Genomic DNA, 54,602 nt, shown 5'->3' with positions numbered 1-54,602 from the left:
GCTGGACGACGAGGCGGCCGCGTTCGTGCGCCGCCAGCTGGAGAAGGGCGGCATGGGCGGGCTCGGGCTGCGGGTCGACGACTGCCGCAAGACGGCGGCCGAGCTCAAGGCCAAGGGCGTCGAGTTCGTGCAGGAGCCGGAGGACCGCCCCTACGGTGTCGAGGCCGTCTTCCGCGACGACAGCGGGAACTGGCTGGTGATGGTGGAGCCGAAGATGTACGGCTGAAGATGTGCGGCTAGGGTCGGACGCGATGAGGACCGTGCACACCGCCGACCTGACCGCGGGCGAGCGCGCCCAGCTGCGCACGCTGCTCGACGCCGCCTTCGGCGACGGGTTCGCCGACACCGACTGGGCGCACGCGCTCGGCGGCCTGCACGTGCTGGGCGAGGCCGGCGGCCGGATCGTCGCGCACGCCGCGGTCGTGCAGCGCTCGCTGCTGGTGGACGGGGTGCCGCTGCGGTGCGGGTACGTCGAGGCCGTCGCGGTGCACCCGGACCATCAGCGGCTCGGGTTCGCCGCGGCGGTGCTGGACGAGGCCGAGCGGATCGTGCGCGCCGCCTACGATCTCGGCGCCCTGTCCGCCTCGCAGCGCGCCGCCGGGCTGTACGTGCGGCGCGGCTGGCAGCGCTGGAGCGGTACGACGGCGGTGCTGACGCCCGAGGGGCTGGTGGCGACGCCGGACGACGACGGCAGCACCTATGTGCTGCCCGTCGGCGCTCTCCCGGGCGGCGGCGTGCTGGCCTGTGACTGGCGGTCCGGAGATTTCTGGTGAGCGGATGTCGGATCGGGCCGGTCCCGTTCGAGCAGAGGGTATGACGACTGTTACGGCCGCGATCCGCGCCAACCGCATCACCCGCTCCCTGCTCGGCTACGGCGTGCTCGCCGGGCCGTGCTACGTCGGGGTGAGTCTCGCCCAGGCTCTGACCCGCGACGGCTTCGATCTCACCCGGCACGCGTGGAGCCTGCTCAGCAACGGTTCCCTCGGCTGGCTGCAGATCGCGAACTTCGTCGTAACCGGCCTCATGGTGCTGGCGGCGGCGGCCGGCATCGTCCGGGCCGTGCCCCGCGGGCGCTGGGCGGGCCGGCTCGTCGGCGTGTTCGGGGCGAGCCTGGTGGCCGCCGGGGGCCTGCGGGCGGACCCGGCGCTGGGCTTCCCCGCCGGGACGCCGGACGGCCCGGGCACGGTGAGCTGGCACGGTGCCGGGCACCTCGTGGCGGGATCGGTCGGCTTCCTGGCCGTGGCCGCGGCCGCCTGGGTGCTGGCCCGGCACCAGTCGCGGGGCCTGGCGATCTACTCCCGCGTGTCCGGGACCCTGTTCCTGCTCGCGTTCGCCGGCATCGCCTCGGGCAACAGCGCCCCGGGCTTCACGCTCGGCTTCGCCGCCGGGGTCGCGATCATCTTCGCGTGGCTCGCGGTCGTGTCGATCCGGCTGTACCGGATGCTGCCCGGCGAATAACGGCGTTCACGGCCCGGTCGTGCGGAACGCGTGCACGGTCACGGCGACGGGCACGGTGCCGGGGCTGCGCGCGGGCCGGGCGGCCTCGTGCAGGGCGGCGCCGAGCTGCTGGATGCCCGTCCGGTACCGTTCCCAGGCCTCCGGCGCCACCCACAGCTCGCCGTCGGTGGTGACGCCCGGGTGCCGCGGGTCGCGCCGGCCGGCCCGTTCGCGCAGCCCGTGGGCGAGGGTCTCGGCCAGGAACGCGGTCCCCTCGCGCTGGTCGGACAGCGGCGAACCGTGCACGGTGCGGTAGCGCCGCTCGCGCCCGCCCCGCCGGGTGCGCTCCTCGGCCAGCTCCACCAGCCCGGCGTCCGCGAGCCGGCGCAGGTGCTGGCTGGCCAGGGCGTGCGAGATCGCCAGCTCCCGGGCCAGCTCGGCCGCGGACAGCGGCCCCGGCCACATCAGGTTGAGCATCCGCAGCCGCAGCGGGTGCGCGAGCGCGCGCAGGACATCGTCGGCCATACCTCCAATTATATGCTTGGGGGTATGGGGTGGGCGACGGCTCGGGTCCTCGGCGAGCGCAACGCACGGCTGTACCTCGGCGGCGTCCTCGTCTCCGGCTTCGGCGACTCGGCGATGTCCCTGGCCGCGGGCGTGTGGGTGAAGACGACGACGGGCTCGGACGCTCTGGCCGGCGTCGTGAACGCGGGCCTGTGGCTGGCGCTGCTGCTCGGCCCGGTGCTGGGCGGGGTGGCGGACCGCGTGGACCGGCGGCGGCTGCTCGTCGTGGTGAACCTGGCGCTGGGCGCGGTGATGGCCGTGGTCGCCACCGGGCACGTCTGGCTGGTGTTCGCCGCCCTGACCCTGGTCGGGGCGGGCGCGGTGCTGATCGAGGCGGCCGAGGCCGCGCTGCTGCCGTCGGTGGTCCCGGCCGGGCTGCGCGGCGACTTCAACGGCCTGACCCGCACGGTGACGGAGGGCATGAAGCTGTTCGCGCCGGCGGCCGGGGCGGCCCTGTTCGCCTGGCTCGGCGGCCCGTCGGTGGCGCTGCTCAACGCCGCGACCTTCGTCGCCGCGGCCCTGGCTTTCACCCGCCTGCGCCCATCCCCCGTCTCCGCCGCGCCGGCGGTCTCCGCCGCACCTGCGGAGACCGCCATGGCGCCCGCCCCGGTCGATCGCGTGCGGGTGCTGCGCGATCCGGAGCTGCGCGGCCTGATCCTGGCGGGCGCGGCCGCGATGGCGGCGTCGAGCCTGTCGAGCAGCGCCACCTACGCGCTGCTCGCCGCCCTCCACCGGCCCCCGGCCTTCGCGGGCGTGCTGACCCCGGCGCAGGGCCTCGGCTCGGTCGCGGGCGGCCTGCTCGCGGGCGCCCTGATGCGCCGCGTGGGCGAGCGCGGCTACTCGGCGCTGGGCCTGGCCCTGTTCGCCGCGGGCGCCCTGCTGCGCGCGACGCCGTGGACGGGGACGGTGCTCGCCGGCTGCGTGCTGGTGGGCCTCGGCCTGCCCGCCCCGCTGATCGCCGCGATCACCGCCGTCCAGCGGCTGGTGCCGGCGCACGCGCTGGGCCGGGCGGCGGCGACCGCGAACTCGGTCATGTTCGTGCCGACCGGCCCGGCGGTGCTGCTCGGCGGCGCGGCGGTCGCGACCCTGGACTACCGCGTGCAGACCGTGGCCGCCGCGGTCCTGGCCACGGCGGCGGCGTTCACGGCCCGGGGCGCCCGCGCGGCGCCGTGACGCGCGACGCCGGTCGGTCGAGGCGGTGCGGGGCGTCGCCCCGGCGGCCGCGGGTGGTCACGCGACCGACGCGCGCAGCAGGAACCCGCCGCCGTCGCGCCGGCCGATGCTCAGCACGCACCCCGCGGCGTCGAGCCGTTCCCGCAGGCCGCCGAGTCCGTGGCCGCCGCGGCCCTCCTCCGGCTCGGGCTCCTCGACGGGGCCCTGCGGGCCGCGGCCGTCGTCGCTGATCTCGACGGCGGTGTGGCCGAGGCGGATCCAGCAGTGCTTGGCGTCGCTGTGCCGCACGACGTTGGTGACGCCCTCGCGGACCACCCACGCGAACAGCTCCTGCCGCTGCGGGTCGACCACCTCCCCCGTCACCGGCACGTCGGCCTCGATGCCGGCCGCGTCCAGGGCGCTGCGGGCCGAGGCGAGCTCGGTGGCCAGGGACATCTCGCGGTAGCCGGCGACGGCCGCCCGCACGTCCGCGAGGGCCTCCCGCACGAGCCGCTGGATGTCGGTGAGCTCGGCCTCGGCGCGCTCGGGTGCCAGCTGCACCAGGCGGGCCGCCAGCTCGCTCTTGACGGACACGACGGTGAGCGAGTGGCCGAGCAGGTCGTGCATGTCGCGGGCGAAGCGGTTGCGCTCGGCCGCGATCGCCAGCCGGGTGATCTCCTCGCGGGCCTCGGCGAGCTGGCCGTTGCGCTGCACGACGCGGGTCACGCCCCACACGGCCAGGGCCGCGACCATGACCGCGAAGACCAGGTCGATGGTGCCGTCCCAGCCGGGCACGACCCGCGGCAGGACGCCGGCGACCAGCGCCGAGCCGAGGACGACGCTCCACGCGCCGCGGGGCGGGAACGCGAAGACGCCGGTCACGCCGATGTAGACCAGCGACGTCAGCCCGGACTCGCCGACGACCACGGTGAGGATCGCGGCGAGCACGACCATGGCGCCGACGCGCACCACGCCCTCGGCCGGCGCGGGGGGCTGGCCGGTGAACCGGTAGCGCCGGCGCACCGAGAGGAAGCCGCTGAGGTACACGGCGCAGAATCCCAGGGCGGCGGCCAGGCTGACGGCCCGCTGCCAGATCTCGGGGCGGTGCCAGCCGTCGAGGATCGGGCCGGTCATGTAGAACAGCCAGACCGCGGCCCAGAGCCAGAAGAACCTTCCGGCGCCGGGACCGCGGGCGGGCTGGGCGTTGGGCATGGCGAACACGGTAGCGAAGCCTAGGCGCGGGCGGTGTCCACGCGGAACCGGCGCAGGGCGATGACCGCCAGCACCAGGGTCCAGCCGAGCAGCACGAGGACGGCCTGGGTGTCGACGTGGCCGCCGTCGAGCGGGCTGCGGGCGACCTGGCCGGTCCAGTACGACGGGGTGAGCTTCGCGATGTACCGCAGGAAGTCCGGCATCAGGCTCACCGGCACCCACAGGCCACCGAAGGCGGCGAGGGTCAGGTTGATGAGCGCGGCGACCTGCTGGACGCTGTCGGGCTTGGCGAGGTACCCGATGACGACCCCCAGCGCCGCGAACGGCAGCGACGAGAGCCAGGCGCCCGCGAAGCACAGCACCCATTCGGCCGCGGTGAGCCGCACGTGCAGGCCGGCGGCGCCGATCGCGAACGTCACGACGACGGGCGGGACGGCGACGAGCAGGGCCAGCAGCACCTTGTTGAGCACGTAGGCGCCGGGCGACAGCGGGGTCAGCCGCAGGGTGCGGTTCCAGCCGAGGCCGCGCTCGACGGCGATGGTGCCGCCGCTGGAGGTGGCCGCGGTCATGGCGCCGAACAGGGCCATGCTGACCATGACGTACTGCTTGGCGGCGGGATCGCCGCCGACGGACACGCCGCCGATGATGAGCACGAGCAGGGCCGGCATCAGGGTGGAGAAGATCACGACGCGCTTGTTGCGGAACAGGCGGATCGCTTCGAGGCGGAGGTAGGTGAGGTTCACGATGCGCTCCCGGCGACGGTCAGGGCGATGAAGGCGTCTTCGAGGTTGCGGCTGGTGACCTCGATGTCGTGGGCGGTGGTGGCGTCGAGCAGCGCGCGCAGGGCGGCGTCGGAGTCGTCGCAGTGCAGCAGGACCTGCTCGCCGCGGGTCTCGACCCGCTCGACGCCGGGCAGGCCGGCCAGGCCCGCGAGGTCGGCGCCGGGGATCGTGGCGCGGATGGTGCGCCCGGACACGGCCGCCTTGATCTGGGCCGAGGTGCCGTCGGCGACGATGCGCCCGGAGCGCAGCAGCACGATCCGGTCGGCGTAGTCGTCGGCCTCCTCGAGGTAGTGGGTGGCGAAGAGCACCGTGCGGCCCTGCGCGGTCTCCTCGCGCATCGAGGCCCAGAAGCCGCGGCGGGTCTCGACGTCCATGCCGGTCGTCGGCTCGTCGAGCACCAGCAGGTCGGGGTTGCTGACCAGCGCCATCGCGAAGCGGATGCGCTGCTGCTGGCCGCCGGAGAGCCCGCCGACGCGCCGGCGGGCGAAGTCGGTGACGCCGGCCCGCGCGATGACCTCGCCGACGTCGCGGGGGTTGCGCTGCAGGGCGGCGGCGAGGCGTACGGTCTCCTCGGCGGTCAGGTCCGGCAGCAGGCCGCCGGTCTGCATGAGCGCGCCGACGGCGCCGCGGGCGATGGCCCGGGCCGGGGACTCGCCGTAGAGGCGGACCTCGCCGGCGTCCGGGCGCAGCAGCCCGAGCAGCATGTCGATGGTGGTCGACTTGCCGGCCCCGTTCGGGCCGAGCAGCGCGACGACCTCGCCGCGGCGGATCGTGAGATCCAGGCCGTCGACGGCGGTGACCGGCCCGAACCGTTTGGTCAGGCCGGCCAGCTGGACTGCTTCGTTCGTCATGCCCTCAGCATGGCGGCGGATCGATCCCGGTGAGGCTGCGTCGCGTCACCCGCAACCCCATGACATCTGTCATGCCGGGTCGATCTCCGTCATGCGGGCCAGGCGTCCGTCATGCCGGGCCGCCCGACTCGCCGCGCCGCCGCCACCGGAAGAACAGCACCGCGGCAAGGCCCACCACGACGACGACGGCCAGCACGACCCACGGCGTCGCGGAGCTGTCGGCCTCGTCGTTGGCGGCGTCGCCCGGGGTGGTGACCGGGGCGGTGGTCGTGGTGACGGCCGCGGCCGCCGAGGTGGCCGCGGGCGACGGGGCGGCCGAGCTGGTCGCGGTGCCCGGGGCGGCCGCGGCGAGCTTGAGCACCGGCGCCGGGTTGTCGGTGCCGGCCGCGTCGATCCAGCGGTCGACCTTGCCGTCGGTGTAGGTGACGAGGGTCTTGAACGCCAGGTCGGTGGCGTCGGCGGGGAGCTTGGCGATCTTCACCGCGTACCCGGCGTCCTGCTTGACCGCCAGCGCCGGCCCGGTGACGGTGTACCCGTCGGCGTCCGCCGTCAGCGCCCAGCCGGGCGGGCCGGAGACCCAGGTGACGTCGGCGGGCGCGATCCCGGCCGGGAGCGCGACCTTGACGGAGGCGATGCCGGCCTTGGAGCTCTCGGCCTCGGCGGTGAACGTGACGGTCACGTCCGCCGCGCCGGCCTGCGCCTTGTCGGCCTTGACCTCCACGTGGGCGGCGGCCGGCGCGGCGGTGAGCGCGAGCACGGCCGCGCTCGCTGCCAGCACGACGGACACGGACCCCAGAACTCGACGTATCAGCACGCGACCGATCCTTCCAGACGACGGTGGCCCGGGTAGTCGCCGCCCGGCCCGGAAAAGTTCCCGCGAAGCGCGGTGTTCTATCGTTCCGGCATGAGCAGGGCCGTCGATGTCCCCGAGGTCGTGCGGCGCAAGGCGGTCGCGGCCGGGGCGCCGGACTGGCTCGCGGCGCTGCCGGGGCTGCTCGCCGCGCTGGAGCGGGAGTGGGGGCTGCGGCTCGGGCCGGTGTACGAGGGCGGGACCGAGGCGCTCGTGGTGGCGGCCGACCTGGCGGACGGCACCGCCGCCGTGCTCAAGCTGCTCGTGCCGCGGCCCGGGGACCACGCGCGGCACGAGGCCACGGTGCTGCGGCTGGCCGGCGGCGACGGGTGCGCCCGGCTGCTGCGCTACGACGAGGGCCGCGGGGCGCTGCTGATCGAGCGGCTCGGTCCGGCGTTGTCCGATCTGGCGGTACCGCTGCCGCAGCGCCTCGACATCCTGACCGAGGCCGCCGCGCGGGTGTGGCGCCCGGCGCCCGGCGCGGACCTGCCCACCGGGCGGTGGAAGGCGGGCTGGCTGGCCGCGTGCATCACCGCCGCGTGGGAGCGCACCGGCCGCCCGTGCCCGGAGCGGACGGTCGCGCACGCCCTGGCCTGCTGCGAGCGGCGCGGCGCGGCCCACGACGACGAGCGCGCGGTGCTCGTGCACGGCGACGTGCACCAGTGGAACGCGCTGCGGGCGCCCGGCGGCGGCTTCCGGCTCGTCGACCCGGACGGGCTGCTGGCCGACGCGGAGTACGACCTCGGCATCCTCATGCGGGAGGACCCCGAGGAGCTGCTCACCGCCGCCGACCCCCGCGCCCGGGCGCGCCGGCTCGCCCGCCGGACCGGCCGGGACGAGGTCGCGATCTGGGAGTGGGGCAACGCCGAGCGCGTCGCGACCGGCCTGGTGCTGACGGAGCTCGGCCTGCAGCCGGTCGCGAGGGACATGCTGGCCGCCGCGAACCGCATCGCCGCGGAATTCACCTGATCCAGCCTGCTCGATACGCACAACCGGTCCGCCGCAGGCCGGGGCCGTACTCGTTCGGCGTACCCCGCAGCACCCACCCCGTCGCACACCGTGTGCGAGGCCGGGCGGGAGGGCTACCCCGTTCGATGGATGCGCGAGTTTTCCCGCTACCCGCAGTGATCGTCGAGCGCACGATGGCGGGGTCAGCATTCCCCACTCGTTCGGAGCCTCGACGTCGATGCCCGCGAACCGGATGCCGCGGCACCCGGCGCAGCGCACCCTGCGCCGGCACGCCGCTCATCACCTGGAAGCCGGCCCCGGCGATCGCGCCGAGGCGCCCGCACTGCTCGGCCGCGGCGGCGAGCGGGTCGATCCGGCCGCCCTGCTCGACCGCCGGGGCGAGCGCCTGTGGCTGCTCACGGCCCCCGGTCCGGCGGGTCCGCGGCCCCTGCCGTGGCTGCTGCGCGCGGCCTGGCGCCGGGCCGCCGCCGACCCGGCCGCCGCCCAGCGCCCGGTGTACGTCGACCTCGCGAAGCTCGCCGCCGACGGGCCGGTGACGGCCGACGTCGTGCTGGCCGCGATTACCGCCGCCGAGGCGACCGAGCACGGCTACCTGGTCCTGCTCGACGGTCTCGACGACGCGGGCGGGGCGGTCCGGGCCGCGGTCGCGGGGCTGATCGGGCCCCTGACGCGCGAGGCGCCGGCCTCGACGGTGGTCACGCTCTCCCATGCCGAGCCGGTCCCCGGTTTCCACATTCCGGCGGTCGTACTGCCCGTCGCCGCCGAGCCCGCCTCCGCCGGACGGGGTGGCTGGGACACCCTGGCCGACCGCCTGCGCAGCCAGCGCCCCTGGCCCGCGGCCCTGATGAGCGAGGCCGTCGGTGCCGCGAAGGCGGCCCCCGAGACGCTGCGCTGGCGGATCATCGACGATCTGTCCGCGCTGAGCGACCGCCGGCTGCTGTTCCGCGCGGCCCTGTCGGCGGGCGCGTGCGACGACGACGGCGTGCGCCGCGCGGCCCGGATCGAGATCGAGTCCCTGGCCGGTGCCCCGCCCGCCGCACGCGACCCCCGCTGGCTGTCGCGCCTGCTCACCCTCCTGCCGCTGCTGGACGCGGGCGGCCAGTGCGACGACCCCGGCCACGAGGCCCCGCCGGTCGGCGACGTGCTGCGCCGGCTGGCCGCGACCGGCGGCCCGGGCTCGGCCGCGCTCACCCTGCTGGCCCGCCGCGACCCGGCCGCGGCCGTCGCGGTGGCCGAGGACTCCGGCGACCCGCTCGACTTCGACGCGGTGGCCCGGGCCGCGGACGAGCCGCCGGTCCTGCACACGATCCTCGGCCGCTGCGAGCATCACCCGTCGTGGCCGACGGCGCTGGTCCACCGGGCCCAGCTCGACCGGGGCGTGGCCACCGCGCTGCTGGCCGGGCGCGACCACGACCGCAGCACCCTGGCCGGGCGGTGGCTCGCGTTCCGGATGACGAGCGGCACCGCGTACGGCCGTCTCCTCGACGACGTGCTGACCCGCCCGTGGACCTGGCCGCCGCACACCGCGCCGCTGCTCATGACCCTGGCGCAGATCCGCCCGCCGGCCACGACCGCCCCGATCGTGCTGGCCGCGCTGCCCGGCGCCGCCGCGGGCGCGGTCGTCACGGCCCTGGTGGTGCTCACCGCCGGCCGCCTCGCCGGGGACCACGTCGGCCCCCTGACCGCGGCGGCCGCGATCGTGGCCGGTCTCGCGGCGGCGGGCCTGCTCCTGGGCCGCCGCCTGCGCCGCTGGCACACGATGCTGCCCGGCGCCGGCGAGGCCCCGGCCCCGGTGCGCCGCGAGCACGTCCTGGCCGGCGTGCTGAACCTGGCCGGGCGCCGGCTCGCGCCGCTGCTGCCGGGGGCGTACACGCTGCACGACCCGCTGCGCCGGGCCTGCATCCGGGCGGGGGTGCCGGAGGTGGAGATCGCGCACCTGCTCGGTGCCCTCGCCGCCCGCCGGGCGCTGCTGGCCGACACGGCCCCGCCCGCGGTGCCGGAGCAGGTCCCGCACCGCGCCGAGCAGCGCGAACGCCAGAACTGACCGGGTCCGGCGCCCCCCGCGACCTCCAGTTAGAGCGTTGACAGTTAGAACTCTAATCTTTAGAGTTCTCACCATGGACGCACCCAGGCTCACCACCACGCTCGACCTGCTGCGCTGGATCGGCTGGGCGCAGCAGAAGGCCGGCGAGGAGTGGATCCGCGCGCGCGAGCTCAGCTTCGCCCAGGCCTTCGCGCTCGGGTACCTGGTGCGCAGCCCCGGGGCGATCCAGCGCGACCTGCAGAAGATGACGCGCACGAGCGCGGCGAGCGTGTCGAGCCTCCTGCAGGGGCTGGAGCGCCGCGGGCTCGTCGAGCGCCGGACCGAGGGCGGCGACGAGCGCAGCAAGCGCGTCTACGCCACGCCGGCCGGCGCCGAGCTCATCGCCGGCTTCGACGCCGCGATGGCGGCCACCGAGGAGACCATCCTCGCCCCGCTGGACCAGGCCGAGCGCGACGCCCTGCACGCCCTGCTGACCAAGATCACCTCGGTCCTGCCGCAGCCCACGCGCGACTAGACCCACGCTCCGCCCACCCACGCGCCGGCCCACCGGGGTCGCCGCGCGATCAAGCCTGCCCTGCAAGGGAGCCGTCATGACCACCACGACCCCCGGCACTGCCGCGGCGGCCGACGCCGTAGGGACCAACCGCTGGTACCTCTCCGCCGCCCCCATCGCCCGCGCCCTCGTCCACCTCTGCGTGCCGATGGCGGCCGCGCTGATCGTCGGCGCCGTCTACAACGTCATCAACGCCGGGTTCATCGGCTCCCTGCACGACACCGCCCTGCTCGCCGCGGTCACCCTCGGCTCCCCGCTGCTCGGCCTGGTCATGGCGGTCGGCGGCGTGTTCGGTGTCGGCGGCGGCGCGCTGATGTCGCGGCTGCTCGGCGCGGCCGAGCACGACCCCGCGAAGGCCGCCGGGATCCGGCACGTCTCGTCGTTCGCCGTGTGGGGCTCCGCGATCACCGGCGCCGTCCTCGGCGGCCTCGGGCTGCTCCTGCTGCACCCGCTCGTCGCGCTGCTCGGCGCCGATGCGGCGGCGGCGCCGGCGACCCGCGACTTCGTCGCCGTCCTGCTCGTCTTCGTGCCCGTCCTCGCCGTCGCGTTCTGCCTCGAGCAGCTCGTGCGGGCCGAGGGCGCCGCCCGCACGGCCATGGCCGGCCTCATCGCCTCGACCGTCGCCAACCTCGTCCTCGACGTGCTGTTCATCCTCGTGCTGCGCTGGGGTGTCGCCGGCGCGGCGCTCGCGACCGGCCTCGCGAACCTCGTCACCGTCGCCTACTTCGCCGTCTGGCTGCACCGCCACAGCGAGCACGTGAGCCTTGCCCCGCGCTGGTTCACCCTCTCCCCGGCGGTCCTCCGGCCCGTCTTCGGCATCGGCGCCGGCGAGCTGCTGCAGTCCGCCTTCCTGGTCGTCACCAGCCTGGTGCTCAACCGCCTCGCGGTGGCCTACGGCGACGGCCCCCTCGCGGCCATGGGCGTCGCGGTGCGCATCGCCCAGGTGCCGGAGTTCCTCGTCATGGGCGTCACGATCGGCGTGCTGCCGCTGCTGGCCTACGCCTACGGCAAGGGCGACCGCGACCGCCTCAACGCCGCCCTGCGCGGCGCCGCGATCACCGTCGGCGTCGTGGCGCTGGCCTTCTCCGCCGCCGCGTTCGCCTTCCGCGAGCAGCTCTTCACCGCCTTCGTGGCCGACCGCTCGGTGCTGCGCATCGGCGTCACGATCCTCGTGGCGCAGCTCGTCGCGATGGTCGTCAACGGCTTCCGCGGCCTCATCACCTCGCTGTTCCAGGCGACGGGCCGCGCCTTCCCCGCGATCGTCATGTCGAGCGCGCAGGGCGTGCTGTTCATCCCGATCGTGCTGCTGGGCAACCTGTGGTTCGGTCTGCCGGGCATCATCTGGGCCCTCACCGTCACCGAGATCATCGTCTTCCTGGCCGGCGGGGTGCTCTGGCTGGCCTCGCGCCGCGCGATCGACCGGGGCCTGGCCCAGGGCAGCCCGCAGCGGGCCGAGGCGGCGCTGGAGCAGGCCGGGGCCTGACCGCCCGCGTCAACATAGGTTGACGAGAGCCGTGCGTCAAGTTAGGTTGACACCATGTCGACGCAGACCGCTGCATCCGTCCTCGACGTGCTCGTCGTCGGCGCCGGCCCCACGGGCCTGATGCTCGCCGGAGACCTCGCCGCCGCCGGCGTCCGCGTGGTCGTGCTCGACCGCGCGGACGAGCCGGTCCGGACCCCGAAGGGCAACGGCGTCGTCGGCCGGGCCGTCCTGGAGCTGCGCCGGCGCGGGCTCCTGCGGGGCACGGGGCTGCGGGTGCTGCGGCCCCCGCGGTTCCGCTTCGGCCCGCTCACCCTCGCGCTGGGCCTGCTGCACGGCCCGCTCCACGTGCTCCCGGTGCCGCAGCACCGCCTGGAGTCCCTGCTGGCGCAGCGCGCCGCGCGCCTCGGCGCCACGCTCCGGCGCGGGCACGAGGTCACCGGGTTCGAGCAGGACGACGACGGCGTGACCGTCCGGGCCACCGCCGACGGCTCACCCGTCGAGCTGCGCGCGCGGTACCTCGTGGGCTGCGACGGCGCACGCAGCTTCGTGCGCAAGAGCCTCGGCATCGGCTTCCCCGGCGTCACGAGCCCCGACATCTCCCGGCTGGCCCGGGTCACCATCCCGGCGGGTGCCGCGGCCCGGGTCGGCGACCACATCGAGCTGCCCGGCATCGGCCGGCTCGTGCCCTTCCGGCCCAACCGGACCGCACACGGGTCGATCACCATCGCCCCCGCCGACGCGCTCGACCGCTCCGCCCCGCACGACCTGTACATCGTCAGCACGCACGAGCCGCGCGGCGACAGCGACCCGACGGACGAGCTCGGCGACGAGGAGCTGCGGGCGAGCCTGCGCCGCGTCCTGGGGGCCGAGCTGCCGTACACGACGGCCTTCGCCGCGAGGAGCGTGGTGGCGAACAGCCGGCACGCGGAGCGCTACCGCGAGGGCCGCGTCCTGCTCGCCGGCGACGCCGCGCACATCTTCAGCGCCGGCGGCTCGGCCATCAACGCCGGCCTGCTCGACGCCGTCGCCCTGGGCCGGACCCTCGCCACGGTGCTGCGCGGCGCGGCGGGGCAGACCGCGCTCGACGACTACGAGTCGCAGCGGCGCGCGGCCGCGCGACGCACGCTCGCGCTCACGCGCCTGCAGGTCGCGCTCGAAGCGGGCGACGAGACCGGCGAGGCACTGCGCGAGGTGCTCGGCGAGCTGCTGCGCAACCGCGCCACCGCCCGCCGGATCGCGACGCTCATCGAAGGCTGACGCGCACGCGCGCCACCCGGGTCACGCCGCGGCGGCGGTGTGGCGGTCCTGGACGAACGACAGGACCCGCGCGCCGGCGTTGCGGGCGGCCAGGCCGAGGCGCGTCTTCGGGACCACCAGCGCCGCCGCCCGCCCCGCGCCGCGGACCTTCGCGTCCGTGCGCGCCCGGTGCTCGGCCTCGTAGCGGCGCAGGCCGAGCGCGAGGTCGTCGCCGGCGGCAGCCAGCGCCGCGGCGAGCGTGTGGGCGCCGGCCATCGCCAGGCTCGAGCCGTCGCCGAAGAGGGAGACGCAGGACGCGGCGTCCCCGGTCAGCGTGATGCGCCCCCGCGTCCAGGCCGGCAGGTGCACCCGGCTGACGCTGTCGAAGTACACGTCGGCGCCCGGAAGCTTCGCGAGCAGCTGCGGCACCCGCCAGCCGGCGCCCGCGTAGGCCTCGGCCACGATCCGGCGGTGCGCGGCGGTGTCGCGGTGGTCGAGGCCGGGGCGGGCCGGGCCGCGGAAGATGCAGGCGACCAGGGCCTCGCCGCGCGACGGGTGGATCGACACGACGCGGCCCGGCTCGTTGTAGAGCAGCACGTGCCTCGGGTCGTCGGCGGGCTCGCCCAGGGGCAGGGTCGCGACCCACACGCCGAGGTGGCGGACCAGCTCCGGCTCGGGGCCGAAGGCCAGCCGCCGCACCGCCGAGTGCAGGCCGTCGGCGCCGACCACCAGGTCGAAGCGTTCGGGGGCGCCGCGGTCGAAGGTCACGTCCACGCCCGTGGCGTCGGGCTCCAGGGCCGTGATCGCGTCGTCGAAGCGGAAGTCCGCGTGGTCCCGCGCCGCCTCGTAGAGGGTCGCGGCCAGGTCGGCGCGCGGGATCTCCAGGGCGCCGTCCTCGGTCTGCATGGGCAGGCGGGCGATGGTGCGCCCGGCGGCGTCGACGACGCGCATGCCGGCGGCGTGGGTGGCGCGCTCGCGCAGCGCCGCGAGCACGCCCATCTCGCGGGCGACGGGCAGGGCCGGGCCGCGCACGTCGACGGGGTTGCCGCTGGAGCGCCGGCCGCCCGATCGCTCCACGACGGTGACCCGCAGGCCGTGCCGGGCGAGCCAGTAGGCGGCGGTGGTGCCGGCCACGCCGGCGCCGGAGACGAGAACCGAAAGCGTCATGCGAGCGACACTATCCGCACTCAGTGCAAGTTTGCAATGAGTGCCAACCAACATTCGGTGCGATATGATCGCCCGCATGTCGTTGCGGGAGCTGAAGCGTGCCCGGACCCGGCAGGCGCTCGTGACCGCCGCCGCGGACCTGTTCGAGCGCAACGGCTTCGAGCAGACGACGATCGCCGACATCGCGGCCGCGGCCGAGGTCGGGACGCGGACCTTCTTCGGGTACTTCGCGACCAAGGAGGACCTGCTCTTCCCCGAGACCGACGGCCGGCTGCGGGCCGCGATCGACGCGATCGCCGGGCGCGGGCCGCACGACACGCCCGCGCAGGTGCTGCTGCGCGCCCTGTCGATCGTCGGCGAGGACGGCGACGACCTCTCCGGGCGCATGGCGGCCCTGCGGCTGCGGTTCATCGCCGAGGTCCCGTCGGTGCGCGGCCGGGCCCTGCAGACCCAGTCCGACGTGCAGCAGGAGATCGCGCGGCGGCTCGCCGAGGCGTTCCCCGACGAGCTGGACGCGGTCACCTCCGCGGCCCTCGTCGGCGCCTTCGTCGGGGCCGTCACCGGGGCGCTGCAGGTCCTGCTGCGCGACCGGGCGCGGGACCCGAAGAGCGTCCAGGAGGCGGTCGAGCGGGCCACCGCGGTCGCGCTGCGCCCGTGGGTCGGACACGATGTGCGACCGGGAGGGGACCCCGGCGTGTAACCCTGCGCTGATGGGAGGCGATCACGGACTCAGGGCCGGCTCAGCCGGCGAACGGCTGATGCAGGAGCGGGCGGGCACGGTGGAGCGGGCCGAAAGCTTCTACAGCCAGCAGGTGCTGCCCGAGCTCAACGAACGGATGGTGGAGTTCGTCGGGCGGCAGGAGATGATGTTCGTCTCCACCGCCGACGCGCTCGGGCATTGCGACTGCACGTTGCGGGCCGGGCCCGCCGGCTTCGTGAGCGTGCTCGCGCCGGGGCGGCTGGCGTGGCCGGAGTACCGCGGCAACGGCGTCATGGCCAGCGTCGGCAACATCGTCGAGAACCCGAACGTCGGGCTGCTCTTCGTCGACTTCTTCCAGGACGTGATCGGCCTGCACGTCAACGGGCACGCGACCGTGGTCCCCGAGGGCGAGATGCGCCGCGACCACCCCCAGCTGCCCGTCGACCAGGTCCCCGGGCGGCGGCCCGAGCGCTGGGTGAACGTGTTCGTCGAGGAGGCGTACATCCACTGCGCCAAGCACATCCCCCGGCTGCGCAAGGTCACCGCCGAGGAGCGCGCGTGGGGCAGCGACGACGTGCGGCGCAAGGGCGGGGACTTCTTCGGTGCGGCGGCCGCGACGTTGGGTACGGTGGGGCGATGAACAGCTTCTTCGACAAGGTCAAGGACCTCGCCGACCAGCACGACGAGAAGGTCGACCAGGCGCTGGACAAGATCGGCGACGTCGTCGACGACAAGACCGGCAACAAGTACAGCGACCACATCGACAAGGGCGTCGACTTCGCCCAGGAGCACACGGGCCAGGGCAACACCACCGAGCAGCACTGACCGTCCCCCGCCGCGAGGGCCTCGGCGGCGCGCCGAGGCCCGAGGCCCGGTGAGCCGTCCGGCCCGGCGGCGGGGCAGCAGCCGCACCAGGGCCGCCGGCGCCAGCCCGAGGACCACCAGCGCGACCATGCTCGCGCGGAGGCCGTCGGTGATCTGAGCGCTCGGCGCGTCAGTCCGTCACGGCGACGGCTCCGGCCCGGCGGTCCGCGTGAAGAAGCGGACGATGTCCTCGGCGGCGGTCGGGGACAGCATCATGGCCTGCACCCGGGCGGACATCTCGGCGATCGGGCCGATGCGGTCGAACATCGCCGCCTCGAACGCCCGGATCGCCGCGCCGGGGTCGGCGGGGTCGGCGGCGAGCGCGGCCCCGAGCTCGGCGGCGTCGAGCATGGCCTGGTTGGCGCCCTCGCCGACCGGCGGCATGAGGTGCGCGGCGTCGCCGATGAGGGTGAGGCCCGGCCGGTGGGCCCAGCGGGTCCCGGTCGGCATCACCTCGATCCGGCGCAGGGTCGGCGGGCCGTCGCCGGCCTCGATGAGCGCGGTGAGGCGCGGGTCCCAGCCGTCGAAGAGCTCCAGCAGGGCGCGCTTGTCGCGGTAGGCGTCGATGGGGCGGCCGTCGGCGGGCAGCGAGATCCCGACGCGGATGCCGCCGTCGCCGAGGCGCTGCGCGGCCAGGATCCGGCGCACCCCGATGCACCAGAGGTTGCCGGGGCCGACCAGGTCGGCGAGGTCCGGGTGGCGGCGGTCGGCGTCGGCGATGCCGAGCTCGGCCAGGGTGGCCACGTGGGACAGCGGCGCGTCGGTGAGCAGCGACCGGACGACGGAGCGCGCGCCGTCCGCGCCGACCAGGACGTCACAGCCGGCATCCCGGCCGTCCTCGAACGTCAGCCCGAAGCCGCCGCCGGGCCGGGGGATCGCCGCGACGAGCCGGTGCCCCCACCGGACCGTGCCGGCGGGGACGGAGTCGAGCAGCAGGTCCCGCAGCACGCGGCGGTCGATCTCGGGGCGCCCGGCGAACGAGCCCGGTTCGGGCCTGTGGTGCACGAGGGTGTGCCCGGCCGGGTCGAGGATGCGATGCTCCTCGCCCTCCGGGCGCGCCTCGCAGCGGAACTCGCCGGTGAGGCCCGCCTCGTCCAGGGCCCGCTGCCCGGACTCCGGGTGCAGGTCGAGCAGGCCGCCCTGGGATCGCGCGGATCGGCTCGCCTCGCGTTCGTACACCACCGCGCCGATGCCGTGCCGGTGCAGGATTCGGGCCAGCGTCAGGCCGCCGAGGCCCCCGCCGGCGATCGCGATGCGCATCGTCGCCCCCCTTACCGTACGATGTACCTCATGGATACGGCGTACGGTAGCGCACCGCTGCCCGTCTGGGAACGGGCCGAGCCCCAGCCGCGGGCGGCGCCGGTGCCGCTGAGCCGCGCGAAGATCGCCGCCACGGCGATCCGCCTCGCCGACGAGCACGGCCTCGACGGGCTGTCGGTGCGCAAGATCGCCATGGCGCTCGGCGTCGGGCCGATGCGGCTGTACGACTACGTGACCAACCGGTCCGAGCTGCTCGACCTGATGGTCGACGCCGTGTACGCCCGGATCGCCGAGGCCGACCCGCCGCCCGGGTGGCGCGCCACGGTGCTGGCCGTCGTGCACCGCACGCGCGACGCCGCGCTGGAGCACGAGTGGTTCGCCGACCTGCTCGGCGCGCGGCCGCACCTGGGCCCGCACGCCCTCGCCGTGGGCGAGTCGACCGCGGCGGCGCTCGCCCAGGCCCCCGGCGTGCGCGGCATCGACGATCTCCAGCGGGCCCTGGGCGCCCTGAACGCCTTCGTCGTCGGAGCGCTCCGCCGGGAGATCACCGAGCGGCGCACCGCGCGCGCGACCGGCACCGACGAGTCCGCGTGGCAGGCCGCGCTCGGGCCCTACCTGACCCGCATGCTGCAGACCGGCCGCTACCCGACCGTCGCCCGGCTCGTCATCGACGGCGCCCACCTCGACGCCGAGGAGACCTTCCACCACAACCTGACCACCGTGCTGGACGGCATCACCGGCCACCCCCGCACGTGACCCATCGCTCGCCGGCCGGTCCCGCCCCGCGAGGCGGTGGCGCGGCCCTGTCGCGCGCGCTGGATCGGTTTCCGGCCCCGGACCCTCGTGGCGGGAGCCCGTGTCCGGCGACCTGCGAACGCCGGGACGAGCGGCCCTGAGCGCGCGGCGCACGGGGCGGCGGCGGGGCGGGCGATCTGGTTGGATCGGCGGTCATGCAGATGGTGGAGCACCCCTGGGGAATCACCGCGTTCGGCGCCGCCAGCGTCAAAGCCGCCCCCGACATCGTGCGCGTCCGGTTCAAGGTCGTGCGGGTCGAGCAGGCCCCCGCCGCCGCGTTCGAGGCCGCCCACGCCGCTGTGCGGGCGGTGCGCGGGGCGCTGCGCGGGCACGGGATCGACGACTCGGCGGTCGAGGGTTCGCGGCTCGATCTGCAGACCGAGTACGAGTACGCGGGCGGGTCGCGCACGTTCGCCGGGTACCAGTGCCAGGCCGCCTTCTCGGTCGAGTGCGCCGCGCTGGACGACGTCGAGGCGCTGCTCGTCGACGTCGTCTCGGCCGGTGCCAACGAGATCGAGGGCGTCGACTTCGACGTCGTCGGCAAGCGTGAGCTGCGCGCCGAGGCCCGGCGGCAGGCCGTCGCCGCGGCCCGCGCCAAGGCCGGGCTCTACGCCGAGGCCGCCGGCGTCCGGCTCGGCGCCGTGCTGCACATCGAGGACGTGGACCCGCAGCAGCAGAGCGCCGGCCGCTACCGCAGCCACGCCCAGGCCGCCGCGACCACGGCCCAGGACCTCGCCCCGGGCCACATCGTCGTGTCCGCCGCGGTGGTGCTGGGCTACGCCGTGGCCCGCGACTGACCCCGGCACCTGCGTCAGGCGGCGAGGGTGAAGGAGAAGGTCGCGCCGCGGCCGGGCTCGCTCTCGGCCCAGATCCGGCCGCCGTGCCGGTCGATGATGCGCTGCACCGTCGTCAGGCCGATGCCCGTGCCCGGGAACTCCGCGGCGTCGTGCAGGCGGCCGAAGGGGCGGAACAGCTCCTCCGCCCGGTCCGCCGGGAAGCCCGCGCCGTTGTCGCGCACGTAGAAGACCGCGCCGTCGCAGCCGATCGAGATCACCGGGTCCTGGGTGCGTGCGGTGAACTTCCAGGCGTTGCCGACCAGGTTCGCGTAGACCGCGCGCACCAGGTCGCCGTCGCAGGCGGCCGTCATCGGCGAGGCCACCGTGACGCGCACGGTGCGGGACGGGTCGCGCTGGCGCAGCTCGTCGACGACGTCGAGGGCCAGGGCCGCCAGGTCGACGGTGCTGCGCTGGATCTGGCCCCGGTTCGCGCGCGCGAGCTGCAGCAGCGACTCGATCAGCGCGTTCATCCGGGTGGCGGCGCCGTGGATGCGCGTCAGGAACTGCGCCGTCTGCCCGTCGGCCTCCTCGGCCAGCAGCTCGCTGTAGCTCAGGATCGTCTGCAGGGGCGAGCGCAGGTCGTGCGAGACGGAGCCGCTGAACGCCTCCAGCTCGCGGTTGCGCCACTCGAGCTCCTCGACCAGCTCCGCGCGGGCCTCGGCGAAGCGGCGGGCCGCGCGCTCCTCGGCCGCCTCCATCTCGCGGCGCACGAGCTCGTCGCGGATGCGGCGGTTCTGCTCGTGCAGGTGCTGGCGGCGCACGTGGGCCCGGACGTGGGCGCGCAGGCTGCCGGTGCCGTCGGCCCGGCGGACGTAGTCGTCGGCGCCGGCCGCCAGGCACTCCAGGAGCACGTCGTCGTGGCCGACGATGATGACCGGCATGTCGCGCAGGCCCGGCACGGCCCGGATGCGGTCGCACAGGTCGCGGCCGTCGATCTCGGGCAGGTGCAGGTCGATGACGGTACAGTCGGCCGGCTGCACGGCCAGCATGGCGAGGGCGTCATCGGCGCAGCGGGCCAGCACGGCCTCGTAGCCGTCCTCGTGCAGCAGGGTCGTCATCGTCTCCAGGTAGTGGCTGTCGGCGTCGACGAGCAGGACCCGGGCCGGGCGCACGGCGCCGGCGTCGGGCAGCGGCAGGGCGGCGGCGCTCTTGCGCAGCACCGCGGCGAGCTTGGCCAGCACGACCGCGAGGTCCTCCTGCTTGCGCACGAACGCGTCGGCGCCGGCCTCGAGGATCTGCAGCTCGGTGGTGTAGTCGTCGGAGGCGGTCAGCAGCAGGCAGGGCACGTTACGCAGGGTCGCGTCGAGGCGGACGCGGCGGATGACGGTGGCGCCGTCGATGCCGGGCAGCACCCCGTCGACGATGATCGCGTCGGGCCGGCGCACCCCGGCCACGCGCAGCCCCTCCTCGCCGCTGGCCGCGGTCGCCACCTCGTAGCCGCTGTCGGCGAGATGCCGGCGCAGCAGCTCGCGGAAGGTGCGGCTGTCGTCGATGACGAGCACGAGCCGGCGGTTCTCGGCCGCGGGGCCGTGGCGCAGCAGGTCGCGGGCGCGGGCGACGACCACGGCCGCGTCGTAGGGCTTGCCGACGTAGTCGTCGGCGCCGGTGCGCAGGCCGCGCAGCCGCTCGTGCACCTCGGCCTCGGTGGACAGCAGCAGCACGACCGCGTCGCCGTGGCGGGGGTGGGCGCGCAGCCGGCGCAGCAGGTCGACGCCGTCGCCGTCGGGCAGGCGCACGTCGAGCACGGCGACGTCGAACTGCTCGGACTCCAGGGCGTCGACGGCCTCGCCGAGCCGGGCGCACAGCACGGTGTGGAAACCGTCGTCCTCGAAAGCCTCGTGCAGGTCCATGCGCACGGTGAGGCTGTCGTCGACGATCAGGACGGTGTTCGCCACGAGAGCCTCCTGTTCTTCGGCCGCTCGCCCAGCGTGGCCAGGCGGGCCCCGATCTGCTCCGGCGGCAGGCTCTCCGCGGCGGCGCCGAGCGCGGCGGCCTCGCGCGGCATCCCGAACACCACACAGCTCGCCGCGTCCTGCGCGAACGTCATCGCCCCGGCCCGGCGCAGCGCGAGCAGGCCGTTGGCACCGTCGCGGCCCATGCCGGTGAGCAGGCACCCGGCCGCGGCGCTGCCGAGGTCCGCGGCGGCGGACTCGAAGAGCGTGTCGACGCTGGGGCGGCAGGAGTGCCGGGGCGGGGCCGCGCTGAGGTGCAGGTGCCCGTCGCGCACGAGCAGGTGCAGGTCGGGCGGGGCCATCGTGACCCGCCCGGCCAGCGAGGCGAGCGCCTCGCCGCCGCGGGCGTAGCCGACGACGTGCCCGGTCTGCTCGGCCAGCCAGCCGGTGAACGCCTGCGCGAAGGACTCGTTGGCCGACAGGTGCTGGACGTACAGCACCGGCACCGCGAACCCGGCCGGCAGCGTCCGCAGCAGCCGCACGATCGCCCCGGGGCCGCCGGTCGACGCGCCGACAAGCACCGCGCGCACCGCGGCCGGCTCGGGCCGCACGGCCACCGGCGGGGCGGGTGGGGCCCCGGCCAGCCGCTTGGTGACCACGCGGATGCGGGACACGACCTTGACCGCGGTGCGCAGCCGCTGCGGCCAGGTGTCGTCGGTGGCGTCGCCGCGCGGCTTCTCCAGCACGTCGACGGCCCCGGCGGCGAGCGCGTCGTAGGTGGTGAACAGTTCCCGGCGCTCGGCGGAGCACACCACCAGGATCGGCGTCGGGGCGAGCGCCATGATCTGCTCGGTGGCGGCCAGCCCGGTCATCACCGGCAGCATCACGTCCATGGTGATCACGTCCGGCCGCAGCCGCCGGCAGAGCTCGACCGCCTGCGCGCCGTCGGTGGCCTCGCCCACGATCTCGAAGCCGGTCGCGGGCGTCAGGGCCTCGCGCAGGCAGTGCCGTACCGTGGCGGAATCCTCGACGACGAGCACCCTGATCATGCCGGCGCCCCCGCGAGATCGCGGATGTGGCCTAGGAGCTCCTCCTGGTCGAACTCGCTCTTGACCATGTAGGCGGAGGCCCCCGCGGCCAGCCCGCGCCGGCGGTCCTCGGCCGAGGCCCGCGAGCTGACCAGGATCGCGGGCACCTCGCGCTGCTGCGGGTCGGCCCGGGTGAGCTCGACGAACGCGAAGCCGTCGAGGCCGGGCATGTCGATGTCGACGAGGAACAGCGCGTAGCGCCGCTGCCGCGCCCGCTCCAGCGCCTCCTCGGCGGAGGCGGCCAGCTCCACGCGGTACCCCGCGGACTCCAGGATGCTGCGCTCGAGCATCCGGGTGGTGAGCGAGTCGTCGACGACGAGGATCGGCGCGAGCTCCCGCGGCCCCTCGCCGGCCCCGCCGGCGCCGTGCGCGGCGGGCGGGGGCGCGACGCTGCCGGCGGCCCCGGCGGACGCGGCCAGGCCGGACGGGTCGAGCACGATGCGCGGGTTGCCCTCCGCGTCGATCGACACCCCGCCGACGATCGCGGCCGCCGGGGCCAGCTCCGGCAGCGGCCGCACGACCAGCGTCGAGGTGCCCAGCAGCCGGTCCGCCCCGACCGCGAAGACGTCCTCGGCGGCGGCGAGCACGACGGCGACGGCCCCGCCCGCGGCCCCGGACGGCACTGCGGGCGCGAGCACCCGGGCCAGCGGCAGGAACGGCAGCACCCGCCCGCCGTGGGCGAGGGCCCCGGCCGCCGCGGCCGCGGAGGCCTCCACCTCGGGCAGCAGCACGCAGGTGCGCACCGCGTCCAGGGGCAGCGCGGCGAGCACCCCGCCGGCCCGCAGCACGAGCCCGGAGAGCGAGACGAGCGCGAGCGGCACCGTGAGCTCGACGGTGGTGCCCTGGCCGGGCTCGGTGCTCACCGACACCTCGCCGCCGAGGCGCTCGGCGACGTCGCGGACCGCGTCGAGCCCGATGCCGCGGCCGGAGACGCCGGTGACGCGCTCGGAGGTGGAGATGCCGCCCTGCATGAGCAGGCGCATGAGCTCGCGCACGTCGGCGCCGGCCTGGACCAGCCCCCGGCGCTCGGCCTGGCGGCGCACCGCCTCGAGGTCGAAGCCGCGGCCGTCGTCGCGGCACCGGAACGCGGCGAACCGGCCGCGGCGGCGGACCTCGACGCTGACCCGGCCCTGGGGCGCCTTGCCGGCCGCGACGCGCTCGGTCTCGGGCTCCACGCCGTGGCTGACCGCGTTGCGGACCACGTGCAGCAGGGCGTTGCCGGCCTGGGCGAGCACGTGCGGGTCGAGGCGCAGGTCGCCGCCGTGGCTGTCGAACAGCACCGTCTTGCCCTCGGTGTTCGCGACGTCGTACACCGCCCGGTGCAGGGTCGTCAGCACGGTCGCGGCGGGGACCAGGCGCAGGCGCTCGGCCCGGCCGCGGATGTCGTCGAGCTCGCGGGCGACCTGCTCGACGGTCGCGGTGAGGCGGCGGCCGAGCGTCGTGAGCCCGGCGGCGACCGAGCCGGCGGCGGGGCCGCCCCGCTCGCCGCGCAGCTGCTCGGCGAGGGCCTCGGCGGAGCGCCGGACCCGTTCGAGGGCGGCGGTGTGCGTGCGCAGCGGGGCGAACCGGGCGTGAGCCTCGTCGACCGCCTCGAGGAGGTCGTCCACCTCCGCGGTGGCATCACGCTCGGGCTCGGGGGACATCTCGGACACTTCCGGCGGCTCGGGCTGCTCGAGGGCCACCACGGCCGCCGTCATCGCATCGGTCAGCCGCAGCAGCGCGGCAACGTCCGGCGAGCCGCCCTCGCGGAAGGGCATGAGCAGCTCTTCGAACGCGTGCGCGAGGTCGGCGAGCCCGGTCTGGCGCACCACCCGCGCCGCGCCCTTGAGCGTGTGCGCGTGCCGCAGCAGCCCGGCCACGGGCTGCGGGTCCCCGGCGCCGCCCTGCAGGTCGAGCACGCCCTGCGCGAGCTGGTCGACGAGCTCGCGGGCCTCGATGCGGAAGTACCGCAGCGGATCCTTCTCCGTCATGCGCGGTTGTCCGCCGTGACCAGCCGCAGCAGGGTCGTGGACAGGCCGGTCAGGTGCGCGGCGGTCTGGCGGGTCTGCACCGCGCTCGTCTCGCTCTCCTGCGTGACCCGGGCGGTGTCGGTGACCGCCACGTTGACCTGCTCGACCGCGGTCGCCTGCTGTTTGGTGGACAGCTCGATCTCGCGCGCCGACTCCGTGGTCGAGGCCACCAGGTCGGCGATCTGCTGGAACGACGCGGTGACGGCGTCGAACTGCCGGGTGCCGGCGTCGACCGCCTTGGCCCCGGTCTCGGTCGCCATCACCGTGGTGTTCACCGCGCCCCGGACGTCGTCGATGAGCGCGCGGATCTCCTTGGCGGAGCCGGCCGTACGGTCGGCCAGCTTGCGGATCTCGTCGGCCACGACGGCGAACCGCCGCCCCCACTCCCCCGCCCCGGACGCCTCGATGGTCGCGTTGATGGCCAGGATGTTGGTCTGCTCGGCGAGCTCGGAGACCAGGTCGACCACGCCGCCGATCTGCTGCGAGCGCTGCCCGAGCTCGAGCATGTGCTGCACGATGAGGTCGACCTGGCGGCGGATCGCGGCGATCGAGGCCCGGGCGTCCTCGATCGTGGAGTCGCCGGAGCCGGCCGCGGTCGCGGTCTCCTCGGCGATCTTCGCCACCCGCTGCGCGCCCTCGGCGATCTGCCGGGAGGTGATGAGCAGCTCCTCGATCGTCGTGTTGATCTCGCTCATCGCGGTCGCCTGCTCGCGGGCACCGGTCGCCTGGGCCCCGGCCGAGGCCTCCAGCTGGGCCGAGGAGCTGCGGATGTGCCCGACGGTCCCGGCCACGTGGCGCTTGAGCGCGCGGGCGAGCAGCACCCCGCTGGCGACGCCGAAGCCGACGGAGAGCACGGCGAGGGCGATCACCACCCCGATGGAGACGGCGGCGCGGGCCGAGGCCGCGTCCTGGCGGCTGCGCAGGTCCTGGTTGAGCAGCGTGACGAGCGAGGTGATCTCCCGGTCGAGGCTGTCGCGCTGCGGCGTGACGCTGTTCTCGAACGCGGCGCTGATCTCCCCCAGGTCGGCGCCGGGCTGTTCCCGGCGGGTGATCACGCCCTGCAGCACGTCCTGGTGGTGCTGCTCGCCCTCCACCACCTGGTTGAGCAGGTCCCGCTCCTCGGCGCCGGCCAGCACGTCGCGGACCCGCCCGGCGGCGGCGGAGAACTGGCCCCGCGCGGCGCTGATCTGCTGGGCGTAGCGCTGGTCGCCGGTGAGCAGGTACGCGCGCCCGGCGCTGCTCTTGGCCTCGACGGCGGTCCGCAGCTCCTGCGCCGCGGCGAGGCCCTTCACGCCGACGTCGATGACCTCGTCCTTGCCCGCCACCACGGTGCTCAGCGCCCAGACGGTCACCAGCCCGGTGACCAGCGTCAGCCCCGCGGTGACGACGAAGCCCAGGCCGAGCCGCTGCCCGTACGTCCACTGTCGTGCCATGTCCCTGCCTATCGCTCCTCGGAGTGCCGCGCCGGCCCGGTGACGGCGTCGACGGCGGCCCGGACCGCGGCGCGCACCGCCGGCACGTCGACGATGGGGCGGGCCCCGTCGGGCAGCGGCACGATCCCGCGCAGGCATCCGTGCGGGCCGTGGCCGTCCGCCTCCTCCACCAGCCGGTCGCTGGGAATGCGCAGGTGGCCGTCGAGCTCGGCGAAGGCCAGCGCGACGGCGGGCTGCCCGGCCGCGAGCACGAGCCAGCGCGGCCCGGTGCCGCCGTCCGCCGGTCCGGCCGCGGCGGCGCCCGTGCCCAGCACGGCCGCCAGGTCGTACACGGGCACGATCGCGCCGCGGAAGCCCGCCACCCCGAGCAGCGCGCCGAGCGGGCCTGGCAGCCGCGTCACGGGACGGTCGGGGAACAGCCCGGCGGCCTGGGTCAGGCGCAGCGCGTACCGCACGCCGCCCGCCCGGATCGCCAGCAGGTCGTCGTGGCCGGCGACGGCCGAGCGGGGCGGGTCGGCGAACGAGCGGTCGAACTCCTCCCGCAGCTCGGCGAGCCGGCGCTCGATCGCGCCCCGGTCCCGCACCGGCACCGCTGGCGCCCCGGCCGGGTCGTCCGGGCGCGGCGGCGCGACGGCGCTCACGAGACCGCCGCCAGTTCGGCCCGGCACAGCGCGATCAGGGCGCCGCGGCCGAACCCGCCCCCGAACAGCGCGATGCGCTCCTCGGACTCCGCCCGCAGCAGGTGTACGGCCCGATCGAGCTCCTCCTCCGCCGTACGCCGGTCGCCGACGCGCCGGGCCAGCAGCCCCAGCCGCAGCCGCGGGATCGCGAAGCCGGGGTCGAGCTGCGCGGCGATGCGATGGTGGCGCTGGGCGGCGTCGTGCTGCTCGTCGCCCTCGTGGCAGTCGGCGAGCAGCTGGTGCGCGTCGGCGAAGAGTGCGTCGCGGTCCAGCAGCCGCCGGCACAGGTCCGCGGCCCGCCCGGTGTCCCCGAGCCCGGCCAGCGCGCAGCCGCGCACGAGCCACGTCTCGGGCCGGTCGGCCTCGGCCCCGGCGACGGCGTCGAGCACCTCGAGCGCGTCGGCGAAGCGCTCCTGCCGCAGCAGCGCGAGGGCCCGCTCCCGCGGCGGCGGACCGGCGGCCGGCACGGGCTCGGGGGCCCGGGGCGCCACCGCCACGCGCTCGTAGTAGAACGTCCCGTGCGAGTGGTGCACGGCCAGGCCCTCGGGGCGCGGGCCGAGCGTGTCGGTGTGCCCCAGGAACAGGTAGCCGCCGAGCACCAGGCTCCGCGTGATGCGCTCCACCACCGTGCGCGCCGTGTCCGGCGTGAGGTACATGAGCAGGTTGCGGCAGAACACGATGTCGTACAACCCCGGCGCGAACAGCACCGGGTCGTCCCGCGCGACGTTGTGCTCGACGAAGCGGACCCGGTTGCGCAGCCGCGCGTCGATCTCGACCCCGTCGCCGGCCGGGCGGAACCACTGCTGCCGCACGCTCTCGGGCGTCTCGCGCAGGGACCACAGCGAGTAGCGCCCGGCCATCGCCTTGCGCAGCGCCCCGCGGTTCACGTCCAGCCCGATGATCGAGGTCTCCCACGCCTGCGGCACGCGGCCGGCGAGGACCATCGCCAGGCTGTAGGCCTCCTCGCCGGTCGAGCACCCCACGGACAGCAGGTCGAGCCGGCGCCGCCCGTCGTCGGCGCGCATCCGCGCCGGAAGGGCGACGTCGGCGAGCGCCCGGAACTGCTCGACGTTGCGGAAGAAGTAGGTCTCGTTGACCGTGAGCGCCTCGGCGAGCGCGGAGAGCTCGGCGGTCCACGCGGTGGTGAGCCGGTCCAGGTAGCCGCGATCGGTCAGCCCGTGCTGGGTGGCCCGCTGCTGGAGGATATCCGCGAGCAGCCCGTCCTTCTTGTCGTCGAACGCCATCCCGAGCCGCTCGGCGAGCAGCCGCCGCAGCCGCGCGACGCCGTCCGGCTCATGCGGCGGCACGGTCGCCCCCGCGCGCCTCGGCCCTGGCCCCCCGCACCGGCACAGCATCGGGGCGCAGGAACAGCAGCGGCCGCCCGTCGAGCACCCCGACCGCCTCCACCAGCTCCCCGTCCGCCGGCGAGGGCTGCGCGGCCGAGCGGGGCACGGACCGCACCCCGAGGACCGGCCCGGTGGCGAACGCGACGGTCCCGCCCGGGGTGCCCACGGTGATGAACCGGCTGGGCGGGGCGCCCGGATCGCCGAGCAGCGCCGCGGTGTCGACGACGGGCACCGCCGCGCCCCGGATCACGGCCACCCCGAGCAGGGCCCCGCCCGCACCGGCGACGGGCTGCACCGGCAGCGGCCGGACGGTCTCGGCGACGCAGCCCAGCGGCAGCGCGCACAGCAGCCGGCCCACGCCGAAGATGAGCTGATCCTGCATCCGGTCACCCGCCCTTGATCACCCGCGCTGGGCACAGGATATGACGGCAAACGCGGCAAATGTTCGTTTTACGGCAACGACTCCCGGCCCGGGCCGGTCGCCGCCATGCCACCGCGAACAGGGTCATCACCTGCACCGCGAGCGTCACGACGAGGGCGAGGGCGAACGCCGGCCTGAGGGTGCCCGCCACCGTCGTTCGGCGGTGCGGCGGCCGGGGTTCGCCCTGTCACCGGCTCCGGGCCGGGCGCGGAGCGGGTGCGCCCGCCACCGGCTTCCGGCGGGGCAGCGGGGCGCGGGCCGGGCCGATAGGGTCTTCGCGTGGACAACGCGGAGCCTCGGCGCCGGCCGGCCGCGCGCGTCGTGTGCCTGGACGCGGCCCAGCGAGTGCTGTTGCTGCACTGGCAGGATCCCTCGGACGGCTCGCTGCTGTGGGAGCCGCCCGGCGGGGGCATCGACCCGGGCGAGTCGCCGTTGGACACGGCGCGCCGGGAGCTCGGCGAGGAGACCGGGCTCGACGCCGCCGCGGTGCTGGACCGGTTCGTGGACGTCGAGCGCGACATGTGGTGGAACGGGCTGCGCACCGTCGGGCCCGAGCAGTTCTTCCTCGCCCGCTTCGACGTCGAGACCCCGCCGCTGGTGCGCACCGGGCTGCTGCCGGACGAGGCGCTGAGCCTGCGCGGGCACGCCTGGCTCGAGCGGGCGGAGCTCGCCGGGCTGGACGGGCGCCTCGAGCCGCCGGAACTGCTCGCGGTCATCGCCGCGCTGACCGAGCCCGACGGCCCGGGCCCCTGGACGCACCCCGCCTGAGTCAGCCGGCCGAGCCCGGCGGCCCCACCAGCCGAGCAGACACCACCGGCCGACGACGCCCCGACGGCCTCCCGACGCGCGCCCCACCCAAGCCAGCCACGCGAACCCGACGGTCCGTGGACGCGTCAGCGGGGCGAGCGGATCAGCAGGTTCGCCACCACCTCGTCGGGGCCCGCCGCCTCGTAGACGTGCGGCACGTCGGCCGGGAAGGTCACGTGCTCGCCCGCCCCGGCGGTGCGGGGCGCGTCCTCGGGGCCCGCCCGCAGCGTCCCGCCGTAGACCGTGATGTGCTCGGTCACCCCGCGCGCGTGGGCCGGGGAGCGCTGGGCCACGCCGGGCCGCACGCGCATCCAGAACAGCTCGAACGTCGCCCCGGGCTCCTCGAACACCTCGAGCAGCGTCGCGGTGACCGCCGCGCCTCGCACGTCGGCGGCGGCGGCCGGGGGATCACCGGGCTTCAGGACCAGAGCCGTCAGCGGTACCCCCAGCGCCCCCGCCACCGCGTACAGCGTCTCCAGGGTCGGGTTGCGCGTGCCGTGCTCGAGACCGGACAGTGTCGCCTTGCCGATGCCGGCCGCCCGCGCGAGGGCCGACAGGGAAAGCCCGCGCGCCTCCCGCATCCGCCGCAGCCGCTCGCCCACGGCGGACTCGGCGCCCGTGCGGCTTGTTCCGCTCGCGCTCATGTGGCTATTGTTGCGTTCCGTTTACGGAACGATCGGCGAAGGGCCCCCGCATGCGCCAGGCACCCCCGGACTCGACCGGCGAAGGGCACCCGACCACCAGCCCACCGGCGCACGAGCCCACCGGCGAACGACCGCCGGGCACGCACCAGCAGGCGAGCACGGACCAGCCGCCCGGCATTGATCAGGCGGCGGCCACGGGCCTGCCGACGGAGGCGGACCCGACGGCGGGCAAGGAGCGGGCCGCGGCGGCCAAGGAGCAGGCGGCGGGCACGGACCCGACGGCGGGCACGGAGCAGGCGGCGGGCGCGGACCGGAAGGCGGGCAAGGAGCAGGCGGCGGGCCACCGGCTGCGGCGGGAGCTGCCGGCCGTGCTCGCGGGGCTGGTGAGCGCGCTCGTCGGGTACGCGAGCTCGTTCACCGTCGTGCTCGCCGGCCTTCGCGCGGTCGGCGCCACCCCGGCCCAGGCCGCCTCCGGGCTGCTCGCCGTGTGCGTGGCGATCGGGGTCACGGCGATCGGGCTCGGATGGCGGTACCGGATGCCGATCGCCATCGCCTGGTCGACCCCGGGCGCGGCCCTGCTCGCCGCGACCGGCCCGGTCCCGGGCGGCTTCCCGGCGGCCGTGGGCGCGTTCCTGCTCAGCGGCGCGCTCATGATCCTCGCGGGCCTGATCCCGTGGCTGACCCGGGCGATCGCCGCCATCCCGCGCCCGATCGCCGGCGCGATGCTCGCCGGGGTGATCCTCAGCCTGTGCCTGGCCCCGGTGCGGGCGATGGTCGACCTGCCGCTGCTGGCCACCCCGGTCGTGCTCACCTGGGCGGTGCTGTTCCGCTTCGCCCGGCAGTGGGCCGTGCCGGGCGCCCTGCTCGCGGCGGTCGCCGCGATCGCCGTGCACGGCCCCGGCGGCTCGCTGGGCGGCGCCGGGCTGCGGCCCGCCCCGATCCTGACCGCGCCCACGCTGAACCCGTCGGTCGTGGTGAGCCTGGCGATCCCGCTGTTCCTGGTGACCATGGCCGCCCAGAACGTGCCCGGGATGGCGGTCCTCGCGACGTACGGCTACACCCCGCCCCTGCGCCCGCTGCTCGTCGCCACCGGGGCGGCCAGCGCGCTCGCGGCCCCGTTCGGCGGGCACGCGGTCAACCTGGCCGCGATCACCGCCGCCCTCACCGCCGGCCCCGACACCCACCCGGACCCGCGCCGGCGCTGGATCGCCACGGTGGCCCTCGGCGGCGGCCAGCTCGCCCTCGGCCTCGGCGCGTCGCTGGCCATGGCCCTGGTCCTGCTCTCCCCGCCGATCCTGGTCGTGGCGGTCGCGGGCCTGGCCCTGCTGCCGGCGCTGGGCTCGTCGCTGGCCTCGGCGGTCACGGAGCCGCAGGGGCGCGAGGCGGCCGTGGTCACGTTCGTGGTGACCGCCTCCGGCACGACGATCCTCGGCATCGGCTCCGCCTTCTGGGGCCTGCTCGCAGGATGCTTGACGGCCCTGCTGCTGCATCGCCGGGCAGAACATCCGTCGCCCTGAGCCGCCCGGCGCGCGACAGTGGTGACCACGATGGGCATGCTCGATCTCACAGCCGCTCTGCACCGAGGTCGACGGCGTGCGGCGGCCCCGGACGCAGGGCAAGACCCGCTAGGTGAGCGGCTTCGGGGCGAGCCGGCTCGTGCGCATGGCCTGCGCGCCCTCCACCGGGTCGGCCGAGGTCTCCCAGCGGCCCCACCACTCGTCGTCGGGCAGCTCGCCCGCGGCCCGCACGAACGCGTGCAACAGGGTCAGCTCGCGCGGGGCCGCCGTCAGGCCCGCCGACCGTACGATCGCCTCCAGCTCATGACGCCGGGCCCGCATCACGTGGCCCACGAGGTCGCGGCCGGCCGGGGTCAGGCCCAGCCAGATCGACCGCCGGTCGTTGTGCCGGTGGAAGCGGTGGATGAGCGACTTGCGCACGAGCCGGTCGCACATGCGGGTCAGCGTCGACGGGGCCACGCCGAGCTCGCGGGCCAGCACCGCGCTGCGCTGCGGGCCGCCGCCGGCCAGCAGGACCAGCGTGCGGTACTGCGGCAGCGTCACGTCCGTCCCGAGCGCCGCGAGGCTGCGCGCGGCGAGCGCGACCATGCTGCGGCTCACCGCCAGCAGCGCCTCGACGAGCGGCTCGGTCGTCACCGCGCCATCGTTGCACGGGCGAGGCCGCCGCGGGGGGCGCGGCGGGTGGATTTGCCAGGGCCGTATACCTTACCGTAAGCCGAAACCATTGCACTGCTGCAATAACCGGGGGAGCCCATGGACCTCGCGCACATTCTGCTGGTCGAGGACGACGCGGGCGACGTGGCGTACACGGTCGACGAGTTCCGCGAGCACCGCCTGCGCAACCCGCTCACCGTGCTCGGCGACGGCCTCGAGGCGATCGACTACCTGGAGCGCCGCGGCCGCCACGCGGACGCCCCGCGCCCGGACATCCTGCTGCTCGACCTCAACCTGCCCGGCGTCGACGGGCGCGTCGTGCTCGACCGGGTGCGCAGCCGGCCGGAGCTGGCCGGGCTGATCGTCGTCGTGCTCACCAGCTCGCTGCTGGAGGAGCGGATGCTGCGCGACTTCGGGGTGCCGGCCGAGCACTACTTCCGCAAGCCCGTCGACTTCGCGCAGCTGGCCCGGCTGATCCACGGCATCGACCGGTTCAGCTTCGTGGTGACCGCGGCTACCGCTCGGCGATGAGGCTGACGTAGTCGTCCTCGGTGAGCGGCGCGCTGGTGAGGGCGCCGTCGCCCCGCGGTACCTCCAGCGTCCGCCCGTCCTGCGTGAACTGCACGGCGACGATGTCGGCACGGGCGGCGAGCGTGCACACGATCTGCCCGTAGGCGAGCGTCTCGTCGTTGCGGATGGGGTTGTCGACCGACAGCCCGACGACGGCGGTGCCGTTGTGCAGCTGGACGCCGGTGATGTACGAGGTCCCGCCGAGCGCGCTGTCGACCCCCGCGTCGCGCTCCTGCGCCGTCGGGCCGGCGACGAGGTCGCCGAGGTGCCGCTGGGGTGCCGGGACGTTCGCCACCCGCCGGTCGACCGGCACGAGCTGGTTGTCGCGCGTGAAGAACAGCCGCTCCACGACCGCGCCCGGCGACGTCGCCGCCATCGGGCCCTCGTAGGAGCCGATGACCACCGAGGGCTCGATCGGCCGCGGGGAGTCCTCGGTCGGCACCCCGCACCCGCCCAGCGCGAGCGGCGCGACCATCGCGAGCAGCGCGAGGCCGGGGAGCCGGCCGGGGCGCCTCACCGCACCCCCGGCAGCTCGATCCGGAACCGCGCGCCGCCCCCGGGCCGGTCCAGCACGAGCACCCGGCCCCCGTGGGCTGCCACGTGCTGCGCCACCAGCGACAGGCCCAGCCCCGTGCCCGTGTAGCTGCCACGGGCCCCGGCCGAGCGGCCCCGCTCGAACCGGTCGAAGATCACCTCGCGGTCGGCGGGGTTGACGCCGGGGCCGTCGTCGTCGACCTCGATCGACCCGTCGGGGCCGTCGGTCTCGATCCGCACCGCGACCGGGCCCCCGCCGTGGGTCACCGCGTTGTCGAGCAGGTTCACGAGCACCTGTTCGAGCCGGCGCCGGTCGACGGTCCACCGCAGGTCGTCGGCCCCCGCCCGGCCGGCGTCCACGATCGCCGGGTCGAGGCCGCGGCGCTGCACCGCCCGCCGGGCCAGCTCGCCGACGTCGGCCGGCTCCAGCTGGGCCGGCAGGTCGCCGCGGGCCAGCTCCAGCAGGTCGTCGACGAGCTGCTGGAACCGGGCCACCTCGTCGACGACCAGGCCGGCCGCGGTCGCGGTGCGCTCGTCGAGGCGGTCGCGGCGGCGCTCCAGCACGCTCGCCGACGCGGCCAGGGTCTGCAGCGGGGAGCGCAGCTCGTGGGAGACGTCGGCGGCGAAGCGGCGGTCCCGCTCGATGCGCCGGGCCAGCTGGTCGACCATCTCGTTGAACGAGGTCGACAGCGGCTCCAGGTCCGGGTCGGTGGCGGGGTCGAGCCGCGCGCCGAGGTCGCCGGCGCTGATGCCCTGGGCCGCGGTGGCGACCGAGCGCAGGGGGCGCAGGACGTAGCGGGTGGCGTACCACCCCACGCCCGCCCCGGCCAGCGCGACGGCCGAGGCGACCAGGGCGAGCACCCACCCGATGGTGCGCAGGTTCTGGTCCAGCTCGCGCATGGAGTCGATCTCGTACAGCGCGGTGGCCGGCGACAGCAGGATGCCCACGATCACCACCGGCGAGCCGTCGAGGCTCGTGCGCTGGATGCCCTGGCCCGCCTCGCCGACGAGGCCCTGCAGGCTCTGCGGCACGGCGGAGGTGGACGCGGTCTCGGCGTGGCGCGAGTACCACTTGCCCAGGTGGAACACGAGCACCCGGCGATTGCCCCCGGTGTCCAGGGTGCGCAGCATCCCGCCGATGTCGGGCTTGTCGGCGTTCAGCCCGGCGGACACGACCCGCGCGTCGAAGGTCGCCGAGCGCACCGCCGAGCGCTCCCGGCCGCCGATGAGCTCGTTGCGGGTGAGCTCGTAGGAGACGAGGGCCATGCAGGCGGAGAGGGTCAGCGCGCCGGCGGCGAACCCGGCGACGACCCGGGTCCGCAGCCCCAGCCGCAGGCGGGTCATCGCTGCAGCTTGTACCCCATGCCGCGCACGGTCACGAGGTACCGCGGCGACTTGGAGTCCCGCTCGATCTTCTGCCGCAGCCGCCCGACGTGCACGTCCACCAGCCGCTCGTCGCCGATCTCGTACTCCCACACCCGCTGCAGCAGCTGCTGGCGGCTCAGCACCTGCCCCGGGTGCTCGGCCAGCTCGCACAGCAGCCGGAACTCGGTGCGGGTCACGGCGACCGGCTCGCCGTCGATGCGCACCTCGCCCGCCTCCGGCAGGATCTCCATGTCGCCGAAGACCATGCTGGCCATCGCCTGCACGGTGCGCCCGCGCCGGCGCAGCGCCCGCAGCCGGGCCGAGAGCTCCTTCACCGCGACCGGCTTGACCAGGTAGTCGTCGGCCCCGGCCTCGAGCGCGGCGACGATGTCGTGGGTGTCGTCGCGCGCGCTGATGACCACGATCGGCACGTCGTCGCCGCGGCGCAGCTGCCGAATGCACTCGAACCCGTCGACGCCGGGCAGCATCAGGTCGACGAGCACGGTGTCGGCGGGGTCCTCGCGCTGCGCGACCAGCCCCTCCTCCGCGCTCGCCGCGCCGCGGACCGCGTAGCCCTCGTCCTCCAGCGCGAGCGCCAGCGAGAGCCGGATCCGGTCGTCGTCCTCGATCACCAGCACGCCTGCCATAGGGGCATCATGCCGGGCGCGACCGCCCGGCGACCACTTCCCCGGCCCCGACCGGGGGCCTGCGCCGCCGAAGTCACACAACCGTCACGGATCCGGGCAGGGTTCGCCACATCGGAGCCGAACGCTGGGGAGGTGGGCACCGGCGACGACGGGAGACGCACATGCACAGCGGCACGGCCGACGCGGCCACCCCCACGATCGAGGTGGTGATCCGCGAGGAACTGGACGCGGCCTCGGTACCGCGCTTCGCCGCCCTCCTCCACGAGGCGGCGGATCTCGGGCCGGACCACCTGGTCGTCGATCTCACGGAGTGCCCGTTCGTCGACGCGGCCGCGATCGGCATGCTCCTGGACGTGCACCGGCGCATGTTCGTCGCGGGCGGGCGGCTCACCCTGCGCTCGCCCGGCCCACGGGTCACCCGCACCCTGCGCCTGGCCCGCGTGAGCAACGTCCTGCACGTGCAATAACCCGCGCGTACTTCCCCTGCGCGTTACCCGCGCGTAACACTGAACGGCATGGTTGATGCATCGACCGTGCAGAAAGTTCGGCTCCTGGGCCGCGACGACGACCTGGCCGCCGCCACGGCCCTGCTCGGCGCCGCCACCGAAGGCCGCGGCGGCGCCCTGGTCCTGGCCGGCCCGCCGGGCATCGGCCGCACGGCCCTCCTGAACGCCCTCGCGGACACCGCCGTCAACCCCCTCTCGACGGTGTCCGCGAGCGGCCCGGCCGGCACGGAGACCGCGACGGCGTCCGCGAGCGGTCCGGCCGGCACGCCCACCGGCGGCTTCGTGACGGTCCTGTCCGTGACCGGGTGCCACGCCGAGTCCGCGCTCCCGCTCGCCGGCCTGCACCGCCTCCTCGCCGGCCTGCCCTACCCGGCCCAGGCACACGGCCCGGCCCAAGCGCACGGCCCGGCCCAAGCGAACGGCCCGGCCGAGGCGCACGACTGGGCCCAGGCGCACGGTCCGGCCGAGGCGGACGGCGAGCCGCACGACCGGCTCGCGGCCGGGCTGGCGGTGCTCGCCGCGCTGCGGGACGTCGCGCGGGCCGGGCCGGTCCTCGTGCTCGTCGACGACGCCCACGCGCTCGACCGCGCCTCGCTCGACGCGCTCGCCGTCGCCGCGCGGCGGGCCGGGGGCGAGCGGATCGCGCTCGTGTTCGCGCTGCGGGACACGCCCGCGGCCGCCGCCGGCGAGGCCGTGCTCGCCGGGCTGCCCCGCCGCCGCCTCGGCCCCCTGGACCGCCGCGACAGCCGGTCGCTGCTCGCCCGGGCCGTGCCGGGCCTCGCCGGCGACGTGGCCGGGGTCCTCGCCGGGCGGGCCGCGGGCAACCCGCGCGCCCTGACCGAGCTGGCCGCGGCCCTCTCCGCCGAGCAGCGCCGCGGCGAGGCCGACCCGCCCACGACGCCGCCGCGCGACGGGCCGCTCAGCCGCGAGTACCGCACCGTCCTGCGCACCCTGCCCCCCGGCACCCGCCGCGTCCTGGTGCTCGCGGCCGCCGCGGCCCGGATGACCGCCGCCGGCACGAGCTGCCCCGCGGCCCTGCTCCCGGCGGCCGACCTGGCCCCGGCCGAGCACGCGGAGCTCGTCCACGTCGAGGACGGCCGCGCCCGGTTCGTGCCGCCGCTGCTCGCCGAGGTCGTGTACGCGGAGGCCGGGCTGGCCGAGCGCCTCACGGCCCACCGCCGCCTGGCGGACCTGGTCGCCGACCGCCGCGAGGCCGCGCTGCACCGCGCCGCGACCGCCACCGGCCCCGACGACGCCCTGGCCACCGAGCTCGCCCGGGCCGCCCTCGCCGCGGACGGCGCCGGCACCGCCGCCGCGGCCGACGGAGCCGGCACCGCCGACGCCGGGGCGAGCGGGGCCGATGCCGCCGCCGCGCCAGACCGAGACTGCGCGGCCCACGTCCGAGCCGACGCCGCCGCCGCCACGCCCGACCGAGACTGCCCGGCCCACGTCCGAGCCGACGCCGCCGCCGCCACGCCCGACCGAGACTGCGCGGCCCACGTCCGAGCCGACGCCGCCGCCGCCACGCCCGACCGAGACTGCCCGGCCCACGTCCGAGCCGACGCCGCCGCCGCCACGCCCGACCGAGACTGCCCGGCCCACGTCCGAGCCGACGCCGCCGCCGCCACGCCCGACCGAGACTGCCCGGCCCACGTCCGAGCCGACGCCGCCGCCGCCACGCCCGACCGAGACTGCCCGGCCCACGTCCGAGCCGACGCCGCCGCCGCCACGCCCGACCGAGACTGCCCGGCCCACGTCCGAGCCGACGCCGCCGCCGCCACGCCCGACCGAGACTGCCCGGCCCACGTCGGAGCCGACGTCGGGGCCGATGCCGCCGCCGTCGCGGCGCTGCGGCGGGCGGCCGAGCTCACCACCGACCCGGCCCGGGCGGCGGCCTGGACCCTCGGCGCGGCCCGGCTCGCGTGGCGCGGTGGCGAGCCGCACCGGGCGCGGCTGCTGCTGCGGGCCGTGTTCCCGCCGGTGGTACCGCAGGCGCTGCACGCGGAACGGGACCTGCTGCTCGGCGAGGTGGAGCTGCGCACCGGCGCGCCCGGGGACGCCCGGCACACCCTGCTCGCCGCGGCCGCCCGGCTGCCCGGACGGCGGGCCCTGCGCGCCCTCGCCCTCGCGGGGGAGGCGCTCGGCGCGTCCGGCCGCCACGATGAGTTCGCCGCGGTGGCGCGGCGGGCCCTCGCCCTGCGCCCCGCGCCGGACCCCGCCGCAGACCCCGGATCGGACCACGGGCCTGACCCCGCCGCAAACCCCGGGCCGCACCCCGCCGCAGACCCCCGGCCGGACCCCGAGCCGGACCCCGCCGCAGACCCCGGGCCGCACCCCGCCCCGGACGAAGCGGTGCTGTTCGAGCACTTCGCGGGCATGGCCGCCGGATACGCCGGAGACCCCGCCCGCGCCGCCGGTCCGCTGCGGCGGGCCGTCGCGCTCGCCGCCGCCTGCGCCGACCCGCCGGTGCTCGTGCGGGCCGCCTGGGCCGGGATCGTCGCCGGGCGGGACGAGGACGCGCACCGGCTGGCCGTCCGGGCGGCCCGCCTGGCCCGGGGCGTCGGCGACCGGGCCACCGAGCCGCTGGCCCAGGACGTCGCCGCGACCGCCGCGCTCGCCCTCGGCGACCTCGACCTCGCCGCCGCCACGGCCGCCGAGGGGCTGCGCCTGGCCGCGGCCACCGGTCAGGACGCGGTCGCCGACAACTGCTGCGGCCTGCTGGCGGTGATCGCGGGTTTGCTCGGCGACGCGGACGGCTGCCGGCGCTGGGTGGGCCGCTGCCGGGCCCGGGCCGGCGGCGACGTCGACAGCCAGGCCCGGGCCATGTGCGTGTGGGCCGCGAGCCTCGTCGACGTCGCCGCGGGGCGCCACGCCGACGCGGCCGGGCGGCTCTGGGGCGTCATGCGCACCGCGGTGGGGCGCGGGCACCTGGGCGTCCAGGTGCCGGCCATCCCGACGCTGGTGGAGGCGGTCGTGCGCAGCGGCGATCCCGGCCCGGCCCGGCAGGTCCTCGCCGCCTACGACGTGTGGGCGGCGGCGACGGCGAACCCGACCTGGCTGGCGCTGTCGGCGCGCTGCCACGGCCTGCTCGCGGCCGGCGACGACGAGGCCGACGAGCGCTTCCGCGAGGCGCTGCGGCTGCACCTGGCCGGCGACTCGGCGTTGCCGGGCGCGCGCACGGAGCTGCTCTACGGCGAGGAGCTGCGCCGCCGCCGGCGGCCCGCCGCGGCCCGGGAGCACCTGCGCAGCGCCCTGGCCACGTTCGAGCGGTACGAGGCCGGCCCCTGGACGCGCCGGGCCGCCGCCGAGCTGCGCGCCGCGGGCGAGCACGTCGAGGCCGCCCCCGCCGACGCGCCGGCGCTCACCGCCCAGCAGGCCCGCATCGCCCGGCTCGTGGCCGGCGGCGCGACCAACCGCGAGATCGCCGCGGCGCTGTTCGTGAGCCCCCGGACGGTCGAGCACCACCTGCGCAACATCTTCGTCCGCCTGGGGGTGCGCTCGCGCACCGAGCTGGCCCGCGTCGTGCCCTGAGGACACCGGCGATTTCACCGATGCGCGACCGGCCCGGTGATCGGCAGGCTTCGATGCACGACACACCCCGACCCCCAGGAGGTCCATCGATGCGCCGAATCCTCGCGCTGCTGCTGGCGTGCGCCGCGGCACTGCTCGCCCTGCCCGCGACCGGGGCGCACGCCGCCACCGCGCACCGGCCGGTCGTCTTCGTGCACGGCTACACGGGCAGCGCCTCCAACTGGGCCACCGCCGAGGCCCTGTTCCGCGGCGCCGGCTACAGCAGCGGCGAGCTGTTCGCCTACGAGTACAACTCCTACGGCAGCAACATCACCAACGCGCAGGGCCTGGCGAGCTTCGTCGAGCAGGTCAAGGCGCGCACCGGCTGGCCGAAGGTCGACATCGTCAACCACTCGATGGGCGGCCTCGTCAGCCTCTGGTACCTCAAGCAGCTCGGCGGCGCGTCCAGCGTGGCGCACCTGGCGTCGCTGGCCGGCGCGAACCACGGCACCACGTCCGCGGGCGCGTGCCTGGTGTTCGTGACCTGCCAGCAGATGTACCCGGGCTCGGCGTTCATCCTGACGCTCAGCGCCGGCGACGAGACGCCCGGCAGCACCGTCTATCGGACCTGGTACTCGCCCTGCGACGGGGTCATCGTCCCGTACACGAGCACGACGCTCAGCGGGGCGACGAACACGTACGTCCCCTGCGAGAATCACCTCACCTACCTCACCGACACCGTCGTGCTCGCCCAGGTCCGCTCGTTCGTATCCAGCTAATCGCCGCGAACCGCCCCCTCGGCGCCGATACTGGTTCCGAGGGGGTATTACGGCGTGAGCGCACAGCCGCAGAAATTCAGTGTGGCCCTCGTCATCGGCGCCCTCGGCGTCGTCTTCGGCGACATCGGCACGAGCCCGATCTACACCCTGCAGACGGTGTTCAACCCGGGCGACCCGCACCCGGTCCCGGTCAGCGCCGCCAACGTGTACGGCGCGGTCTCGACGCTCTTCTGGTCCGTCATGATCGTCGTCACGGTCACGTACGTGCTGCTGGCCATGCGCATCGACAACGACGGCGAGGGCGGCATCATGGCCCTCATCACCCTCCTGCGCCGTCAGGTCACCGGGCAGAGCCGCCGGGCCGCGATGACGCTGGCCGGGCTGGGCATCTTCGGCGCCGCCCTGTTCTTCGGCGACAGCATCATCACCCCGGCCATCTCGGTGCTCAGCGCGGTCGAGGGCCTGAAGCTGGTGCAGCCGTCGCTGGGCGAGTTCGTCGTGCCCCTGACCGCGGTCATCATCGTGGCGCTGTTCCTGGTGCAGCGGCGCGGCACCGCGGCCGTCGGCCGGGTCTTCGGCCCGGTGATGATCGCCTGGTTCGTCACCATCGGCGCGCTCGGCATCGCCGGGATCACCCGCCACCCGGCGATCCTCAGGGCGCTCTCGCCCACCTACGCGATCGAGTTCCTCACCGGCCACTTCGGCATCGCCTTCTTCGCCCTGGCCGCCATCGTGCTCTCGGTGACGGGCGCCGAGGCCCTGTACGCCGACATGGGCCACTTCGGCCGCCGCGCGATCGCCGCCGGCTGGCTGTGGCTGGTCCTGCCCGCGTGCACGCTGAGCTACTTCGGCCAGGGCGCGCTCATCCTGGACGACCCGGCCAACATCGCCGGCCCGTTCTTCCTGCTCGCGCCGTCGTGGCTGCGGCTGCCGCTGGTGCTGCTGGCCACCGCGGCGACGGTGATCGCCGCGCAGGCCGTCATCACCGGCGCGTACTCGGTCGCGTCCCAGGCCGCGCAGCTGGGCTACCTGCCGCGGCTGCGCGTCGCGCACACCTCGGCCGAGCAGATCGGGCAGATCTACGTGCCGTGGATCAACTGGCTGCTCATGGTCTCGGTCCTCACCCTGGTGTTCGCGTTCCGCAGCTCCGCCGCCCTCGCCTACGCCTACGGCATGACGGTCACCGGCACGATCACCATCACCACGCTCATGTTCCTCTACATCGCGCGCAGGACCTGGCGGGCCCCCGCCTGGCTGCTGTACTCCGTCGGCGCGATCCTGCTCGGCGTCGACCTGCTGTTCGTGGCGGCCAACCTGACCAAGATCGTCCACGGCGCCTGGCTGCCGCTGCTCATCGCGCTGACCGCGTTCACGATCATGACGACCTGGCAGCGGGGCCGCTCCGTCGTGACCGCCCGGCGCCGGTTCCAGGAGGGGTCGCTGCGCGAGTTCATCGACGGCCTGCACGCCGACACGGCCCTGACGACGGTCCCCGGCACCTCGGTGTTCCTCAACCGCGGCAAGGAGTCGGCGCCGCTGGCCATGCGCGCCAACGTCGAGCACAACCACGTGCGGCACGAGCACGTGCTCATCCTGTCGATCGAGACGCAGCCGGTCCCCCGCGTCCCCGACGAGGACCGGGTGACGATCGACGACCTCGGCTACGCCGACGACGGCATCGTCTTCGTGACCGTCCGCTACGGCTACATGGACGCCCAGAACCTCCCCGCCGCGCTGGGCCTGCTCGACCCGGCCCGCACCGAGGGCTCCCTCAACCTGGACGAGGCGTCGTACTTCCTGTCGAAGATCGAACTGCGCCGCGGCGACACCCCGACGATGGCGGCCTGGCGCAAGCGGCTCTTCATCGCCACGTCGTACATCACCGCCGACGCCGCGGAGCACTTCTGCCTGCCCCGCGACCGCACCGTCATCATGGGCTCCCACGTCGAACTGTGAGCCGCTAGCCCCCCACCAGCGGGAACGTCACGCGGAAGACGCTGCCCTCGCCCTGGGTGCTGGTCACCTCGATGGTGCCGTCGTGGTCGAGCACGATCTGCCGCGCGATGGTCAGGCCCAGGCCGCTGCCGCCCGTCTCGCGGTCCCGCGCCGGGTCGGCGCGCCAGAAGCGCTGGAACACGAAGGGCAGGTCGGCCGCGGCGATGCCGCAGCCCGTGTCGCGCACCTCCACCACGGCGCGGCCCGGCAGCGGGAAGGCGCGCAGGACGACCGCGCCGCCCGGATCGGTGTACCGCAGCGCGTTCGTCACCAGGTTGCCCAGCACCTGACGCAGCCGGTCCTGGTCGCCGTGGACGGGCAGCGGGCCGGCCGCCTCGGCGGTGAGCCGCACGCCGCCGTGCTCGGCGACGGCGAGATGGGCGACGCGGCTGACCTCGACGAGCTCGGCGAGGTCGAAGCCGGTGCGGCGGTACGCGAGGTGGCCCGCCTCGGCCAGCGTCAGGTCCTGCAGGTCGTCGAGGATGCGCCGCTGCAGCAGGACCTCCTCGTGCAGCGAGGAGAACAGCTCCCGCGACGCGGGCACCACGCCGTCCTGGAGGGCCTCGAGGTAGCCGAGCACGTTCGACATCGGCGTGCGCAGCTCGTGGGCCACGCCGGCGAGCAGGCGCCGCTGGGCCGTCTCCGCGCCCTCGAGCGCCTCGGCCATGCGGTTGAACGAGCGCGAGAGCTCCCCGACCTCGTCCCGGCCGGTCGTCGCCACGCGGGTGTCGAGGTGACCGTCGGCGAGGCGGCGGGAGGCGACCGTGAGCGAGCGCAGCGGCCGGGCCAGCTGCCGGGCGACGAGCGCGGTACCGATCACGGACAGCACCAGCACGGCCCCGATCGCCCCGCCGGTCGGGCGGCCGAGCAGGGTCACCGCGTCGTCGTCGACGGCGCCGAGGAACAGCTGCAGCGGCTCCGGCGCGAACGTCTCCACCCGGTTGCCGAAGGCCTGCACCAGGCAGGCGCCGTGGTCGGCGGCGCCGCGGCAGTTGGTGATCGCGGTGCTGTCGTCGGCCTGGGCGTACTCCTGGGCGTCGCGGGCCTGCACGGCGCACTCGCCGCGCTGGGGCCCGGCGGCGGGCAGCGGAATGCCGTACGCGTCCGGGGCCACCGGCGGCGGGTCCTGCCCCACGTCGGTGAGGCACCGGGCGTAGACGGTCGCCCTCCGGTACCGGGCCAGCTCCTCCAGGACGAACCCGTCGGCCTTGGCGGCGGCGAGGCCGAGCCGCGGGTCGAGCGACAGCGCCGGGCGCGGGTTGATGAGGGTGGGCGCGGCGACGACCGGGCGGGCGGCCCGCTTGGCCAGGTTGTCGCTGTCGACGGTCACCTGCCCGTTGAGGTTGACCAGCCGGATGCGCTGGTTGTTGTCGACCGAGAGCTGCCGGACCCGGTCGGCGACCCCGGCCCAGGTGCCGTGGCGGCGGGCGTACGCGCGCACGGTGTCGGCGATGCCGGCCACGTGCCGCGTCGCCTCCTGCTGCGAGCGGTCGATCTGCTGGGCCATGAACCGCAGGCTGAACCAGGCCGTCGCCCCGGTCGCCACCACGGCGACGACCAGCGTCAGCAGGAACACGCGCAGGCGGAAGCTCACGGGCGCCCGTCCGGGAGGGCCTGCTCCGCCAGCCGGTAGCCGCGGCCGTACACCGTCTGCACGTACCGCGGCTGCACGGGCTCCGCCTCCAGCTTGCGGCGCAGGTTGACCACGTGCGCGTCCACGGTGCGCTCGGACACGTCACGCTCGAAGCCGAACACCCGGTTGATGATCTCGCCGCGGGTGAACACGCGCCCCGGCTCGCCGGCGAGCAGCTCCAGGATGCCGAACTCCTTCGCGGTGAGCACGATCGTCTCCCCGGCGACGCGCACCTCGAAACGCCCGGCGTCCACGACCAGGTCACCGACGGTGAGCACCCGCTGGTGGCCGGGGCTGCCGATGCCGGAGCGGCGCAGCAGGGCCCGGACCCGGGCGGCGAGCTCGCGCGGGCTGACCGGCTTGGTCATGTAGTCGTCGGCCCCGAGGTCCAGGCCCAGCAGCAGGTCGTCCTCGGTGGAGCGGGCGGTGACGAGCAGGATCGCCACGCTGGACTCGGCCCGCATGATCCGGCACACGTCGAGCCCGTCGACCTGCGGCATCATGACGTCGAGGACCAGCAGGTCCGGCTTGCGGGAGCGGCACTGCTCCAGGGCGGCCCGGCCGTTGTGCACCGTGAGCACGCTGTGACCGTCGCGCTCCAGGTAGAGCCGGATCAGCTCGGCCTGCTTCGGGTCGTCGTCGGCGACCAGGATTCGTGCGCTCATCCCGGCCATTGTGACGCGCCGAATGTGAGGAACCTGCGAAATCGGGTTCGGGTTTCGATCCGGCAACGGGTTCTTCACCGGTTCCCAACCGGCGGATTCCTACCGTCCCGGCCATGTGTGGACTCCTGGTGTTCCTCAGCCGCGACGGTACCGCCGACCGGGACGCGCTCGCCGCCGCGCTGGAGCGGCTCGGGCACCGCGGCCCGGACGAGACGGCGCTCGTCGCCGCCGACGGTGCCGTGTTCGGCTTCACCCGCCTGGCGATCATCGACCGGGCGGGCAGCCACCAGCCGTGCCGGTACAAGACCTGGACCGTGGTCTTCAACGGCGAGCTCTACAACTATCGGCAGCTGCGCGCCCAGCTGGCGGCCGAGCACGGCGCGACCTTCGCCACCGAGGGGGAGGCGGAGGTCCTCGCCGCGGCCTTCCACCACTGGGGCCCGTCGGCGGTGCGCCGGCTGCGGGGCATGTTCGCCGCGGTGCTGTGGGACGCCGCGACGCGGACGCTGCACGCGATCCGGGACCCGTTCGGGATCAAGCCGCTGTACCACGTGCAGACCCCCGACGGCCTGTACCTGGCGAGCGAGAAGAAGGCGCTGCTGCCCTTCGCCGGCGGGGCCCGGCGGATCGGCACGGCGGCGCTGTCGCACTACCTGACGCTGCAGTACGTCCCGGAGCCCGCGACCCTGCACCCCGCCGTGCACCGGCTCCCCGCGGGCCACACGCTCACGTGCCGGCCGGGCGAGCCGCCGGTCGTCCGGCGGTACTTCGAGCACACCCTGCGCCCCGTGCCGCGCCCGGAGGCCGAGGCGGTCGCGGCGATCCGCGCGGCGCTGCGCGACAGCGTCCACGCGCACCTGCAGTCGGAGGTCCCGCTCGGCGCGTTCCTGTCCAGCGGCGTCGACTCCTCCGCCGTCGTCGCGCTGGCCCGGGAACGCCACCCGGACCTGTGCGCCTACACGGCCGGGTTCGACGACGCGCGGTACAGCGAGATCGAGGCGGCCTCGCAGACCGCCGCGGCGCTCGGGGTGCGGCTCAAGGCGACCCTCGTGCGCGACGACGACGTCATCGAAGCGCTGCCCCGCATCGTGTGGCACCTCGACGACCCGGTCGCCGATCCCGCGGTGGTCCCGTTGTACTTCCTGTGCCGCACCGCCGCCCAGGACGTCACGGTGGTGCTGTCCGGCGAGGGCGCCGACGAGCTCTTCGGCGGCTACGAGATCTACCGCGAGCCGGCCGCCCTCGCGCCCGTCGCGGGCCTGCCCGACCCGGTGCGCCGCGGCCTGCGCGCGGTCGCCGGCGTGCTGCCCGAGGGGGTGCGCGGCAAGAGCTTCCTCGAGCGCGCGACGACCCCGATCGACGAGCGGTACTACGGCAACGCCCGCATCTTCGGCCCGGCGGAGAAGGCGCGGCTCATGCGCGGCCCCGCCGACCCGCACACGACGGTCACCGGGCCGCTCTACGCCGCGGCGGAGGGGCTCGACGACGTGAGCGCGATGCAGTACGTCGACCTGCACACCTGGCTGCCCGGCGACATCCTCACGAAGGCCGACCGGATGTCGATGGCGCACTCGCTGGAGCTGCGGGTGCCGTTCCTCGACCGTGCCGTGTACGCCGCGGCCGCCGCGCTGCCGCCCGAGCTCAAGGTGAGCCCGCACGCGACGAAGCACGCCCTGCGCGAGGCGGTGCGCGGCCTCGTGCCGGAAGCGGTGGTGACCCGGCGCAAGCTCGGCTTCCCGACCCCGACCCGGGTGTGGCTGCGCGGGCGCGTCGGGGAGTGGGCGGGCGACGTGCTCGCGGCGGCGGACGTCGACCACCTGCTCGACATCGCCCACGTGCAGCGGCTGCTCGCCGCGCACCGCCGGGGCGGGGTGGACCATTCGCGCAAGATCTGGACGGTGCTGATGTTCTGTCTGTGGTACGGCCAGCAACCCGCCGCCGCCGCGCTGAGCGTGCGGTCGTCCGCCTCCTCCGGCGGGTGCGGGTGATCGCCGGCATGCTGCGCGCATGGACGTCCGGTTGGTCCGGCCCGGCACTGTCGGCACTGTCGGCACTGACAGCACAGTCGGCACCGTCGGCACCGTCGGCACTGACAGCACCGTCAGCACTGGCAACACGGTCAGCACGCACAGGCCGGAGGAGCTGCCGGCGCTGCTGGCCCGCGAGGACGGCTTCGTCTGGGCCGACATCGCCACGTGCGACGGGCACGCCGCGAACGTGCTGCGCGACGCGTTCGGGTTCCGTTCCCTCGCCGACCACACCCAGGTCAATCACCTGGTCGCGGTGCTGCTGCTGACGGCGGTCATGTCGGCGACGCTGCTGGGCTGGGCGAAACGCCAGGGCTGGTGGTGAGCTTCTCGTTGTTGGTGAGCCGCCGGTTCATCGCGGCTCTCACACCGGTCGCGCCGGGCTGACGGTGACCTTCTGCAACAGCGGCGCTCACGCCGGGCTGACGGTGACCTTTCGCAGCAGCGGTGTGAAGGCCGCGAGGCCGGCGGCGACGAGGATCGCGCCGGCGTAGAACGGTGTCCGCAGCCCATACGCGTGGGCCAGCGCTCCCGCGGCGAGCGCGCCCACCGGGGCCGCGCCGCGGCCGACGATGCGGAACGCGCTGGTGACGCGGCCGATGTAGGCGTCAGGCACGAGCGCCTGGCGCAGCGTGGCCGCGAGCGCGTCGCCGAGCGTCGTCGCCACCCCGAGCAGCCCCGCCGCGGCCACGGCCGCGACCGTCCCGCGCGCCCCGCCGAGCGCCGCGACACACACCACGGTGCCGGCGACCGCCACGACCAGGCACCGCCGCGGCCCCAGCCACCGGGCGAGCCGCCCGGCGGCGACGCCCCCGGCCACGCCGCCGACCGCGTACACGGCGAGCAGCAGCCCGAACCCGGCCGGCCCGAACCCGAGCACGCGGGTCGCGAACAGCACGAGGACGGCGACGATGCCCGCGTACGCGACGCTGGTCACCGCCTGCAGCAGACACAGCCCGCGCACCGCCGGGTCGGCCCACATGAGCCGCAGCCCCGCGGTGATCCCGGCCCGGATGCCGCCGCCGCGCCCGGGCCGCGGGTCGATTGGAGCCGGCGCGCTTGAACCCGGGGTGCTTGGGGCTGGGGCGCTCAGAGCCGGGATGGTTGGCGCCTGTGCGCTTGAAGCCGGAGCGCTTGGAGCTGAATCGCTTGGGGCGTGAACGCTTGAAGCCGGGGCACTCGGGGCCGGAACGCGCAGCAGGATCAGGCAGGCGGCTGAGGCCAGGAACGTCGCGGCGTCGACGGCGAACGGCAGCACGGCCGCGGCGGCGAAGAGCGCGGCGCCCGCCGTGGACCCGATGAGCGTGTCGGTGATCTGGACTCCGGCGAGCAGGCGGCCGTTGGCGGCGGGCCGCTCCACCGGCGGCACGACGGCGGGGAGCAGCCCGGCGAGGGCCGGGGCGGCGACCGTGTCACCGCAGGTCAGCACGAACCCGAGGACCACGATCAGCCCGACCGGCGCGAAGCCGCAGGCCACGGCGACCGTGAACGCCACCATCACCGCGGCCCGGCCCAGATCGGCGCCGAGCGCGAGGCGCCGGCGGTCGAACCGGTCCGCGAGGACGCCCGCGAGCAGGCCGAACAGCAGCCAGGGCAGCTCCTCGGCCGCGGTGATGAGCGAGATCGTCCACGGGTCGCCGGACTGCCCCGCGGCGAGCAGCGGCAGCGCCACCCACCGCATCCCGTTGCCGAGCGCGGAGGTGACGGAGGCGAGCCAGAGCAGCGCGAACCCTCCGGACCGCCGGTGCCCGAGCGCGGGGCGGTCGTCCCTTTCACGGGTGAACATGAACCGGAGTCTGGTTCAGATATCGCGGTCCGTCAAGACCCGCGTGCGACAATCGGCGTCATCATGCAGACGCGGTCGGAACCCCAGCAGCAACGCAGCCGCGACAAGCGGGACCGGGTCCTGGCCGCGGCCGCCACGCTGCTGCAGGAGCTGCCGTTCGACGACATCGGCACCCGCCAGATCGCGGACCGCGCCGGGGTGTCGGTCGGCTCCCTGTACCGCTTCTTTCCCGACAAGGACGCGATCTTCTACGCCCTGTCCGCGACCTGGCTGGACAAGGTCCTGGACCTCATGGACGGCCAGCTCGCCGCCCCGCCGCCGACGGTCGCCGAGCTGGTGAACCGGGTGGTCGAGGCGTTCGCGGAGTTCTTCCGGGCCGAGCCCGGCTATCGGCAGGTCTCGCTGGGCAGCCAGACGCTGCGCATGGCCCCGGGCTCGGGTGCGCGCAACGACGAACAGCTCGCGGACCGCCTGCGCACGGTGCTGGTCGAGCACTACGAGATGACGGCGACGGACGACCTGAGCCGGCGCCTGCTCCTGGCGGTGCGGCTGACCGAGTTCATGCTGAACCAGGCCTTCCGCACCGACCCGGACGGCGACCCGTGGGTGCTGAACGAGCTGAAGACACTGCTCCTTCGCTACCTGTTCGCCTGACCACGCGCCGGCCTATCCACCTGTCCATGCGCCCGCCAGTCCCCCGCCGTTCGTTCGCCCCCGCGTCCACCGGCCCGTTCGTTTGCTCGCCCCCTTGCACGCTCGCGGACCGTTCGCCGCGCTCATCCGCGTTGCACGTTCGCTCATTGCACGCCGCGCCCACGCTTCGAGCACGTTCGCGCACTGACCGCCGCGCGCGCTTGCACGCTGCCGCGCGGGGGCCTATTCGTCGTGGCCGGTGCAGAGGGCGTCGCCGAGGTCGGTGCGGTAGTAGAGGACCGAGCGGCCGGCCCGGCGCCGCGCGGTCAGGGCCGCGTCGCGCAGGACCCGCAGGTGGCCGCCGACCGAGCCCAGGGGCAGGCCGGTCAGGGCCACGAGCTGCGTCGTGCTCTTCGGTGCGGCCAGGAGTGTCAGGATGCGCGCGCGGGCGGGGCCGATGAGGCGGGCGAGGGCATCGGGCGGTACGACATCCGGGTCCTGCGCGAGCCAGCCCGTGCACGGATAGATCACCGCGTGCACGTCGCCCGGCTCCTCCCAGCTCACCCAGCCTCGATGGGCCGTGGTCGGCACGAACAGCAGGCGGCTGCCGCTGACGTCGCGGGGCGGGTAGTCGTAGGTGTTGATCTGCAGCCGGCCGTCGCCGAGCCAGCGCATCCCGGGGCGCATGCCGTCGAGGACCGCCGCCCAGCCGCCCGAGGTCAGCCGGTCGGTGCGGGCCACGATGTCGGCCTCGAGGACGCGGCGGCGACGGGGCCAGCCGGGCCGAACCATGTGCCGCCACACCCAGTCGAGCAGTTCCACCGCGCGTTCGACCAGCCCCGGTTCGAGCAGCACCGGGGCGAGCGGGCGGTCCAGCGTCTCGAGGAGGTCGCGGCGGGCCTGTTCGTCGGTGGTCGCGGCGACGCGGGCGAGCTCGTCGGTGAACCCGGGCGCCTCGGTCCGCGGCGGCTTGACCAGGAAGTCGGCGAGCCAGCCGGGGCGGATCGCGTCGCGCAGGAACGGCAGCGCGAAGTCGTCGGCGCCCCAGCGCGCCCGGAACGCGGGCAGCGATGCGGCGAGCCACTCCCGCTGAGCGGGCGAGACGCGGTGCTGGCCGTTGAGCGCGGCGAGCCCGCCGACGGTCTCGGCCATGGGTGACACGACGAACCGGCTGCTCGCCAGCACGTCCGCGTCGATCCGCCAGAGCCCCATGTTCGTTTCGCCCCCACCCGAAACTCTACGACCGCGCGTTCGCGCACCCGCAGACTGCCCGTCATGCGCACGTACCGCGAGCTGTTCGCCGCAGCCGAGTTCCGAGCCCTGTTCGCCACCGTCTCCGCGCAGGTCGCGGCCCAGACGGTGAGCGGCATCGCCCTGGCGACGCTCGTGTACGGCCGCACCGGCTCGCCCCTGCTGTCCGCGCTGAGCATGTTCGGCAGTTCGTTCGCTCAGGTCGTCGGCGCGGCGACGCTGCTGTCCGCGACCGACCGGCTCCCGCCCCGGGCGGCGCTGACCGGCCTGGCCGCGTTCACCGCGCTCACCACCGCGGCGCTCGCGCTGCCGGGCCTGCCCATCGGCGCGGTGCTGGCCGTGGTGCTGGTCCAGGGCCTGGCCGCCTCGATCGGCGGCGGTGTCCGTTTTGGGCTGCTTGCCGAGATCGTGCCGCCCCGGGGGTACCTCCTCGGCCGCTCCCTGCTCAACATGTCCGTGGGCGCCATGCAGATCGCCGGGTTCGCGACCGGCGGCCTGCTCCTGGCCGCCGCGACCCCGTCGTCGGTGCTGCTCATCGGCGCGGCCCTGAACCTGCTCGCCGCGACCGTGGCGCGCCTGGGCCTGTCCCGCCGTGTCCCACGCGCCGCCGGCCGCCCGTCGATCCGGGCCACCTGGCGAGGCAACCGCGACCTGCTGTCCTCCCCCGCCCGCCGCGCCGTCTACATTGGACTGTGGGTGCCCAACGGCCTGATCGTCGGCTGCGAGGCGCTGTTCGTCCCGTTCTCCCCGGGCTCCGCCGGCGCCCTGTTCGTGGCCGCGGCGCTGGGCATGCTCGCGGGCGACGTCCTGGCGGGACGGCTCCTGCCCGCCCGCCTCCGCCGCCCGCTCACGACGCCGGCGCAGCTGCTGCTGGCCGTGCCCTACCTGCTCTTCGCCGCGACTCCCCCGCTGTGGACGGCGATCATCGTGGCGGCGGTGGCCTCGATCGGCTACTGCGGCAGCCTCCTGCTCCAGGACCGCCTGGTCGAACTCACCCCGCCGGAGCTGCGCGGACACTCCCTCGGCCTGCACAGCTCGGGCATGTTCACGATGCAGGCGGTGGGCGCGACCCTGGCCGGCGCGGTGGGGCAGCTGATGCCGCCGGGCCGGGCGATGGCGGCGATGGCGGTGGCCTCGATCGCGGTGTCGCTGCTCCTGGCGCGGGCATTGCGCCGCCCGAGCACCACGGCCGCCCCCGGCAGCAACACGCCCACGCACGCCGCCACCGTCAACACGCGCGCACCCGCACCCGCGGCAGCCGCATCCACCAGCCCGCCGACCCCACCGGGGCCGACGATCGAAACCGAAACCATGCCCACCGATCCAGAGGAGCCGCCATGACCCGCAGGTTCGTGCTCACCGGGGCCCCGGGAGCCGGCAAGACCACCATCGGCCTCGCGCTGCGCGAGCGCGGGTACACCGTCGTCGACGAGGCCGCCACCGACGTCATCGCCGAGACGCCCGAGATCGAGCAGGACGGGGCGGCGTTTCTCGCGCGGATTCTGCACGTGCAGCGACAGCGGCACGAGGCCGCGACCGGGGCGCTGCAGATCTTCGACCGGTCGCCGGTGTGCACGCTCGCGCTCGCCGAATACCTCGGGATGCGGCCGAGCCGGGAGCTGACGAGCACGGCCGAGCAGGAAGGGGTGTACGAACGGACGGTCTTCTTCGTCCGGCTCATGGACTTCATCGTCCCGACGGCCGCGCGGCGCATCGGCCTCGAGGAATCGCGCCGCTTCGAGCGGATCCACGAGGACGTCTACCGGCGGCTCGGGTACACCCTCGTGGACATCCCGCCCGCGCCACTGCCGCAGCGCATCGACGCGGTCATAGCCGGAATCGGCTGACCAGCGCCGTCAGCGTGGCGGCGTTGGCGTTCAGGCGGGACGCGGCCGCCCGCGACGTCTCCACCGCCCGCTGCGCCGTCGCCACGCTGCTGTTCACCCCGTCGATGTCGGCCGCGATCGCCCCGGAAGCCGTGGCGGCCCGCTGCACGTTGCGCCGCATCTCGTCCGTCGTCGCCGTCTGCTCCTCCACGGCGCCGGCGATGGCGCGCTGGTACTCGCTCACCCGGTCGATCGCCTCCGTGATCGCGTCGATCGCCGCGACCGCCCCCTCGGTGTCGGCCCGGATCGCGGCCACGCGCGAGGTCACGTCGTCGGTCGCGCGGGCGGTCTGCTGCGCCAGCTCCTTCACCTCGCCCGCGACCACCGCGAAGCCCTTGCCGGACTCCCCCGCCCGGGCGGCCTCGATGGTGGCGTTGAGCGCGAGGAGGTTCGTCTGCTCCGCGATGCCCGAGATGACCTTGACGACGTCGACGATCTTCGCGCTGGAGTCGCCGAGCTGCCCCATGACCGTGGTCGCGCGCCGGGCGAGCTGGACGCTGTCCTGGGCGACGCGGGCCGCCTCGTCCGCGTTGCGCGAGATGGCATTGATGGAGGCGGCCATCTCGGCGGAGCCGGTGGCGACGGTGTGCACGTTGCCGGTGACGTCGCGGGCCGACTCGGCGACGGAGCCGGCCTGGCGGGCCGCCCCGGCCGCGGCCCCGCCGAGCTCGTCGCCGACCGCGGCGACCTGGGCGGCCGAGGAGGAGACCTCACCGGCGGTACCGCTGATCTCCCCCAGCAGCCCGCGCAGCTCCCCGACGGCGGTGTTCAGGGCGCGGCCCATGCGGCCGACCTCGTCGTCGCCGCGGGCGTCGACGGTGGTGGTGAGGTCGCGTTCGGCGACGCGCGCGAGGGCGCCGGTGAGCCCGGTGAGCTGGCCGGCGACGCGGCGCGCCCAGTACCAGGCGACCGCGCCGACGACGAGGGCGAGCAGCACCGCGGCGACGGCGAACGTGATGAGCATGCCGCGGCGGCCCTTGTCGAGGGTGCCGGTGAGCGCGGCGGCGTCGGGGCCGTAGGCGCGGGTGACGATCGCCCACTTGTAGGGGGCGTAGTAGGTGAGGGTGACGTCGTTGGCGGCCGCGGGCGCCCCGGTCGCGCCCGGCAGCCGGTAGGTGGCGTGCCAAGCGGCGCCGGCGGCGAGCTTCGGGGCCTGCGTGGTGATCTGGTCGACGTAGGCGTTGCCGGCCGCATCCTTGGCGTCGAGGCGCACCTGGCCGACGTCGGCCGGGAGGCTGGAGGCGATGACGCGGCCGCGGTCGATGGTGTTCGTGGAGTACACCGTGACGGAGCCGTTGGTGCCGACCTTGGTCTCGGCGATGGTCCGGGTGAGGTTCGCGATCGCGTCGGCCTGCGGCACGCCGTAGTAGAGGGCGCCGATGACGGCCCCGGAGGCGTCCTTGACCGGGTCGTAGCCGGTGACGTACCAGGTGTCGACGACGAGGGCGACCCCGCGGTAGGGCTTGCCGTCGCGGATCGCGGCGGCGACCGCGTTCGGGGTGCCGTCGGCGGCGACGGCCGGAATGTAGGTGCCGATCGCTCGCTGCCCGGACTTGTTCGGCACGTTGGTGGCCACGCGCAGCAGGTCCCCGGCGGCGTTCATGCGCTGGAAGATGGTCACGGTGCCGCCGACCATGCCGCGGATGTCGTCGACGACGGGGGTGGGCGTGTTCAGGTCGCGGTTCTGGCCCAGCCAGGCGGAGCCGACGGTGACCCGGGGCAGCACGACGGTGCTCGCCGCCTGGGTGAGCTGGTTGGTCGCGGTCCAGGCGACGGTCTGCGGGGCGAGGCGCATCCCGCCGAGCCGTCCGAGCTCCGTGATCGCGGCGTGCTGGGCCCGGTTGACGCTGTCCTGCACCCCCTCGCCGACGGCGGTCGCGAGCCGGGTGACGCCCTCGGAGACGTGGTCGAGGTCGTCGCGGGACAGCGCCGACACGCTGGTCCGGGCGTGGTCACCGAAGCGGCCGCTCTCCACCGCCCCGACCCCGAAGAGCACGAGCGCGGTGACGACCGTGCCGCCGACGCCGAGCGCCAGCAGCCGATGACGCAGTTGCATACCGGCCCGATCGGCACCGCGGGACGGGAACTGAGCCGGACACGAGCTATGTTTCGGGCATGCTGCGGCCCACCGAGACCTTCCCCCGCACCGTGCTCGGCACCGAGCGGCTCCTGGTCCGCCCGTTCACGGCCGCCGACGCGCCCGACGTGCACGAGGCCTGGCAGGACGCGGCGTTCGTGGACGGCGCGCCGGTCGGCTACCCGTATGCGGCGGCGGACCTGGCCACGGCGGTCGCGTGGTGCACGAGCGGCATCGAGCAGCGGCGGCTGGACGGCAAGGGGGTCGGGTTCGCGCTCGTACCGCGGGCCGGCGGGCGGCTGGCCGGGCACGTGTCGCTGTTCGGCGCCGACTGGGAGGCCCGCACCGCGGAGATCCACTACTGGACGGCGCCGTGGGCGCGGGGCCGGCGCTACGCGGCCGAGGGCGCGGCGGCGGTGGCCCGGTGGGCGCTGACCGGGTGCGGCCTGCGGCGGGTGCACCTGCAGGCCGACACGGCCAACGTGGCGTCGCGGCGCACCGCGGAGGCCGCGGGGTTCCAGTTCGAGGGTGTCCTGCGCAGCCTCGCCCCGACCCGCCAGGGCACCCGGGCGGACATGGCCGTCTACAGCCTGATCAGCGAGGATCTCAGGGCAGCTCGGCGACCCGTTCGCGGCTGAGCACCTCGACGCGCTCGGCGTCGCCGTACTGCCAGGCGATGATCTCCCCGGTGTCCGGGTCGAGCTCGATCGTGAGGCGGGTCGCCGCGACCGGCAGGGAGAAGCCCCGGCCCTCGGCGGCCAGGCCCGGCAGCCCGGCGATCGTGCGCAGGGCGGCGGCGCGTTCGGGGCGGTCGAGGTAGCGGATCCCGACCATGTCGAGCAGGGACGTCACGATCGCGGTCGGGTCGGCGGTGGGGTCCACCGGCGGCATCGGCAGCTCGCCGGAGGAGTAGTCGACGGTCGAGCCGGGCCCGGGCGGGTCGATGCGCCGCTCGGCGACGCGGCCGGAGCCGTCCGGGGCGCGCCACCGCTCACTGTCGAAGCGGGCGACGGCGGTGCCGGAGCGCACCCAGCGCACGAGGTGGACGCGGCTGTACCGCCCGGTGCTGCCGTCGGCCGCGGCCGGCCCGGCGGCCGCGGCGAGCATCAGCAGGCGCTCCCGCGCGGACGGCGCCCCGGGCGGCGGCCCGAGCACCGTCTGCGCCGCGGCCGGCAGCACTCCCGCCGCCAGGCCGCCCAGCACGACCGCCACCACCGCACCGAGAGCCCGCACGTGCCACCTCCCGACGGGTTCAACCGCCGGGAGGCCCGTCGCGTTACTTGCCGGACGTCTTCGATCGGGCGCCGGTGCCCGCGGTGCGCTTGGCCGGCTCGGACTCACCGCCGCCCATGAGCTGCAGGATGCGCGGCGCCAGCGCGGTGGCCAGGGCCGGGGCCAGGGCGTCGGCGAGCGCCCCGGCCATCACCTCGGTGAGCAGCACCCGCTCCAGCAGCGGCGCGCCGCGCGGCAGCTGGGGCATGAGCGAGGCGGC

Annotated in this window: 53 protein-coding genes (2 of these 53 running past the window's edge); 27 read left to right on the top strand and 26 right to left on the bottom strand. The window is 75.6% G+C overall.

All coding sequences use genetic code 11. From position 1 onward, the window contains the following. The 3 genes in view from ACQP2P_RS18645 to ACQP2P_RS18635 are tightly spaced (at most 40 nt apart) and all read left to right on the top strand, a layout consistent with a single transcriptional unit that may run on beyond the window. A protein-coding gene (locus tag ACQP2P_RS18645) for a VOC family protein (protein WP_433617640.1) crosses the window boundary here: on the top strand, positions 1-226 show its 3' portion. Its footprint begins 185 nt before the window's first position; 226 of the gene's 411 nt are visible here — the last part of the coding sequence; its start codon lies beyond the left edge, outside the window; the stop codon is at positions 224-226. Positions 227-251: 25 nt separating this feature from the next. Beyond that, positions 252-773: a GNAT family N-acetyltransferase gene (locus ACQP2P_RS18640; protein WP_433617638.1), complete on the top strand. Its 522-nt coding sequence runs from the start codon at positions 252-254 to the stop codon at positions 771-773. Between the two features lie 40 nt (positions 774-813). Beyond that, on the top strand, positions 814-1,458 hold the full coding sequence (locus tag ACQP2P_RS18635; protein WP_433617637.1) for a DUF998 domain-containing protein: 645 nt from the start codon (positions 814-816) through the stop codon (positions 1,456-1,458). A gap of 6 nt (positions 1,459-1,464) precedes the next feature. Here ACQP2P_RS18635 and ACQP2P_RS18630 read toward each other — a convergent pair whose 3' ends face one another. After that, a complete protein-coding gene (locus tag ACQP2P_RS18630; protein WP_433617635.1) occupies positions 1,465-1,962 on the bottom strand; it encodes an ArsR/SmtB family transcription factor in 498 nt (165 codons plus the stop codon). Between the two features lie 24 nt (positions 1,963-1,986). Between ACQP2P_RS18630 and ACQP2P_RS18625 the strand changes: the two genes are divergently transcribed. Then, positions 1,987-3,174 (top strand): MFS transporter, encoded by a 1,188-nt coding sequence (locus tag ACQP2P_RS18625; RefSeq protein WP_433617634.1) that lies wholly within the window; start codon positions 1,987-1,989, stop codon positions 3,172-3,174. A gap of 57 nt (positions 3,175-3,231) precedes the next feature. Here the strand turns inward: ACQP2P_RS18625 and ACQP2P_RS18620 are convergent, their stop codons facing one another. The 4 genes from ACQP2P_RS18620 to ACQP2P_RS18605 form a co-directional block, all read right to left on the bottom strand. After that, positions 3,232-4,365, bottom strand: coding sequence for a sensor histidine kinase (locus ACQP2P_RS18620; RefSeq protein WP_433617632.1), 1,134 nt, complete (start codon positions 4,363-4,365; stop codon positions 3,232-3,234). Positions 4,366-4,385: 20 nt separating this feature from the next. After that, entirely contained in the window at positions 4,386-5,108 is a 723-nt protein-coding gene (locus ACQP2P_RS18615) for an ABC transporter permease (RefSeq protein WP_433617630.1), read from the bottom strand. After that, positions 5,105-5,998 carry an ABC transporter ATP-binding protein gene (locus ACQP2P_RS18610; protein WP_433617628.1) on the bottom strand — a complete coding sequence of 298 codons (894 nt, stop codon included), beginning with the start codon at positions 5,996-5,998 and terminating at the stop codon, positions 5,105-5,107. Before ACQP2P_RS18610 ends, ACQP2P_RS18615 begins: the two co-directional genes overlap by 4 nt. A 109-nt stretch (positions 5,999-6,107) precedes the next feature. Continuing rightward, positions 6,108-6,785, bottom strand: coding sequence for a DUF1775 domain-containing protein (locus tag ACQP2P_RS18605; RefSeq protein WP_433617626.1), 678 nt, complete (start codon positions 6,783-6,785; stop codon positions 6,108-6,110). A gap of 117 nt (positions 6,786-6,902) precedes the next feature. Here ACQP2P_RS18605 and ACQP2P_RS18600 point away from each other — a divergent pair, with 117 nt between their 5' ends. The 5 genes from ACQP2P_RS18600 (at position 6,903) to ACQP2P_RS18580 (ending at position 13,154) form a co-directional block, all read left to right on the top strand. Beyond that, the gene (locus tag ACQP2P_RS18600) at positions 6,903-7,817 is read left to right on the top strand and encodes an aminoglycoside phosphotransferase family protein (protein ID WP_433617624.1); all 915 of its coding nucleotides are present in this window, start codon (positions 6,903-6,905) and stop codon (positions 7,815-7,817) included. 217 nt (positions 7,818-8,034) lie between these two features. Further along, positions 8,035-9,861: a hypothetical protein gene (locus ACQP2P_RS18595; RefSeq protein ID WP_433617622.1), complete on the top strand. Its 1,827-nt coding sequence runs from the start codon at positions 8,035-8,037 to the stop codon at positions 9,859-9,861. 73 nt (positions 9,862-9,934) lie between these two features. Further along, positions 9,935-10,375 carry a MarR family winged helix-turn-helix transcriptional regulator gene (locus ACQP2P_RS18590; RefSeq protein ID WP_433617620.1) on the top strand — a complete coding sequence of 147 codons (441 nt, stop codon included), beginning with the start codon at positions 9,935-9,937 and terminating at the stop codon, positions 10,373-10,375. Positions 10,376-10,451: 76 nt separating this feature from the next. After that, positions 10,452-11,897, top strand: a complete 1,446-nt coding sequence (locus tag ACQP2P_RS18585) for an MATE family efflux transporter (protein WP_433617619.1) — start codon at positions 10,452-10,454, stop codon at positions 11,895-11,897. Between the two features lie 54 nt (positions 11,898-11,951). After that, the gene (locus ACQP2P_RS18580; RefSeq protein WP_433617618.1) at positions 11,952-13,154 is read left to right on the top strand and encodes an FAD-dependent monooxygenase; all 1,203 of its coding nucleotides are present in this window, start codon (positions 11,952-11,954) and stop codon (positions 13,152-13,154) included. Between the two features lie 21 nt (positions 13,155-13,175). On the opposite strand, the gene ACQP2P_RS18575 is transcribed toward ACQP2P_RS18580, so the two are convergent. Next, on the bottom strand, positions 13,176-14,300 hold the full coding sequence (locus ACQP2P_RS18575; protein WP_433617617.1) for an FAD-dependent oxidoreductase: 1,125 nt from the start codon (positions 14,298-14,300) through the stop codon (positions 13,176-13,178). A 76-nt stretch (positions 14,301-14,376) separates the two neighbouring features. Here ACQP2P_RS18575 and ACQP2P_RS18570 point away from each other — a divergent pair, with 76 nt between their 5' ends. Genes ACQP2P_RS18570 through ACQP2P_RS18560 form a run of 3 tightly spaced genes read left to right on the top strand, consistent with a single transcriptional unit; the run spans position 14,377 to position 15,825 of the window. Further along, positions 14,377-15,000, top strand: a complete 624-nt coding sequence (locus ACQP2P_RS18570) for a TetR/AcrR family transcriptional regulator (RefSeq protein WP_433617615.1) — start codon at positions 14,377-14,379, stop codon at positions 14,998-15,000. A gap of 58 nt (positions 15,001-15,058) precedes the next feature. Continuing rightward, the gene (locus ACQP2P_RS18565; RefSeq protein WP_433617614.1) at positions 15,059-15,640 is read left to right on the top strand and encodes a pyridoxamine 5'-phosphate oxidase family protein; all 582 of its coding nucleotides are present in this window, start codon (positions 15,059-15,061) and stop codon (positions 15,638-15,640) included. Then, a complete protein-coding gene (locus ACQP2P_RS18560) occupies positions 15,637-15,825 on the top strand; it encodes an antitoxin (RefSeq protein ID WP_433617612.1) in 189 nt (62 codons plus the stop codon). The genes ACQP2P_RS18565 and ACQP2P_RS18560 overlap by 4 nt, the downstream gene beginning before the upstream one ends. A 177-nt stretch (positions 15,826-16,002) precedes the next feature. On the opposite strand, the gene ACQP2P_RS18555 is transcribed toward ACQP2P_RS18560, so the two are convergent. After that, positions 16,003-17,124 carry an FAD-dependent oxidoreductase gene (locus tag ACQP2P_RS18555; protein ID WP_433617611.1) on the bottom strand — a complete coding sequence of 374 codons (1,122 nt, stop codon included), beginning with the start codon at positions 17,122-17,124 and terminating at the stop codon, positions 16,003-16,005. Positions 17,125-17,154: 30 nt separating this feature from the next. On the opposite strand from ACQP2P_RS18555, the gene ACQP2P_RS18550 reads away from it, so the two are divergent. After that, entirely contained in the window at positions 17,155-17,880 is a 726-nt protein-coding gene (locus ACQP2P_RS18550; RefSeq protein WP_433617609.1) for a TetR/AcrR family transcriptional regulator, read from the top strand. A 194-nt stretch (positions 17,881-18,074) separates the two neighbouring features. Next, a complete protein-coding gene (locus tag ACQP2P_RS18545) occupies positions 18,075-18,716 on the top strand; it encodes an SIMPL domain-containing protein (protein WP_433617608.1) in 642 nt (213 codons plus the stop codon). 14 nt (positions 18,717-18,730) lie between these two features. Here ACQP2P_RS18545 and ACQP2P_RS18540 read toward each other — a convergent pair whose 3' ends face one another. Genes ACQP2P_RS18540 through ACQP2P_RS18510 form a run of 7 tightly spaced genes read right to left on the bottom strand, consistent with a single transcriptional unit; the run spans position 18,731 to position 27,585 of the window. After that, positions 18,731-20,650: a response regulator gene (locus tag ACQP2P_RS18540; RefSeq protein ID WP_433617607.1), complete on the bottom strand. Its 1,920-nt coding sequence runs from the start codon at positions 20,648-20,650 to the stop codon at positions 18,731-18,733. Further along, positions 20,632-21,696: a chemotaxis-specific protein-glutamate methyltransferase CheB gene (cheB, locus tag ACQP2P_RS18535; protein WP_433617606.1), complete on the bottom strand. Its 1,065-nt coding sequence runs from the start codon at positions 21,694-21,696 to the stop codon at positions 20,632-20,634. The genes ACQP2P_RS18540 and cheB overlap by 19 nt, the downstream gene beginning before the upstream one ends. Continuing rightward, positions 21,693-23,705, bottom strand: a complete 2,013-nt coding sequence (locus ACQP2P_RS18530) for a hybrid sensor histidine kinase/response regulator (RefSeq protein WP_433617604.1) — start codon at positions 23,703-23,705, stop codon at positions 21,693-21,695. Before ACQP2P_RS18530 ends, cheB begins: the two co-directional genes overlap by 4 nt. After that, on the bottom strand, positions 23,702-25,177 hold the full coding sequence (locus tag ACQP2P_RS18525) for a HAMP domain-containing methyl-accepting chemotaxis protein (protein WP_433617603.1): 1,476 nt from the start codon (positions 25,175-25,177) through the stop codon (positions 23,702-23,704). Before ACQP2P_RS18525 ends, ACQP2P_RS18530 begins: the two co-directional genes overlap by 4 nt. An 8-nt stretch (positions 25,178-25,185) precedes the next feature. Continuing rightward, complete coding sequence (locus ACQP2P_RS18520) at positions 25,186-25,818, bottom strand: chemotaxis protein CheW (protein WP_433617602.1); 633 nt, start codon at positions 25,816-25,818, stop codon at positions 25,186-25,188. Further along, complete coding sequence (locus tag ACQP2P_RS18515) at positions 25,815-27,164, bottom strand: CheR family methyltransferase (RefSeq protein WP_433617601.1); 1,350 nt, start codon at positions 27,162-27,164, stop codon at positions 25,815-25,817. Before ACQP2P_RS18515 ends, ACQP2P_RS18520 begins: the two co-directional genes overlap by 4 nt. Beyond that, positions 27,151-27,585 carry a chemotaxis protein CheW gene (locus ACQP2P_RS18510; protein WP_433617600.1) on the bottom strand — a complete coding sequence of 145 codons (435 nt, stop codon included), beginning with the start codon at positions 27,583-27,585 and terminating at the stop codon, positions 27,151-27,153. Before ACQP2P_RS18510 ends, ACQP2P_RS18515 begins: the two co-directional genes overlap by 14 nt. 318 nt (positions 27,586-27,903) lie before the next feature. Here ACQP2P_RS18510 and ACQP2P_RS18505 point away from each other — a divergent pair, with 318 nt between their 5' ends. Then, positions 27,904-28,392: an NUDIX domain-containing protein gene (locus tag ACQP2P_RS18505; RefSeq protein ID WP_433617599.1), complete on the top strand. Its 489-nt coding sequence runs from the start codon at positions 27,904-27,906 to the stop codon at positions 28,390-28,392. 125 nt (positions 28,393-28,517) lie between these two features. On the opposite strand, the gene ACQP2P_RS18500 is transcribed toward ACQP2P_RS18505, so the two are convergent. Beyond that, complete coding sequence (locus tag ACQP2P_RS18500; RefSeq protein ID WP_433617598.1) at positions 28,518-29,075, bottom strand: helix-turn-helix domain-containing protein; 558 nt, start codon at positions 29,073-29,075, stop codon at positions 28,518-28,520. 50 nt (positions 29,076-29,125) lie between these two features. On the opposite strand from ACQP2P_RS18500, the gene ACQP2P_RS18495 reads away from it, so the two are divergent. Continuing rightward, positions 29,126-30,592 carry a benzoate/H(+) symporter BenE family transporter gene (locus tag ACQP2P_RS18495; RefSeq protein ID WP_433617597.1) on the top strand — a complete coding sequence of 489 codons (1,467 nt, stop codon included), beginning with the start codon at positions 29,126-29,128 and terminating at the stop codon, positions 30,590-30,592. 108 nt (positions 30,593-30,700) lie between these two features. Here ACQP2P_RS18495 and ACQP2P_RS18490 read toward each other — a convergent pair whose 3' ends face one another. Then, the gene (locus ACQP2P_RS18490; RefSeq protein ID WP_433617596.1) at positions 30,701-31,228 is read right to left on the bottom strand and encodes a MarR family winged helix-turn-helix transcriptional regulator; all 528 of its coding nucleotides are present in this window, start codon (positions 31,226-31,228) and stop codon (positions 30,701-30,703) included. Between the two features lie 117 nt (positions 31,229-31,345). Here ACQP2P_RS18490 and ACQP2P_RS18485 point away from each other — a divergent pair, with 117 nt between their 5' ends. Beyond that, positions 31,346-31,777, top strand: a complete 432-nt coding sequence (locus ACQP2P_RS18485; RefSeq protein ID WP_433617595.1) for a response regulator — start codon at positions 31,346-31,348, stop codon at positions 31,775-31,777. Here ACQP2P_RS18485 and ACQP2P_RS18480 read toward each other — a convergent pair. From ACQP2P_RS18480 to ACQP2P_RS18470, 3 genes are read right to left on the bottom strand one after another with little or no spacing between them, the layout of a single operon-like run. After that, the gene (locus ACQP2P_RS18480; protein WP_433617594.1) at positions 31,761-32,333 is read right to left on the bottom strand and encodes a GerMN domain-containing protein; all 573 of its coding nucleotides are present in this window, start codon (positions 32,331-32,333) and stop codon (positions 31,761-31,763) included. The genes ACQP2P_RS18485 and ACQP2P_RS18480 overlap by 17 nt on opposite strands. Beyond that, positions 32,330-33,694, bottom strand: a complete 1,365-nt coding sequence (locus ACQP2P_RS18475) for an ATP-binding protein (RefSeq protein WP_433617593.1) — start codon at positions 33,692-33,694, stop codon at positions 32,330-32,332. Before ACQP2P_RS18475 ends, ACQP2P_RS18480 begins: the two co-directional genes overlap by 4 nt. Next, entirely contained in the window at positions 33,691-34,362 is a 672-nt protein-coding gene (locus ACQP2P_RS18470) for a response regulator transcription factor (RefSeq protein ID WP_433617592.1), read from the bottom strand. The genes ACQP2P_RS18475 and ACQP2P_RS18470 overlap by 4 nt, the downstream gene beginning before the upstream one ends. A gap of 161 nt (positions 34,363-34,523) precedes the next feature. On the opposite strand from ACQP2P_RS18470, the gene ACQP2P_RS18465 reads away from it, so the two are divergent. The 4 genes from ACQP2P_RS18465 (at position 34,524) to ACQP2P_RS18450 (ending at position 41,113) form a co-directional block, all read left to right on the top strand. Continuing rightward, a complete protein-coding gene (locus tag ACQP2P_RS18465; protein WP_433075894.1) occupies positions 34,524-34,829 on the top strand; it encodes an STAS domain-containing protein in 306 nt (101 codons plus the stop codon). A 48-nt stretch (positions 34,830-34,877) separates the two neighbouring features. Beyond that, entirely contained in the window at positions 34,878-38,399 is a 3,522-nt protein-coding gene (locus ACQP2P_RS18460) for a LuxR C-terminal-related transcriptional regulator (RefSeq protein WP_433617591.1), read from the top strand. Positions 38,400-38,488: 89 nt separating this feature from the next. After that, entirely contained in the window at positions 38,489-39,157 is a 669-nt protein-coding gene (locus ACQP2P_RS18455) for an esterase/lipase family protein (RefSeq protein ID WP_433617590.1), read from the top strand. 54 nt (positions 39,158-39,211) lie between these two features. Beyond that, complete coding sequence (locus ACQP2P_RS18450; RefSeq protein WP_433617589.1) at positions 39,212-41,113, top strand: potassium transporter Kup; 1,902 nt, start codon at positions 39,212-39,214, stop codon at positions 41,111-41,113. Between the two features lie 4 nt (positions 41,114-41,117). Here the strand turns inward: ACQP2P_RS18450 and ACQP2P_RS18445 are convergent, their stop codons facing one another. Beyond that, positions 41,118-42,746 (bottom strand): sensor histidine kinase, encoded by a 1,629-nt coding sequence (locus tag ACQP2P_RS18445; RefSeq protein WP_433617588.1) that lies wholly within the window; start codon positions 42,744-42,746, stop codon positions 41,118-41,120. Beyond that, positions 42,743-43,450, bottom strand: coding sequence for a response regulator transcription factor (locus tag ACQP2P_RS18440; protein WP_433617587.1), 708 nt, complete (start codon positions 43,448-43,450; stop codon positions 42,743-42,745). The genes ACQP2P_RS18445 and ACQP2P_RS18440 overlap by 4 nt, the downstream gene beginning before the upstream one ends. A 113-nt stretch (positions 43,451-43,563) precedes the next feature. Here ACQP2P_RS18440 and asnB point away from each other — a divergent pair, with 113 nt between their 5' ends. Continuing rightward, a complete protein-coding gene (asnB, locus tag ACQP2P_RS18435) occupies positions 43,564-45,438 on the top strand; it encodes an asparagine synthase (glutamine-hydrolyzing) (protein ID WP_433617586.1) in 1,875 nt (624 codons plus the stop codon). 19 nt (positions 45,439-45,457) lie between these two features. Next, complete coding sequence (locus tag ACQP2P_RS18430; protein ID WP_433617585.1) at positions 45,458-45,802, top strand: hypothetical protein; 345 nt, start codon at positions 45,458-45,460, stop codon at positions 45,800-45,802. A gap of 87 nt (positions 45,803-45,889) precedes the next feature. Here ACQP2P_RS18430 and ACQP2P_RS18425 read toward each other — a convergent pair whose 3' ends face one another. Continuing rightward, positions 45,890-47,263, bottom strand: coding sequence for an MFS transporter (locus ACQP2P_RS18425; protein WP_433617584.1), 1,374 nt, complete (start codon positions 47,261-47,263; stop codon positions 45,890-45,892). Between the two features lie 63 nt (positions 47,264-47,326). Between ACQP2P_RS18425 and ACQP2P_RS18420 the strand changes: the two genes are divergently transcribed. Continuing rightward, a complete protein-coding gene (locus ACQP2P_RS18420; protein ID WP_433617583.1) occupies positions 47,327-47,917 on the top strand; it encodes a TetR family transcriptional regulator in 591 nt (196 codons plus the stop codon). A 222-nt stretch (positions 47,918-48,139) separates the two neighbouring features. Here ACQP2P_RS18420 and ACQP2P_RS18415 read toward each other — a convergent pair whose 3' ends face one another. Further along, complete coding sequence (locus ACQP2P_RS18415) at positions 48,140-49,108, bottom strand: ArsR/SmtB family transcription factor (RefSeq protein WP_433617582.1); 969 nt, start codon at positions 49,106-49,108, stop codon at positions 48,140-48,142. A gap of 63 nt (positions 49,109-49,171) precedes the next feature. Between ACQP2P_RS18415 and ACQP2P_RS18410 the strand changes: the two genes are divergently transcribed. Together ACQP2P_RS18410 and ACQP2P_RS18405 are read left to right on the top strand one after the other, a co-directional pair. Continuing rightward, positions 49,172-50,488, top strand: coding sequence for an MFS transporter (locus tag ACQP2P_RS18410; RefSeq protein ID WP_433617581.1), 1,317 nt, complete (start codon positions 49,172-49,174; stop codon positions 50,486-50,488). Next, positions 50,485-50,994, top strand: a complete 510-nt coding sequence (locus tag ACQP2P_RS18405) for an AAA family ATPase (protein ID WP_433617580.1) — start codon at positions 50,485-50,487, stop codon at positions 50,992-50,994. The genes ACQP2P_RS18410 and ACQP2P_RS18405 overlap by 4 nt, the downstream gene beginning before the upstream one ends. On the opposite strand, the gene ACQP2P_RS18400 is transcribed toward ACQP2P_RS18405, so the two are convergent. Continuing rightward, positions 50,975-53,089, bottom strand: coding sequence for a methyl-accepting chemotaxis protein (locus ACQP2P_RS18400; RefSeq protein WP_433617579.1), 2,115 nt, complete (start codon positions 53,087-53,089; stop codon positions 50,975-50,977). The genes ACQP2P_RS18405 and ACQP2P_RS18400 overlap by 20 nt on opposite strands. Positions 53,090-53,148: 59 nt before the next feature. Here ACQP2P_RS18400 and ACQP2P_RS18395 point away from each other — a divergent pair, with 59 nt between their 5' ends. Beyond that, complete coding sequence (locus ACQP2P_RS18395; protein WP_433617577.1) at positions 53,149-53,748, top strand: GNAT family N-acetyltransferase; 600 nt, start codon at positions 53,149-53,151, stop codon at positions 53,746-53,748. On the opposite strand, the gene ACQP2P_RS18390 is transcribed toward ACQP2P_RS18395, so the two are convergent. After that, entirely contained in the window at positions 53,717-54,343 is a 627-nt protein-coding gene (locus tag ACQP2P_RS18390) for a hypothetical protein (RefSeq protein WP_433617576.1), read from the bottom strand. The two genes, ACQP2P_RS18395 and ACQP2P_RS18390, sit on opposite strands and share 32 nt — an antisense overlap. A 43-nt stretch (positions 54,344-54,386) precedes the next feature. Continuing rightward, positions 54,387-54,602, bottom strand: the 3' portion of a protein-coding gene (locus ACQP2P_RS18385) for a hypothetical protein (protein ID WP_433617574.1). Its footprint extends 57 nt past the window's final position; the window shows 216 of its 273 coding nt (coding positions 58-273); the start codon falls outside the window, past its right edge; the stop codon is at positions 54,387-54,389.

Origin of the sequence: Dactylosporangium sp. CA-139114 (assembly GCF_050955725.1) — a bacterium.
GTDB lineage: Bacteria > Actinomycetota > Actinomycetes > Mycobacteriales > Micromonosporaceae > Dactylosporangium.
The sequence above is the reverse complement of the archived record's forward strand: the minus strand, read 5'-3'. Positions and strand labels throughout refer to the sequence as shown.

Bases quoted from the DNA above. Each gene is read 5' to 3' on its own strand.
- ACQP2P_RS18640 (WP_433617638.1), top strand. From the start codon at position 252: ATGAGGACCGTGCACACCGCCGACCTGACCGCGGGCGAGCGCGCCCAG.
- ACQP2P_RS18635 (WP_433617637.1), top strand. From the start codon at position 814: ATGACGACTGTTACGGCCGCGATCCGCGCCAACCGCATCACCCGCTCC.
- ACQP2P_RS18630 (WP_433617635.1), bottom strand. From the start codon at position 1,962: ATGGCCGACGATGTCCTGCGCGCGCTCGCGCACCCGCTGCGGCTGCGG.
- ACQP2P_RS18625 (WP_433617634.1), top strand. From the start codon at position 1,987: ATGGGGTGGGCGACGGCTCGGGTCCTCGGCGAGCGCAACGCACGGCTG.
- ACQP2P_RS18620 (WP_433617632.1), bottom strand. From the start codon at position 4,365: ATGCCCAACGCCCAGCCCGCCCGCGGTCCCGGCGCCGGAAGGTTCTTC.
- ACQP2P_RS18610 (WP_433617628.1), bottom strand. From the start codon at position 5,998: ATGACGAACGAAGCAGTCCAGCTGGCCGGCCTGACCAAACGGTTCGGG.
- ACQP2P_RS18600 (WP_433617624.1), top strand. From the start codon at position 6,903: ATGAGCAGGGCCGTCGATGTCCCCGAGGTCGTGCGGCGCAAGGCGGTC.
- ACQP2P_RS18595 (WP_433617622.1), top strand. From the start codon at position 8,035: ATGCCCGCGAACCGGATGCCGCGGCACCCGGCGCAGCGCACCCTGCGC.
- ACQP2P_RS18590 (WP_433617620.1), top strand. From the start codon at position 9,935: ATGGACGCACCCAGGCTCACCACCACGCTCGACCTGCTGCGCTGGATC.
- ACQP2P_RS18585 (WP_433617619.1), top strand. From the start codon at position 10,452: ATGACCACCACGACCCCCGGCACTGCCGCGGCGGCCGACGCCGTAGGG.
- ACQP2P_RS18580 (WP_433617618.1), top strand. From the start codon at position 11,952: ATGTCGACGCAGACCGCTGCATCCGTCCTCGACGTGCTCGTCGTCGGC.
- ACQP2P_RS18575 (WP_433617617.1), bottom strand. From the start codon at position 14,300: ATGACGCTTTCGGTTCTCGTCTCCGGCGCCGGCGTGGCCGGCACCACC.
- ACQP2P_RS18570 (WP_433617615.1), top strand. From the start codon at position 14,377: ATGTCGTTGCGGGAGCTGAAGCGTGCCCGGACCCGGCAGGCGCTCGTG.
- ACQP2P_RS18565 (WP_433617614.1), top strand. From the start codon at position 15,059: ATGCAGGAGCGGGCGGGCACGGTGGAGCGGGCCGAAAGCTTCTACAGC.
- ACQP2P_RS18560 (WP_433617612.1), top strand. From the start codon at position 15,637: ATGAACAGCTTCTTCGACAAGGTCAAGGACCTCGCCGACCAGCACGAC.
- ACQP2P_RS18555 (WP_433617611.1), bottom strand. From the start codon at position 17,124: ATGCGCATCGCGATCGCCGGCGGGGGCCTCGGCGGCCTGACGCTGGCC.
- ACQP2P_RS18550 (WP_433617609.1), top strand. From the start codon at position 17,155: ATGGATACGGCGTACGGTAGCGCACCGCTGCCCGTCTGGGAACGGGCC.
- ACQP2P_RS18545 (WP_433617608.1), top strand. From the start codon at position 18,075: ATGCAGATGGTGGAGCACCCCTGGGGAATCACCGCGTTCGGCGCCGCC.
- cheB (WP_433617606.1), bottom strand. From the start codon at position 21,696: ATGATCAGGGTGCTCGTCGTCGAGGATTCCGCCACGGTACGGCACTGC.
- ACQP2P_RS18530 (WP_433617604.1), bottom strand. From the start codon at position 23,705: ATGACGGAGAAGGATCCGCTGCGGTACTTCCGCATCGAGGCCCGCGAG.
- ACQP2P_RS18525 (WP_433617603.1), bottom strand. From the start codon at position 25,177: ATGGCACGACAGTGGACGTACGGGCAGCGGCTCGGCCTGGGCTTCGTC.
- ACQP2P_RS18510 (WP_433617600.1), bottom strand. From the start codon at position 27,585: ATGCAGGATCAGCTCATCTTCGGCGTGGGCCGGCTGCTGTGCGCGCTG.
- ACQP2P_RS18500 (WP_433617598.1), bottom strand. From the start codon at position 29,075: ATGAGCGCGAGCGGAACAAGCCGCACGGGCGCCGAGTCCGCCGTGGGC.
- ACQP2P_RS18495 (WP_433617597.1), top strand. From the start codon at position 29,126: ATGCGCCAGGCACCCCCGGACTCGACCGGCGAAGGGCACCCGACCACC.
- ACQP2P_RS18485 (WP_433617595.1), top strand. From the start codon at position 31,346: ATGGACCTCGCGCACATTCTGCTGGTCGAGGACGACGCGGGCGACGTG.
- ACQP2P_RS18475 (WP_433617593.1), bottom strand. From the start codon at position 33,694: ATGACCCGCCTGCGGCTGGGGCTGCGGACCCGGGTCGTCGCCGGGTTC.
- ACQP2P_RS18470 (WP_433617592.1), bottom strand. From the start codon at position 34,362: ATGGCAGGCGTGCTGGTGATCGAGGACGACGACCGGATCCGGCTCTCG.
- ACQP2P_RS18465 (WP_433075894.1), top strand. From the start codon at position 34,524: ATGCACAGCGGCACGGCCGACGCGGCCACCCCCACGATCGAGGTGGTG.
- ACQP2P_RS18460 (WP_433617591.1), top strand. From the start codon at position 34,878: ATGGTTGATGCATCGACCGTGCAGAAAGTTCGGCTCCTGGGCCGCGAC.
- ACQP2P_RS18455 (WP_433617590.1), top strand. From the start codon at position 38,489: ATGCGCCGAATCCTCGCGCTGCTGCTGGCGTGCGCCGCGGCACTGCTC.
- ACQP2P_RS18440 (WP_433617587.1), bottom strand. From the start codon at position 43,450: ATGAGCGCACGAATCCTGGTCGCCGACGACGACCCGAAGCAGGCCGAG.
- asnB (WP_433617586.1), top strand. From the start codon at position 43,564: ATGTGTGGACTCCTGGTGTTCCTCAGCCGCGACGGTACCGCCGACCGG.
- ACQP2P_RS18430 (WP_433617585.1), top strand. From the start codon at position 45,458: ATGGACGTCCGGTTGGTCCGGCCCGGCACTGTCGGCACTGTCGGCACT.
- ACQP2P_RS18425 (WP_433617584.1), bottom strand. From the start codon at position 47,263: ATGTTCACCCGTGAAAGGGACGACCGCCCCGCGCTCGGGCACCGGCGG.
- ACQP2P_RS18420 (WP_433617583.1), top strand. From the start codon at position 47,327: ATGCAGACGCGGTCGGAACCCCAGCAGCAACGCAGCCGCGACAAGCGG.
- ACQP2P_RS18415 (WP_433617582.1), bottom strand. From the start codon at position 49,108: ATGGGGCTCTGGCGGATCGACGCGGACGTGCTGGCGAGCAGCCGGTTC.
- ACQP2P_RS18410 (WP_433617581.1), top strand. From the start codon at position 49,172: ATGCGCACGTACCGCGAGCTGTTCGCCGCAGCCGAGTTCCGAGCCCTG.
- ACQP2P_RS18405 (WP_433617580.1), top strand. From the start codon at position 50,485: ATGACCCGCAGGTTCGTGCTCACCGGGGCCCCGGGAGCCGGCAAGACC.
- ACQP2P_RS18400 (WP_433617579.1), bottom strand. From the start codon at position 53,089: ATGCAACTGCGTCATCGGCTGCTGGCGCTCGGCGTCGGCGGCACGGTC.
- ACQP2P_RS18395 (WP_433617577.1), top strand. From the start codon at position 53,149: ATGCTGCGGCCCACCGAGACCTTCCCCCGCACCGTGCTCGGCACCGAG.